This window comes from Streptomyces sp. NPDC004542 (genome assembly GCF_040610035.1).
Taxonomy (GTDB): domain Bacteria; phylum Actinomycetota; class Actinomycetes; order Streptomycetales; family Streptomycetaceae; genus Streptomyces.
In genome coordinates this window covers 1-56,584 of the sequence record NZ_JBEXLP010000034.1, presented here as the reverse complement: position 1 = coordinate 56,584, position 56,584 = coordinate 1, and the positions used below count along the sequence as shown (strand labels likewise).

Sequence of the window (56,584 nt, the reverse complement as noted above, 5' to 3'; positions counted from 1 at the left end):
CCACGGGCACTCGACGCACCCGTCGGCGACGGTGCCCTCGGACAGCGGACCCGCGAGATGGCTGCACCGCTCGGCAAGCGCGTGGATGGTCCCGCCCGACTCGCGGACCACCAGCACCGGCACGTCGTCCACGACGCGCCGCACGGGCTGCCCGGCCGGGAACTCGGCCACCGCGCCGACCCGGTACCAGCCCTCACGGACGACGTGCGGGACCTCTTCCGCGTGGTTGGCGCCGGCCGCCTGGCGGTAGGCGAGGTGGCCGCCCAGCATGCCGCCGATCCCGACCGCTGTCAGCCCCAGGAAGCCGCACGTCCGGCCGGCTCCCTTACGGCCTTTGAGACGGCAGGCGAGCGACGCCGCGTACAGACCCACGGCCGCCCAGTTCGCCGCGGCGTGGACCAGGCCCACACGCGCCTGCTCCTGATGGAGTTCCGCCCAGTCCACGGCGCCCGCCAGCGCCGAGGGCGCGGCTGCGGCCAAGCCGACACCGACGAGCACGCCCGCCTCCCGAGAGTGGCCGGGCCACGTGTCGAGCACGGCGGCGGACAGCCAGCTGCCGACCGGCACCTGCACCATAAGCGGGTGGACCGGGTGCCCCAGCCATCTGCCGTGCAGCATGTCCCGGGCGCGTCCCAGCGGCAGGGAGCGGACTCCCGAACGAAGAGGTTCGATCACCGGATCCGCCCAGCGTGCCCGTTCCAGACGGTCCAGGAGCCTCAGCGCTCGGTTCTGCTTCATCCGGCGGCCATGTGAGGTTGCGGTCATGGGCCCCGAGTCCCCCGCCCGCGTACCCGACAAACGGGGGCGGCCCGGGAACCGGCCCACAGCGGCGGGGCTTCCCGCCCCCCTCGGCAAACCCGTGATCCACTTCTCGGAAGGCGTGAGGCACGTACGTCTGGGGGTTTCCCGGCCGTGCACGCCCCCCCCTGCCGAACCTGCGGCACCCAGGTGCCGGGCAGACGGTGAAGTCATGCCCCGTGCGAAGGGGAATCCGTTCCGTACCCTGGCGGCATGCGCATGCGCCCCACTCTGAGCTGGACCCCCACCGAGGACCTGCCGCCGGCCACCACGGATCTCCAGCCGGTCGCCGATGCGCTGAGCGCCGGCGCGGTGCTGGTGCTCAGCGGGGCCGGCATCTCCACCGAGTCGGGCATTCCCGACTACCGCGGCGAGGACGGGAGCCTGAGCCGCCACACCCCGATGACCTACCAGGACTTCACCGCCGACGCCCAGGCCCGGCGCCGGTACTGGGCGCGCAGCCACCTCGGCTGGCGCACCTTCGGCCGCGCCCGCCCCAACGCCGGGCACCGGGCCGTGGCCGCGTTCGGACGGCACGGCCTGCTCTCGGGTGTGATCACCCAGAACGTCGACGGCCTGCACCAGGCCGCCGGCAGCGAGGGCACCGTGGAACTCCACGGAAGCCTGGCCCGGGTCGTCTGCCTTTCCTGCGGTGCCTACAGCCCGCGCCGGGAACTCGCCCGACGGCTGGAGGAAGCCAATGCGGGTTTCGAGCCGGTGGCCGCCGGCATCAACCCGGACGGGGACGCCGATCTCACCGACGCACAGGTCGGGGACTTCCGCGTGGTGCCCTGCGCGGTCTGCGGCGGCATCCTCAAACCGGACGTGGTCTTCTTCGGTGAGGCCGTGCCACCGCAGCGGGTCGAGCACTGCCGCCGGCTGGTCCGTGAGGCGACCTCGCTGCTGGTCCTGGGATCCTCGCTGACGGTGATGTCCGGGCTCCGGTTCGTCCGCCAGGCGGCCGAGGCGGGGAAGCCCGTGCTGATCGTCAACCGGGACCCGACCCGGGGCGACCGGCATGCCCTCGCCCGGGCCGCACTCCCGCTCGGAACGGCCCTCAGCACCGTGGCCGGCCGGCTCGGCATCCCCGTCGACGACGGGACGGCGGCACGGGCCGGAGGATGACGGTGGTGGCGCGTCCGGTTCGTCAGCAGCCTTCTGCGGCGTCTCAGCGAACGGTTCGTTCCGGGATCGCCGGAACGACCTTTCCAGCGATGCTGAGGAGAGCGCTGTCGTCGGGGAGGGCCCCGGACGCGCTCCACACGGTGATGTCGACGTAGCCGCCCCGGTCCTCGCGGTCGAGCGCCACGGACAGTGTCCTGGCCAAGGGGCCTTCCTGAACCGGTCCGCCGGATCCCCCGCTTCCGAGGTTGATCTCGAACTTCATGGTGTGGTCCGAGGAGAAGACCGCGGGCCGGCCCAGGACCGAAAGCGTCCTGACGTCCGTCTCGTTGCCGTACTTCATCAGCTTCACGTACTGGGCGGTCGACAGATCGTTGTACGTGGCCGACACGTTGACGGTGTACGTGTCGAACGCGATCTCGGCCTCCGGCTGGGCGACCTTCCCATCGGTCAGGGCGGCGGTGTCGTTGGTGCCGGAAGCGGTCGTCGCCGTCTCCCCGGGCGTTCCGAGAAGTCGGGCCAGGTCGGGCCGGTTGAGCGCCTCGCAGAGTTCCTCACCGGTCACGGTCCGGGGTGTCTCCTTGTAGGCCTTCGGCAGCTCCTCGTGCTCCCCGTCCGCGCACGTGGCGCGCTGGGGCGTGCCGTCCTCGGACGGCAACACGTGGGGAGCCACCCACAGCGCGACCGCGAGGGCCCCGAACACGGCTACGGCCGCGGCGGCCTGGCCCCACGCGTTGGGCTCCTTCTCCGGAGTGACCGGGCCGGGAAGCGGCCCGGTCACTCCGGACTGGGCCGGGGATTGAACCTGGGGCCGGATCTGCGGCGGAAGCGGCGGCTGGAGCTGAGGCTGCGGCTGGAGCTCGGCGCCGACACCGGCAGCCGCCCCGTCCGCGGAGGCCGCCGCACCCGCGTTCCGGCGTGCGCGCAGGGCCCGGACCACCGTGTGGACACGTATCGCGGTGAACACGAGGAAGACAACGCCGAGACCGGCCGCGCCCCAGTCGTGATCGCGGACGGCGAGATACACGATGCGTAAGCCGAGAACAGAACCGATCACGATGAACACAGGCTCGCGGACCCAGAAGGGCAGGCGGCGGAGGAGGAAGCCAAGCACCCGGTGATCTCACCAGAACGAGATCACGCCCGCCGTGGCGGAAGCCACAGTTCCGGCGTCGGACCACCTCCTGTGGGCGGGCCGCGGTCGCAGCGTCGGGAGCCTGGCGTTCCCCGGGTCGCCGCAGATCATGACATCGGGGTCAGTGGTCGGCCTCACCCAGGTGGTTCATCGCTTCGCGGAAATCGTCGAGAGCGGGGCCGAACTCGCCGGCGGCGGTGTGGAAGGTCGATCGGTCTATGAGGATGATCACGCAGCCCCCTGACCGCGGGGTTGCCGGAGCGTTCGGCCTGGGCGCGGCCGATGGCGAGCATCTCGGCGCGCAGGGCGAGCCCTTCCGCGCGCCGCCCCAGGCGGTACGACTCCCTCTGACAGCTGTGGAGTGCTCCGTACAGGACATCAGCACGGGCAGGATCGGCCGGATCGATGGACCGCGCCGCGGCCACCGCCTCCTCGCAGAGCGCGAGACCGGCCGGGTGCCGCTTCCCGGCGCTGGAGTCGTGGCTCAGGCGTTGCAGGGCCTTGGCCAGGCGGGGCAGATAGGAGGCCGGGCTGACCTGGGCGAGCACCCGGTACGCATCGACTTCCTCACGTGGAGTGCGCCGTCCAGAGGCGAGCAGGATGTTCCGCGCCCGCATGATGTCGTCCTGATCGACTTTCCCCCAGTGATTCATGGCGGAGATTCTGGGTGTCTCGCAGATGCCCAACAAGCCTGTGCGGCTGTGCCGTTCGTCCTACGCAAATACCCTCTGACCTGTCATGATGGGTATGTCATCGCGTCTTGCCGGGATCGGCCGCCGTTCCCTTCGGAGAGCGACGCCGGATCCGGCAGCCGGTGGACGGCCGATCAGGCGCCGCACGTGCTCGAACGTCAACGCGCGCTCGGACGACCGACCATGTCCTCGCTCCTCGTGAGTCACTCTCCGTGCGAACACTAGCTCCCGCTCGGCAGGGACGAAAGGCGATTTACTTCTGCGGGGTCAGTCTCGCCATGACCCGCTGGGGCGGCCGGCCGTCCGGCGCAGCTTCGGACTCGACGAGTCACCGCCCACGACGGCCGCGAACTGACGCCGCCCCGGCGGGCCGCCGCGCGTGGCCGCGTCACCCGGCCTTGGCGCAGATCGCGTAGACGGAGGCGGTGTAGTGCGGCTCGTAGCCGCCGTTCAGGAACCCGGCGGTCCAGCCGACGGGCGTGGTGCCGGAGAGGATGGGGTTGGAGTGCAGTTCCGAACCGTACGACTGGGCGGAGCCCCCTGGCAGGTACCAGCCGCCCCCGGTGGCGATCTCCCCGTCCGGACACGTGGCGTCGACGTCGACCATGTCCAGAACACCGACGTCCTTCGACGCGGTGACCACGTGCACGCCCGCCAGACCGGAGGCTCCGGCGGGCCCCTGCGGACCCGTGGCTCCGACCGGTCCCTGAGGGCCGGTCTCTCCCCGCGGCCCGGTGTCCCCCTTCGAACCGGTGTCTCCCTGCGGACCGGCCGGTCCCGCGGGCCCCTGCGCCCCGGTGTCCCCCTTGGCCCCGGCGGGCCCCGGCGGGCCGGCCTGCGCCCAGGTGACCGACCGCTCGTCGGACCGGCAGGCGGAGCCCGCCTCGACCAGGCGCAGGTGACCGCTCGCGTTCACGCAGCCCTGGATCGTGCCGTCTGCGGCGATGTACGACTGCTGCCCGTCGGTGGCCGACGCGAAGTCGGCGGACGCCACCGCGAGCACGACGCCCATGGCAGCGGTCGCTGTGACGGCACGGCGAAGGAAAGTCACGAGTCCCCCCGGGTTGTGAGCCCGTCGGCCGGAACACCCGGCCGAATCGCCCCAACTATCCCACGTGCAGCACATGTTGACGACGATACGTCGGGCGCGTGCCGAGGACTCGTTCCGCCTGCCCCTGAACCCGAACGGCGGCACCACCGTCTCCGGCGACCGCGCTGACGGGCGGGACCGACGCGACCGTCGAGGGCCGGTGTGCGGCCGAGGAGATGCCCTGGAACCGGCTAGGCGGGCACGTCCACCCGGGCGAGGGAACCTCGCCGGCTTCAGCCGTTCGAGGGTGGGCGCGGCTCGTCGGTGAGGTCCTTGGGAGGGGCCGGATCCAGCGAGACCCGGCGTGGTCCGGTGGCCGACAGCGCGGACAACGTGACCTGCGCCGCGGCTCTGCGCTGCTGCGGTCCACGACCCGACCCCGTCCAGCGGCGCGCGCCTGACCGGGCCGTTGCCGGACCGGGCCAGGATGTGTCTGGGCGGGCGGATATCCCTGCGCTGGGGGAAGCTGAAGAGGTGAGCATCAGTAGCGAGCGCCCGGTGAGCGCTGAGCAGATCTACGCAGCGCTGGCCGCTCTGGCGGCCGAGCCGGTGGCCGATCCGGAGAAGCGGTCCGAGGGGCCGCGGGACGAAGACCGCCTGCAGCTGCTGGGCAGTCTGCTGGCGAAGACGGAGCTCGAGATCACCGCCGCGACCCGGCTGACCGAGGAAGAGGAGATGGAAGACGTCCTCGAGACGTTGCTCGGCTGGGGAGAACAGCTGGGAACGGATCCCGGCCTCGCGGTCAACGTGCTGACGAACAGGCTCCAGCGCACCGCGCTGCAGGTGTCGGAACCGGAGGAGGAAGAACTGCCTCCCGGCCGGGAGGCCGCCTTCGCCGCGGCCATGACAGCGGTCTACGCGCTCAGTGCCCAGTTGCACGCCGAGCGCGGCGACACGGAGGGAACCCGACGCGCTCTGAGCGGGGCGGAGGAAGCCCTCATCGACATCCTTCAGGGCATGCACGACCTGCGCGTCGCCATCGGTGACGCGGCCGGGCCGGAGGACAAGGCCGACAGCTGATCCGGCCTGCCCCCGGGCGAGGCGCGGACCGGCGCCGGACCGGCGCCCGCCGCGGTCAGAGGTCGAGCGGGAGAGCGGCGAGTCCGGCGCGGGAGCTGATACCCAGCTTGCGGTAGCAGTTCCTCAGGTGAAAGTCGACGGCGTGTACGCCGGCCCGGCCGGGTGAGCCGGCCGTCCGGGCCGGACACCGGACGTGTGGCGGCTACAGCTTCCAGGCACGCAATTCGTCCGCGACCTCCTGCACCCCGATACGGGTGTCACGGATCTTGCGGACGAGGTCGGAGAGGGCGCCGTAGGGGGGATCGATGCCTTCACCGGACTGGTCCATGTACTGGGCGGCGATGAATGCCGCGTACAGGCTGTTGCGGTGCGGGAGGGGTTCCAGGCGGACGATCGTGTGCATCAGGGCGGCGGCGCGCCAGGCCGCGTCCGGGTCGGCGGCCGCCAGGGTGGGGAGCCGGGTCCTGTGGCGGGCGACGGCCGCCACCAGCGCGGAGTAGTCCGAGACGGTGAGGTCGTCCCGGCCCAGAGCCGCCTCCTGGACATCGAGCAGCCAGGAAACGTCGATGTAGAGGTGCATCAGGCGGCAGCGGCTCCGTTGCCACGCCGGGCGGGCGGCACCTCGTCGGGGAAGGCCTGGTCGAACTCTTCGCGCAGCCGGTCCGCCCAGTCGGCGGCACCGGCGACGAACTGCTTGCGCTGCATCTCGCGGACGCCGAGGTCGTGCAGGTACTGCTTGAGGCTCTTGCCCTCAGCGGCAGCCGCGGCCCGCACGCCCTGGAGTTCCTCGTCGGTGAAGGACACGTTCAGGGATGGCATGCACGCATGGTACCTACTAGGTGCCACCGGTGGGTAGCCGGATCCGCCGGGCCGACGGCGGGGGAGCTCGGCGACGGCCGCCGCACCCACCGACCGGCGGCACCCCCTCACTGTGCGCGTCCAGCACGCGATCCGCTGATGTGGGCGAAGCGCCCCCCGGTGTTATTCAATGAGGTGTGCGGTCAGGGCTCTCGGGGCCCCGTCGCACGGGTCCGAGTACGGCCCCGGCGCTGCGCCGGAGATTGCTGAGAAAGCCGCATGGACTCCACACCCACCCCCTCGTCCCCGTCGCCGTTCGAGCTGGTCAGCAGCGCCCTGGGGCGCTACATCCCGCGCGGCGCAGCGGCAGGGGCCGGTGGGTCCGGCGACGCGCAGGGCGAGCGCGCCACCAGCCGGCGCGCACCCGAAGGCCCGGCCGCGGGCCGGCAGGACCAGATTCTCGGCGCGGTCAACCTGGACGAGGATCTGAGGATCACCCGCCGCAATCTCGACGCCCCGGTGTTCGCCGGCCTGGACGCCGCGACCGGAAGCCCGTTCGTCGATCTCCTGCCTTCCGGGGACGTACCGACGGTCACACGCCGCTTGCGGCAGGTGCTGGAGACCGGTGAGGCGCACGTCGCCCGGATCCAGCGCCTGCGGCGCGGCGACGGGTCGGAGCTGGTGGTCTCGATGAGCATCCTGCCCGCCGCGGCACCTGAGGAGGGCCTGACCGTCTCCTTGATCGCCATGGCCAAGAGGCTGCACCTGTACGCCGCCGAGACCGCGATCGGCACCTCGCTGGACATCGGCGAGACCGCGCAGTCGCTGGCGGAGTCCCTGCTCGCCTGGGGGGACGTGGCCGCCATCGACCTCGACTTCGCCGTGTGGACGGGCGAAGGCGTCAGCGACCGGCCGCACGGGCGCATCCGGCTGCGGCGGGCAGCCCTGGTGCCGGACCGGGCGTGGCCCGACGGCTACGTGACTCCGGGTGACGATCTTCCCAGCGACGCCAGTCGCCTGCTGGCGCAGGCCGTGCGGCGGGACGACGCCCCGCAGACCATTGTCGTACCCGACCGGGAGTCGGTCGAGCGGGTACTCGGCAGCCCGCGAGTGGTGCGTGCCCTGGTGCCCGGTGACCGGTCGGCGGGTGTGGCGTGCATACCGCTGGTCCTGGACGGCACTCCGCCCGTCGTCCTGGGCGTGGCGGAGGTCTGGCGGCGGGCGGACCGCCCCTTCCGCGACAGCGAGCTGCTCGACCTGCAAGAACTGGTGGCCCGGACCGCCCATCACGTCGACCTGGCCCGTCAGCACCAGCGCGAGCACACACAGGTGCTGGCGTTGCAGCGCCGGCTGCTGCCCCGGACCGGCGGCGACACCATCGAGATCGCCAGCGTCTACCAGCCCGCCACCCCGGACAGTGCGGGCGTCGGCGGCGACTGGGTGAACAGCTTTCCACTGCCGGACGGACGTACCGCGCTGGTGGTCGGTGACGTCGTCGGGCACGGTCTGGGAGCCGCGGCCACCATGGGCCAGCTGAGCATGGAGGCCCGGGCGCTGCTGTCCGCGGGGCTGGCGCCCGACGAAGTGCTGGAGCACCTGGACAAGACGGTGTCGCTGCTGGACGACCCGGAGTCCGGGCTGGCCGCAGGGTACAGCGCCCTCGGGTCGACCTGCTGCATCGTCCTCTACGATCCGGTCAGCCACCACGTGGTGATGTCCAGCGCCGGCCATCTCCCTCCGGTCCTGGTCTCCCCGGACGGGCGGGCCGGCCCGCTCGCGGTCCGCCCCCACCCCGGGCTGGGTGCCGAGTTCGCGCTGCGGGAGCCGTTCGACGTGCACACCTTCGGCGCACCCCCGGGCTCTCTGCTCGCCCTCTACACCGACGGTCTGGTGGAGGATCCGGCCACGTCGATCGACGAGGGAATCGGCAGGCTGGCGGACGCCGTGTCCACGGTGCACCCCTGGGACGGCCTGCAGGAAGCCGCCCGGCACGTCGTCTCCACGCTGGCACCCGCGCGCCAGCGCGATGACGTGACCCTGCTGCTCGCTCGGATGATCGGCTACCGCAAGGGGGACACCGCGACCTGGCGGCTGCCCGCCCGCGACGACGCACCCGCCCGTGCCCGCGCGCAGGTGTCCGCGCTGCTGCGGCAATGGCACACCAGGGACGACACCCGGAACAACGTGCTGCTGCTGATCAGTGAGCTGGTCACGAACGCGGTGCGCTTCGCCACCGGTCCTCTCACGATACGGCTGATCAGGACCGGTCACGGCCTGCTGTGCGAGGTGGGCGACACCGGCAACGGCAGGCCTCGTCTGCGCCGGGGCGGCCTCCTCGACGACGGCGATCGGGGTCTGCACGTCGTGCACAAGCTCACCACCCGGTGGGGGGTGCGGTGGACGGACACCGGCAAGGTGGTCTGGGCGGAAGTCGCGAGGTGACGCGGCTGCGGGGCGGGGGCGCGGCCGGCACGCGGGAGCGCGGCGGGGGCATGGGCGGCGCGCGCGTCACCTCACCCGGCCGGTGATGCGGGCGACCCCTTGGCCGGTAGGGGACCCACAGCCCCGCGCTACAGCCACTCCCCTTCCAGGGCGGTGGCGGTGAGGCCCGGTGCCGCCGCGTACAGGACGGTGCGGTTGCCCGGCTTCTGTCCGGCGTCGTGCGCCCGCCGCAGGATGTCGAACACGGCGGCGCCCCCGCGGTTGCCGCTGGTGTAGCTGTCCCGGCTGTGGTCCAGCAGCCCCGCCGGCCAGGTGTCCGGCATCGTCTGCTCCATGTACTCCAGCACCCGGGTACCGCCGGGGTGCGCGAGCAGCACGTCGGGGTGCCAGGAGCCCGGGTGGTCCTGGAAACGGACGCGCAGCCACTCCCACATCGCGGCGACCGTCTCCTGTACGGCGCGCGGCCCGCGCCGGTCCATCACGAAGTGGGTGCCGTCCGCCCGCGTGTCCAGGCGGTGCAGGTCCTGGGTTCCCGGCAGGGTGTGGTGCCAGGCGGTGTCCAGCCGCAGCACCGACTCCCGCCGCGGGCGACCGGTGACCACGGCGGCGACCGCGGTGTCCGCGAACAGCAGCCGGACGATCAGGGACTCCAGTGTGTCGTCCGCGGGCTGGTAGGTCGTGCTCAGCGCCTCCGCGATCACGACCAGGACCACCCGGTCGGGGTCCGCGGCCACGAGATCCGCCGCCAGCGCAAGGGAACGGGTCCCCGCGATACAGGCCCACTGGGTGGCCGGCAGCAGCATCACGTCGTTGCGGAGCGAGAGCTTGTTGGCCAGGGCGATGTCCAGACCCGGCAGCGCCGGAGTGGTGGAGTTACTGGTGATCAGGCAGTCGATGTCCGCTGTGTCCAACCCGGCGATCTGCAGGGCCCCGCGCGCCGCACGCTCTCCGTAGGCCTGCACGGCCTCCCAGGCGGGCGCGGTGCGCTCCTGGATGGTCTGTGGCGCGGGTATCGCCTCCAGGGCCGCGATCACCCGGTCCACGTCCTGCTGGGTGAACCCGTCACGTGCCAGCGCCTCTTGGGCCGGCCCGATGCCGACGGCCCGCAGGTCGCTGCCGTTGCCGGGCGCGACGGCCGTCTCCAGTGGCAGCATCCACCCGCGGGTCTCGATGCCCGTACTGGCCGCGATGCTGTCGATGCGCGATGCCCATGCCGCGTGCGGGTGCCGGGCCCGCACCTCCGCCAGGATCTGGCTGGTACGCACGGCGTGCTCACCGTGTATCACGGCAGGAGGACAGAGGTAGGCGGCCATGGTCGGCACCTTTCCGAGGGAAAAAGGAGGAGGGTCACGGGTGCTATGACGTGGGCCACTTCGGAACGCCACGCCCAAGACATCGCCGACGCACTCCACTTCGGGAACGCCGGCGTCCGCTGCAAGCATGGACACCAAATGGACATTTGCGCTGTGACTTAGACAACTCGGGCGGGAATTGGGGGGTGTGACACATCGCACACCACAGAAACGGTTGCCCCCGGAGGGGGCTCCGCAAAGCTCACCTGACAGGTCGTCAGCCCTGAGGCGGCCGTCCGGGAGGGCGCGGTTCCCGTCCGTCCTCCCGAAGCGTGCGGCAGTGCGAAGCCGGCGCGCAGCCGGTCCGCCCGGTACAGGACTCCGCTCAGGCGGCCCGCGCAGGCTCCACCAGGAGTTCCCCGTCCTCGTCCGCCGCTGCCGGCGGGCCCGACGCCTGTGGTCCGGTAGGTCGCCCTGGTCAGGCGGCGGGCCACCCTCTCGACTCGTGCTCGCCGAAGAAGTCAGCCTGGACCGCACCGTCGTGACCTGCCTGCTCGACGATCCCGAGGCCAACGGGCTCATCACCCGAAGCGACATCAGCCAACGGGACGAGGAGCAGCTGCGCTCACTGCTCTCCCGCCCGGCCCGGACCGCCCAGCGCGGATCGATCGCCCCCTGACGAGGCGGCCTGCTGAAAGGCAGTCATCGAAAACCAGGTCGACGGCGGCCACCGCGGCACCCGATCATGCGTTCATGCCTCTGGAAGACACCCTTGCCCGAGTCGACGCGGACCTGGCTGCCGGCCGGGTTCCCGTCGCGCGCCAGCGCCTGCGTGGGCTGGTGTCGTCCTTTCCGGACGACCTGGTGCTGCGTCGGCGCCTGGCCGAGGTGTACCGCCTGTACGGAGAGCCTGCGGAAGCGGGCCGCTGGATGTACCTCGAACAGGACCGGGACGCAGCGGAGACCTCCGCGTTCGAGGCGAGGTACCCCACAGCTCCGCAGCGCATGCGGGCACTTGCCTGGCAGGGCCCGGAGTCGCTTGCCCGGACGGCCTGTGCCAGGGAGCAACTCGCAGCAGTACGGGAAGCCTGCTCCGCTGCCATGGGACGCCCCGTCGGCTGGGACACGCCGGCGTCGGACGAGAAGGCGGCCGGCGACAAAAGCCCCTTCGCCGACTTCCTGGCGGGAGCCGGATGTCTGGTGGCGGTCCTTGCGTTCCTCGCCGTCTGGGTGAACGGACTTGTCGCCCTCTTCGACTGACTCAGCCGCCGCCGTGGCAGATCCGGCGGCCGTCTACCCGGACCGGGTCCGCCCGGCGCTGCGCCGGAACGGTGCGATGATCTTCCGTACCGCCGCGGCGGCACCCCAGTCGTCGTCGCCATGGGCGATGATGCTGAGGAGCTCGCGCAGATGGAGGAGAGGCATCCGTTCCTCCCAGCCGTCCTGGACTCCGGCGGCCTCCTGGTAGGCGGCGAAGAACCGGTCGCCGGCGGGCGGCCGCGGCGAGCACCACAGCATGCTGAGGTCGACCTCCGGCCAGGTGTAGGACACGGCGGGGTCGATGAGAACCGGGGCGCCCTGATCGGTGGCGACGATGTTCTCCCGCCACAGGTCACCGTGGGTCAGGCAGGCAGGCCGGGGCGGTACGAGTTCGGGCAGGGCTGCGCACAGCCGCTCCAGTGCTCGGCGCTCCTCGCGGTCGAACGCGGCCTCGACCAGCGGTTCCGGTAGCCAGCGCAGGATGCGCCGTTCGGCGAAGAACGTGTGGCCGTCCGTCTCCCAGGCGTTCTCCTGCCGCATACGGCCCAGCCAGCCGTCGCGGTGCCAGCCGAACCGGTCGGTGACGGTGGACATGTGCAGCGCGGCGACCATGCGAGCGAGCTGCTCCCAGAAGCTCGCGTCGTCGCGACGCGGCCTCATCCTTTCGAGTACGAGCAGCCGCGGAGACGCACACAGTACGTCCGGGGTGTTCACCCCTCCCTGGCTGCGGAGTTCCGCCAAGCCCGTGGACTCGACGGCGAATATGTCGGACTCCGGCCCCAAAAGGGTCTTCGCGAAGACCTCGGTACCGTCCTGAAGAGTGATCAGGCCCGCTACGGCGACCACTCCGCCGGTGGCCGCCTCCACCTCTTCAGCGGCGAAACCCGCTTCCCGGAGCCGCTCGGCAAGTATCTCCTCCTGTGGCATTCGACCAGGAAACCACGGCTGTGGTGGTGACTGATAGACACCACAGAGCCCGAAGTCACCGGGGGACGGCACCCGTCAGGCAGGGTGCCACGCCCGGTCAATGCGGGCGTACTCGGCCGAGCCGGCGTGCTGCCCTGGGCCTGGCGGAACCTCGGTCGGCAGCGGCCGTGGAAAGGACCGGCCCGCGTTGGGGCGGGTCCTCGGGCGTCGAGCCCAGCAGCCCGACGGCCTCGGGGCGAGCACATCCGGATCACCGAGGTTCGTCTGCAGCAGACGTCGGCATGATCGACCCACTCGCCCCCGCGACCGAACACCCGCACCTGGTCCATGACTTCGACGACGAAGGCAGCGAGCCCCGCGACATCAGGTCAGCTCAGCGTCTGGGTGAGCTCGCTTCGACTCGCTGAGTGGACGATGCGGCCATGGGCGCCGTTGACGATCGGCATGTAGGGCGGGACGTGGCCGCACTCGACGTCGGCGATGATCGGCAGGTTCAGGGAGCCGAGAGCGTCCAGGACGGCTGCGCGCTGGCTGAGGGAACTGCTGTCCGGTGCGCTGGTCCGGCCGACGATAATCGCGTTCGCGCGGTCGAAGAATCCGGCGAGCCTCATGCCATGCAGGTTTCGGCAGATGGTGAAGGCATCGTGTTCGGCTGCCTCCACATAGACGAGGAGCCCCTCCGGGGACTCGTCGCGGGCGAAAGTCGTGACATCCAGGTAGCGCGTCCCCGCGAGATTGCACAGCATCTCGATGCAGCCGCCGATCAGCCTGCCCTCAGCCTCCACGGCGCCACCGCCGTCGAGCCGGATCCAGGTGCCCTGCGCATCGAGCATGTACTCGCGAACATCGGGCAGTGCGGCGAAGTCGTCGAAGCCTGTGCTCCGGTGGCGGCCGGGCGACCTCTGGGTGAACGTGTGGCCCGAGGGGGCGGCGACGATGTCGAGCCACGACAGCAGTCCCTCGGGCGCTCGGTAGGGCGTTTCCATGAGGTTGCTGCCGTGGAGAGTCGCCGTGCCGGTGAGCAGGGTCAGCGGTGTGATGAGGGTAGAGATGTCGGAGAACCCGACGAACCAGGTCGGCTCCGCCTCGCGCAGCCGCTCCCAGTCGAGCAGCGGGATCAGGTCGATCGCGGTCTCTCCGCCCCACGGCGGCACGACGGCCCTGATCGTGGGATCCACCAGCATCGACATCAGCTCGCTCGCGCGCTCGGCACCCGAGGCGCTGACGTGCCCGAAACCATCCATACACTGCCCGACGACAACCTCGTACCCGCGCGCTTGCACATCACGCACGGCACCATGCAACCGCTCACGCAGCTCCATCTCGACTCCGCTCGACGGAGCAGTCACACCGACCCGGTCACCGGGGCGCAAGGGGCGCGGGTATCGAACTGCCATGCGCCGGATCCTGGCACGGCAGCCTGCCGGGACGACAGCGAGTTTGCGGCTTCGAGCGGGGCGTCTGCCGGGACAGCACAGCTAGAAGCGTCCTGAAGATCTTGAAATCGCGCCCGGCTTGCACCGGTTCACGGCGATTGACATTTACCGGCAATCCAGAGCAAGCCGGGCGACTGGAGCAAGATCTTCATCGGGCTTCTAGCTCGGGCCGATGGCCGCCTCGATGTGGTCGAGTTGGGCGGCGAGGAGCTCTTCGAATGCGGCACGGCGGTCTGCCCCGAGGGGGCGGACGTCACGGGCGAAGTGGGCCAGGGCGGGGAAGCGTTCGGGGTCGGCGCCCAGTACCGCGACCCGGAACAGCTCCATTCCCTGTTCGTACTCCGTGGGAGTGATGGTGCTGACCTCGGCCTCGGAGGCGATCAGTGCGGCGATGAGGACCGCGATCCGGTGGTAGCGCGCCGGGACCTCCTCATCGGGCAGTCCGGACACTCGCAGGGCCTGCAGCACCTCTTCCATGACCAGCCGCGAACCGGTGCCGCCTGACGCATAGCGTCCCCAGACCGCGGCGAGCTGGGGCTGCCGGCCGAAGGCCTCCCTCACACGCAGGGCCAGGGCGGTGATGCGCCGCTTCCAGTCACCCTCGGGCCGGTAGCCGTCCATGGCGGCCACGAGGATCCGGTCGGCGACCGCCCGCAGCAGTTCCGTCTTGCTGCGGAAATGCCGGTAGAGGCTGGAGGAGTCCGTGCCGAGGGTCGCGGCCAGCTTGCGCACGCTGAACGAATCGGCATCGCTCGTGCGCAGCAGCTCGGCCGCCGCATCCAGGATCTCCTCGGTCGACCAGCGCCTTCTGTCTGCCATCCCGCTCCTCTCGCCGATTCTCAGCCTAACCTATGCACTTGGTGTTGCACGCACCGCGTGCATAATGGGTGCCATGAGGAACCCACTGGATCCCGCGAAGCTGAACGCCGCCGTCGAAAACGTCCACCGCGCCGGGATGCCGGGCCTGTTCGCCGAGGTACGTGACGGCGACCAGGTCTGGCGCGGTGCCGCCGGGGTCGCAGACCTCGCCACCGGTCGCCCGGTCACGGCCGACATGCGGCACCGTGTCGGCAGCATCACCAAGACCTTCACCGCCGCCGCGGTGCTGCAGCAGGTCGAGGGTGGCCTGATCGGTCTCGACACCGCGATCGGCCGGTACCTCCCGAGGCTGGTTCCCGGAGAACGCGGTGCCGCGATCACGGTCCGGATGCTGCTCAACCACACCAGCGGACTCGCCGAGTACCTCCCCCGCGCCTATCCCTCCCTCACGGCGCTCCCCGTCCTCGCGGACACCGGGCCGCAGAGCCTGGACGACAACCGGCTCACGCGGTTCCACCCCACCGAACTGATCGAGATGGGGGTCACCGCACCTGCCGTCGGCGTCCCGGGCGGCGCTCCGGGGGTGTACTCCAACACCAACTACCTGCTCCTCGGCGCGCTTCTGGAGCAGGTGACGGGAGCCGCAGCCGAGCAGTGCATCACCCGGAACGTCATCGAGCGCGCCGGGCTCCGGCACACCGAACTCCCCACCGGACCGTACGTCACCGGGCCGCACTCACAGATGTACGAGGCGTGGTTCGGCATGATCGACCCGCCGCGCGACTACAGCGTCTATGACATGTCATGGGTGGGGCCGGCGGCCGCACTGATATCGACCGTCACGGACCTCAACCGTTTCTTCGGCCTGCTGCTGGCCGGTGAGATCGTCAGCCCGTCGTCGCTGGCGCAGATGCGGCGCACCGTACCCGTCGTCTCCCAAGAAGGAAGGGTGATCGAGTACGGCCTCGGGCTGCACCCGATGGAGGCTCCCGGCCAGACGGCCTTCTGGGGGCATGGCGGCATGGTCTGGGGCGCTGGAGCGCTGGCCATGACCCGCGCCGACGGCAAGCGGCAGATGGCCGTCGCGGTGAACCTGCAGAGGCCGAACAAGCTCGACTCCGCGGGCAAGCCGCAGCCCCACCCCATCGACGACGCGCTCGAGGCCCTCTACCGCACGGCGATGCACGGCTGACGGGACCGCGGGGGTCGCCTTCTCCGGGCGGCGGGCATGCCGGGACGGGAGGCCGAGGTGGCGGCACTCCCTGCCGGCACGAGCGGACGTGGACACGGCGTCTGCGGCCGCCGCACCGCCGCCACCCGGCTCCGCTCGGCTCGGCTCGGCCGGGACTTCACACACGGGCCGACAGCACCGGAGCGCAGGTTCACACGGTGCCCGGCCGGCGAGAAGGATCGCCCCGGACGGCTCAGTGCCGGCCTGGGGTGCGGTGCCGCACGAAGCTGATGGGGGCGAACCCCTCGCCCGCGCGTGGCGCCCGGGTCCAGGACCGCGTGGTAAAGGTGCTCAGCCTGCCTTGGGTCAGGGCGAAGCACGGCAGCGAGAGCCCGAGTTCGTTGTGCAGGGCCTCCAGCACACGCCGCTCACCGTCCGGTTCAGTGGGCCCCGGACGGAAGAGCCGTGCGGGGTCCAAGGGGGCGGGTACCGCGCCGGAGCGCTCGGTCTCCGTGCCCCGTGCGGTGAACGAGAAGAGCTGCGCGGAGCCAGCAGATGGCGGAGCTGGTTCAGCAGGACAACGCTCTGTGGCCGCCCGGGGCGCCGAGGCGTTGCACGCGCTGGTGATCCGCCGGTCACCGACGCGGCACCGGCGTGGCACGGGCCGAGCGGCCACCCGCCGACGGCGGCCTCGGCTCGGTTGCGGCCCAGGCCGGTGCCGCGCACCGGGTCCTGCTTCGAGCCGTTGCTCCGCCGGCGGGGACGCCCGTCCGGGGACCGGGCCGACGCGCGTGCCCAGCTCTCCCCTCGGACGGTGGGAGCAGGCCGCCGCTCCCGGCAGGCGCGCCGAGAAGCGGCGCGCCGCGGGGCAATCCTGCCGCACGTCTTGCCTCCGCCCGTCCGGCGCCCTACATTCCGGAAAACTGCTGGGAGCGCTCCCATCGCGCTTCCCGTCGTCAAGGAGGAACCCCCATGATCACTCGAACAAGGCCGGTGACGCTGGCGCTGCTGACCGTGCTGGCATCCCTGTGCGGCCTGCTGTCCGTGGCGTTACCCGCCCACGCGGACACCACCCTGTGCGACCAGTACGCCTCCACCACCATCCAGGGCCGCTACGTGGTGCAGAACAACCGCTGGGGCACGAGCGCGACCCAGTGCATCAACGTCACCGGCAGCGGCTTCACCATCACCCGGGCGGACGGCTCCGTGCCGACGAACGGCGGCCCCAAGTCCTACCCGTCGGTCTACTACGGCTGCCACTACACGAACTGCTCGCCGGGAACCAACCTGCCCAAGCAGCTCAGTTCGATCGGCAGCGTACCCACCAGCACGTCCTTCACCTACGCCGGCGGCGCCGTCTTCGACGCCTCGTACGACGTCTGGCTGGACCCGACGCCCAAGACCAACGGAGTGAACCAGACCGAGATCATGATCTGGTACAACAAGGTCGGCTCCATCCAGCCCGTCGGCTCCCAGGTCGGCACCGCCAGCGTCGGCGGGATGTCCTGGCAGGTGTGGACCGGCTGGAACGGCACGAACAACGTGATCTCGTTCGTGTCGTCCTCCTCGCTCTCGAGCTGGAGCTTCAACCTCATGGACTTCGTCACTCAGACGATCAACCGTGGCCTGGCCACCCGCTCCTGGTACCTGACCAGCATCCAGGCCGGTTTCGAGCCGTGGTCGGGAGGGACGGGTCTGGCGGTGAACTCGTTCTCGGCTTCCGTGAATTGACATGCGAATGTCTTAATCTCGCCGTCCGATCACCCCCACCGAAGGATGGTCACGTGCACCCGCCTCACCGTCTGTCGAGAAGGACCCTGGTGACGGCTGCCGCGGCAGGTGTGATCGCCGCCGTCGCCACGCCCGCGCGGGCGTCCGGCACACAGACCCGGTTCCACACAGCGGGCCGCGTCGAAAGAAGCTCGGACGGATCGGTGCGGTACACCTGGCCGGGCGTCTCTTTCGAAGGCCGGTTCCGCGGTACCGGCGTAGGCATCGTCCTGGACGACCCGTACAACGACTACGACGTCCAGATCGACGGACACCACGCCACCACACTGGTCATCCCCGGCCGGACCACCTCGTGGATCACCGGGCTGCCCGACACGGAACACGGCGTTCGACTCGTCAAACGCACGGAGAGCCCATGGGCCGCCGGCCGCTTCGGCGGATTCGTCGCCGCGCCCGGGGGAACGATCCTGCCCGGCCCCCGGGCGCGCGGCAGACAGATCGAGTTCATCGGCGACTCGTACACGGCCGGCTACGGCAACGTCTCCGGCACCCGCGACTGTTCGGCCATCGGAGGTGTCGACCGGAACAGCAACGCCGACCTGAGTTTCGGTGCTCTCACCGCCCGGGACCTCGGCGCCGACTACCAGATCAACGCCTACTCCGGCCGGGGCATGGTGCGCAACTACGACGGCACCGGCCCCGGCACCGACTTCCGCACCTACTACGACCGAGGCCTGCAGAACGTCGACGGTGACGTCTGGCGCGATCCGGGCACCTGGCGGCCACAGGTCGTCGTGATCGGCCTGGGCATCAACGACTTCTCCACCCCTCTGCACGCCGGCGAGCCGTGGAGGTCGGCGGACGAACTCGTCGACGCCTACACGGCCGCCTACCACGGCTTCCTCGACAAGCTGCGGCACAGGTACGGCCCCGGGACGTTCCTGGTGGTCAGCGCCACCAACCTCGGCAACACCACCGCGTTCGCCCGATCCGCCCAGCACATCGTCGAAGAGCGCAACCGCCAGGGCGACGAACGGGTGCGCTACTGGTACTACGACGACCCCCGCCTCGATCACCTCGGCTGTGACTGGCATCCCTCCGCCGGCGATCACCGCGTGATCTCCGGTCTGCTCCTCGACTACCTCACCGGCCTGCCGCTGCGCTGGTGACACATGGTGCATGGTGCACAATCGGGTAGGCGTGCTGGAGGGAAAGAGCGTCCCACGGAGGTGGACCATGTCCGCTCGACACATCCAGCGCGCCTACTCGTTCGTGTGCCTCGACTGCGGACACGGATGGGAGAGCACGTATGACAGAGACATCACCGTTGATCAGTACGGGCGGATGGCCGCCGCTTACCGTCTCGGCGGCAGTGGCGTGTCCTCTCCGCTGCAGTCGCCCCACTGCCCGGCGTGCGAGAGCCGCACGATCCGCATCATGCGCCCGGGGCGCGTCGCGGGAGCGCACCTGTACGAGCGGTGAGCGGCGGCCGGAGGCGGGGGCAGGGGAGGCCTGACCGAAGCCCCGTTCGTTGCACAGAACAAAATATGTGCCTTCGCAGCCCGTCCGGGTGAGCACGGCGTGCAGTGCGTCCGTACCTTTCGGTGACGCAGGAACCGACCCGGAAGACGCGAGTGGTGCGACGACACGTGAACGACCGCAGGCACATGACCGGCTCGCTCCTGGCGGTGGTCGCCGTGCTTGTCGGCACCCTTCTCGCAGGTGCGGCACCCGCCTCGGCGCACGCGGTGCTGACCGGCAGCGACCCGCGCGACGGAAGTGTGGTGACCACCGCGCCGAGACAGGTCACGGCGACGTTCGACGAGTCGGTCGCGCTCGTCGGGGACTCCCTGCGGGTGCTCGACCCCGACGGCCGTCCGGTCACGGCGGGCGGTCCACAGCATGCGCAGGGGCGGGGCAACACCGCCCGGGTACGGTTGACGAGCGGTCTGGGACAGGGCACGTACACCGTGTCCTGGCGGGTGGTCTCGGCCGACAGCCACGCCGTGTCCGGCGCCTTCACCTTCTCCGTCGGCAAGCCGTCCTCGACCCGGGCCACGGCCGGTTCCGGACCGGCCGTGGATCCGGCCGTCCAAGCGTTGTACGGCGTCGGCCGCTATGTCGCCTACGGCGCTCTGGCTCTGCTGATCGGCGTCGCCGTGTTCGTCCTGGCCTGCTGGCGCTCGGCCACGGCCGTGCGGGTGGTACGACGGCCGTTCGTGATCGGATGGTGGGCGCTCGTGGTGTCCACGGTTGCGCTGGTGCTGTTGCGCGGGCCGTACGACAGCGGCGACGGACCGGGCGGGGTGCTCGACGTGGGGTTGCTGCGGCGGGTGGTGGACAGCCGGCCGGGGATCGCCCTGCTGATCCGGCTGTTCCTGCTGCTGGTGGCGGCCGCGCTGGTGCGACGCCGGCTTCCGGTGCCGAAGCCCTCTCGGCGTGTCGTCGCAGCCGGCGGGGTGCTCTGCCTCGGCCTGGCCGTGACCTGGGTCGCGGCCGAGCACGCCGCCGCCGGCATCCAGGTCCCCGTGGCCATGGTCTCCTCCGTGCTGCACCTGCTGGCCGTGGGGGTGTGGCTGGGCGGCCTGACCGCGCTGCTGGTCGCCCTGTACCGGGCGCCGGCCGAGGACCCGCTGCCGCCCGCCGCCGTCGCCCGCTTCTCGCGTATCGCCCTGACCTCGGTGGCCGTACTGACCGTCACCGGCGTCTACCAGTCCTGGCGCGGGCTCGGCTCCTGGGAGGCGTTCTCCACCCCCTACGGCAGGATCCTCGCCCTCAAGCTCTGGGCGGTGACGCTGATGCTGCTGGCGGCGTCGTACTCGCGGCGCTGGACGGCCCGGCTGCCGCAGGTGAAGACGGAGCGACGGGTGACGGTGACGGTGGGCGCCGACGAGGCTCCCGCTCCCTCCCCCGTCGGCGTGAGCGAGGCGCCGGGGTCCGGTCCCGAGGTGCCCCGGCGCGGGCTGCGGCGATCCGTGCTGGCCGAGGTGACGATCGGCGCGCTGGTCCTCGTGCTCACGACCGTCCTGACCGGTACCCGGACGGGGCGGGCCGCCGAGGAGGCCGCCGCCACGGCGACCAGGGTGCCCGGACAGCCCGACATCTCACTGACCCTGATTCCGTACGACACCGGCAAGGACACCCTCTCCGGACGCGGCAAGGTCCAGGTGACCCTCGAGCCGGGCCGGGTGGGCCGGAACGTGGTCGAGGCCCTGGTCTACGGCGCCGACGACAGCCCCGTCTCCGTCCCCGAGCTGCGCCTGACCTTCACCCACGAGGGCCGGCGGATCGGCCCGCTGGACGCACGGCTCGCCGACGAACGCGGTTACTGGGGAAGCGACACGCTCAACCTGCCGCTCTCGGGGACCTGGACGATGAAGGCCACCGTCCGTGTCTCCGACATCGACCAGGTCACCGTGTCGAAGACCGTGACGATCGGGCGATGAGCGGCGTCCCGTCGGCCTAGGGCCGCCGCGGTCGGGGTGAGCCGGCGTCTGAGGGCTCCGCGGACGGACCGGAAAGCCGGTAGGAGCGGACGACGGCACTGAGGCTCGCGACGACGAGGGCGGCAGCCCACGGGGCCAGATCGCGCCCCGGCACGCCGGCTCCCGTCTCCACCCCGCGCGGGGGTACCCGTCCTTCGGGGTCGTGGACGACGGCGAGCGCGTCTCCGGGCCGAGTCGTCCGCCCGCAGCCGCGCCAGATGCGCACCTTGAGCGGTACGCCGTCGGCGTCCACCACCGAGCACAGGTACCGGGCTTTCCCGCCCTCGGCCGCCGGGCCGTCCGCGACCGACGTCACCACCACGGACCGCACCTGCCCGCGTTCCGCGAGCACCACGCCGGCGGCGGCCTGCGGAGCCTGGAGCGCGAGATGGGCACCGAGCAGCGCGGCGATGCCGACCAGCGCGCGTCCGGCACCGACGAGGCAGAGATACAGGGTGAGGGCCGCGACGCACACCAGGCCCGCCGCGCCGTCGGCCAGCGAAGGCCTGCCCGTCCAGGCACCGAAGAGCGTCGTACCGACGATCGCCACGGCACCGAGGGCCCCCACGAGGAGCCCCTCCCCCACCAGCCACCAGGGCGGCAGCCCGACGAACTCCGCGGGCCCCCACACCGCTGTGCGCAGGTGCGCCATGAGGGGGAGCTGAGCCGGAGACGAGGGCCGATACCATCGGCGCACCGGTATCACCCCGTCTCCTCCCTCCGTCCGCCGGACGGCGCCCGACCGCGCACACCCGTTTCACTTGCATTATGCAATATTTGCCGGGATTCGCAGAAGGGGGCCCGGCGTCCGCGAGCGAACGGCACGCTGTCGCCCTCAACGGTGGGCGCCCGTTCGTGCCGCGCCGCTGTCCGCGCCGGCGCACCGCGGCTCCGCGCGGCGGAGTTCCACGAAGGGGCGTCCGTCCACCGTCCACCGGCCCGTCAGGACCCAGCCGACGGTGTCGGCCGCGTACAGCAACGCCGTGGGGCCCAGGCGAGCCCAGGGGAAGGGCCGGCCGTACCGGCCCCGGGCGTCCTCGATGCGCGCGGTGAAGCGCTCGTCCACGTCCTGCGGCGCCGCCTCGGCCAGCAGACACCCACCGGGCACGACCAGTTCGCGCATGCGGCCGAGCAGGGCGACCGGGTCACCGCCGATGCCCACGTTCCCGTCCATCAGCAAGGCGGTGCTCCAGCGGCCCTCGCCCGGCAGGCGGTCGTACGCCGACCTGCATACGGCGGCACCGCCCTGGCGGCGGGTCCGGGCGACGGCGGCCGGGCTGACGTCCACGCCCAGAGCCGGTACCCCGAGCAGGGCCAGCGCGGCCACCAGACGTCCCGGCCCGCAGCCGACATCCAGCACCGGGCCCGTACAGCGGCGCAGCACGCTCGTGTCACCGGCATCCGGAGGGGCACACCATCGCTCCACGTCCAGGGGCAGCGGCGGCTCCTGCACGGGGGTGTCCGGCAGACGGCGCAGAAACAGGGGGCCGCCGCCGGTGCGGACCGCGTCGGCGTAGGGATCGTCGGTCCACGCCTCCCCGGGCTCCGCGGGCGGGATCCGGTCGAGGCGCGTCGCCCGGATCCGCGGCCGAGGCGCTGTCGCGGTCGGCTGCGCGGGCTCGGTCACCGCGGGCTCGGTACCGGTTGCCGTTCCGCTCATCGCGCGGCCTGCGTGTACGCGGCCAGCGTGGCGGCGAAGCGGGAGCCGGGCGGACAGCAGGCGGCGACCGTGGCGGCGTCGGCCGCGGTGTCCACGTCGCGCAGGGTCGGGAGGTCCCGCACGAGCAGTCCGGCGTCCGCGAGGCGGCGCCGCTGGATCGGGCCCGTACGGTCCGTCGACATCGGCACCCCGCGGACCAGGTCCCCGGCCCGTGCCGGGTCGGCGAAGCCCAGCGCCCAGAAGCCGCCGTCGGCGGCCGGGCCGAACCAGGCGTCCGCGCCGTCCCGGGCGGCCGCGATGAGGAGACCCGGGGTCAGCTGCGGGGTGTCCATCCCCACCAGGAGCGCCGGACCGTCGTCGCAGTGGGCGAACGCGGCCGCGATCCGCTCGTCCAGGCCGCCCTCGGCCTGGGGTACGACCTCGAAGCCGGACGGCAGCCAGGGACCTGGGGCCCCGTCGAGGACGAGCACTCGGCGCCGTACGGGCACCTGGAGCACCGTGTGCAGGGTGTCGGTGAGGGCCGCCTCGGCCAGGGTGGCCGCCTCCCGCGGCAGGTACGGCGGGGTGAGCCGGGTCTTGACCCGTCCGGGCACGGGCTCCTTGGCGATCACCAGCAGCGTCGTCCAGGGCGGCGTCGTCCGTGGCAGCGCGGTCACCGGCCGCCTCCCGGAGCGCTCACGACCCCGGCCATGGGGGTGCGCTGCTCGTCGAGTACGGCACGCATGTCGCGTACCGCCTGCCAGGCGCCCCGCCAGGTGCCGGTGACCTTCGACCGGCCGGTGCGCGGGTGGTAGGGCACGTCCGTCTCCCGCACGCGCCAGCCGGCGTCGGCCGCGCGGACCACCATCTGCAGCGGGTAGCCGGAGCGCCGGTCGGTCAGGCCGAGGGCGAGCAGCGCCTCGCGGCGCGCCGCGCGCATGGGTCCGAGGTCGTGCAGGCGCAGGCCGGTGCGCCTGCGGATCAGCCGGGCCAGTTCCAGGTTGGCCAGTCTGGCGTGCGGCGGCCAGGCGGTGGGGGTGGTGGGCCGCCTGCGGCCCAGCACGAGGTCGGCGGAGCCGTCGAGGACGGGCGCCGCCAGGCCGGGCAGCAGGGCGGGGTCCAGGGAGGCGTCGCAGTCGCAGAAGCAGACGACCTCGGCGGTGGCGGCGGTCAGGCCTGCGTGGCAGGCGGCGCCGAACCCACGGCGTGGCTCGTGCACCACGTGGGCGCCCAGCTCGCGGGCGATGTCCGCCGAGCCGTCGGTGGAGCCGTTGTCGACCACGATCGCGCGCCAGCCCGGCGGGATCCGTCGCAGTACCCAGGGCAGGGCCTGGGCCTCGTCCAGGCACGGCAGCACCACGTCGGCCCGGGCAGGGGAGGAGGGGGAAGTCTCGGTCACCCCGTTCACCTTAGGAATCCGAAAGGGGCATAAGGGATTCGGGGACCTTACGGATCGCTGACGTCCGCAGTCCTTACGGATCGCTGACGTTCGCTGCCCGTACCGGTGACACCCGAGCGCCGGTGCGAGACTCGCAGGTGTGAAACGTGTACTCGTCGTGGACGACGATCCGACCGTCTCCGAGGTCGTCGCCGGATACCTGGGCCGGGCGGGCTTCGCCGTCGATGTGGCCGCCGACGGCCCCAGCGCCGTGGCCGTGGCGACCGCTCAGCCTCCGGATCTGGTGGTGCTGGACCTGATGCTGCCCGGCATGGACGGGCTGGAGGTCTGCCGCCGCATCCGCGAGACCGGCCCGCTGCCCGTGATCATGCTGACCGCCCGCGGAGACGAGGAGGACCGCGTCCTCGGCCTCGAGGTGGGCGCGGACGACTACGTCACCAAGCCCTTCAGCCCCCGGGAACTGGTTCTCCGGGTGGAGTCGGTGCTGCGCCGTGCGGGAACGGTGGCGGCCGCGGTGCGGACCGTACCGGCCTCGGCGGCGCTGCGGACGGGACCGCTCGCGCTGGACCCCAGGGCCCGCCGCGCGACCCGCCGCGGTGAGGAACTCGCCCTGACGACGCGGGAGTTCGACCTGCTGGAGTTCTTTCTCCGCAACCCCGGGCGGGCCACGAGCCGGGAGGAGCTGATGCGCCGCGTGTGGGGCTGGGAGTTCGGCGACCTGTCCACCGTCACCGTCCACGTGCGGCGGCTGCGCGAGAAGATCGAGGACGACCCGGCACGGCCGCGGCTGATCGGCACCGTGTGGGGCGTGGGTTACCGCTTCGACGGACCCGGCACGGAGGGAGCGGACGGTGCTGCGTGACACCTTCCTGATCGTCCTGTACGCGGCGATCGGCGCCGCCGGCGCCGGGCTGCTCGGTACCGGAGCCCTGAGGCTGCTGCGCAACCGGTCGGTCACCCTGTCACTGGCCGTGGTCGCCGCCGTCACGGTCGCGGCGATGCTCGCCGGAACGATGCTGGTGTCATGGGCGATGCTGCTCTCCGACCACGACCTGTGGGTCGTGACCACGGTCTGTTCCATCGCGGCCGTCGTCTCGCTGGTGGTGGCACTCGTCCTGGGCCGCAGCGTCGTCAGGGGCAGCCGCGCCCTGGCCGAGGCCACCCGCGCCCTCGGGGACGACGGGACGTTCACTCCGCCCCCGGGTGCCCCGACGGCCGAACTCGCGGAACTGAGCCGGGAGCTGGCGGTCACCAGCGCCAAGCTCGCCACGTCGCGGGAGCGGGAGAGGGCCCTGGAGGAGTCCCGACGAGAGCTGGTCGCGTGGATCTCCCACGACCTGCGCACCCCGCTGGCCGGGCTGCAGGCGATGACGGAGGCCCTGGAAGACGGCATGGTCGCCGATCCCCGTGTCTACCACGCCCGGATCCGGACCGAGGTGGGACGACTCGGCGAGATGGTCAGCGACCTCTTCGAACTCTCCCGCATCCAGGCCGGCGTCCTCGCCCTGAACACCGCCCGGATGTCGGTGTACGACCTCGTCGGCGACGCCATCGCCGGAGCGTACGCGCTGGCCAGGGAGCAGGGCGTACGCCTGGTCGGGGACGGGGTGGAGTCCGTCCCCGTCGAGGTCGACGGCCGGGAGATGTCCCGCGTCCTGGCCAACCTGCTCGTCAACGCCATCCACCGCACGCCCACCGACGGCACGGTCGCCGTCTCCGCCCGCCGGGACGCCGACAGCGTCGTGCTGTCGGTGACCGACGGGTGCGGCGGTATTCCTCCCGAGGATCTGCCCCGCGTCTTCGACACCGGCTGGCGCGGCACCGACGCCCGGACCCCGCCCGCCGGAGCGGGCCTCGGTCTGGCCATCGTGCGCGGCATCGTCGAGGCGCATCGCGGCCACGCCGCGGTCCGCAACGTCCCGGGCGGCTGCCGCTTCGAGGTCCGCCTGCCGGCGGCCGCCTGAGCCCCGTTCCCGGCGTCAGCCGGCCCGCAAGGGTGCCACCGCGAATTCGGTCATCCCTTCCGTGAAGGAGACCTCCGGCTTCCAGCCCGCCTCCTCGCGCAGCCTGCGCGAGGAGGCGGTGATGTGACGGACGTCGCCCAGGCGGTAGTCGCCCGTGACGACCGGGGGCGGTCCACCGTGGGCGAAGGCCAGGGCGGCGGCCATCTCCCCCACCGTGTGGGGCTCTCCACTGCCGACGTTGTACGCCCGCAGGCCGCCCTCCGGCAGTCGGGGCAAGCCGTCCAGCGCCACCCGGTTCGCCCCGGCGACGTCACGGACATGGACGAAGTCCCGCCGTTGGCCGCCGTCCTCGAACACCCGCGGCGCCTCACCGCGCTCCAGTGCGGACCTGAAGAGCGAGGCGACGCCCGCATAGGGGGTGTCGCGGGGCATCCCGGGCCCGTACACGTTGTGGTACCGCAGTGCCGCCACCCGCCCGCCGGTCGCCCGCGCCCAGGCCGCGGCCAGATGCTCCTGGGCGAGCTTGGTCGCCGCGTAGACGTTGCGCGGGTCGGCCGGCGCCTCCTCGTCGACCAGGCCCGCGGCGAGCGGCGCACCGCAATGCGGGCAGGGAGGTTCGAAGCGCCCGGACTCCAGTTCCGTCACCCGGCGCGGCCCCGGCCTGACGGCGCCGTGGCGTGCGCACGCGTAGCGGCCCTCGCCGTAGACCACCATGGAACTCGCCAGCACCAGGCCCCGGACGCCGGATTCCGCCATGCCGGCCAGCAGCACGGCCGTGCCCAGGTCGTTGCAGCCCACGTAGTCGGGGGCGTCGGCGAAGTCCTTGCCGAGCCCGACCATCGCGGCCTGATGGCAGACGGCGTCCACGCCCCTGAGGGCGTCCGCGACCGCCTCCGCGTCGCGGACGTCGGCGTGCCGCCAGTCGACGCCCTCGGGAATCCGCGGGGCGGTGCGGTGCGCCGCGGGCAGGAGCGCGTCGAGCACGCGCACCTCGTGGCCTGCGGCGGTGAGAGCGGAGGCGATGTGCGAGCCGATGAAACCCGCGCCCCCGGTGACCAGGATCAACATGCCTCCGACCGTACGGCCGCTCGGGCGTCGCGGGAGCTCCGGGTGACCGGACGTCAGGACTTCGTAAGCGTTCGGCCGGCCGGCCGGGCCGGCCGCGCGTCGCCGCCGCCGCGGGACGCCGCCAGGGTCGGCGGTGCGAAACCCACGGCGAATCCCAGCATGGTGAAGACGCCCCGGGGCCAGAAGATGTGGCTGTCCAGGAAGGACCAGCACGCCCGCAGCACCACCACGGCGCCGGGCAGCACCCGGGCTCCGTGGCGCCGCAGCAGCACCACGCAGGTGGCGGCCGCGGCCGCCGTCAGGGCGTGGACCCCGGCCCGGCCCAGTTCGTCACCGGCCGCGAACAGGTCCCCGACCACCCCGTGCACACCCAGGCCGTCCACGGTTCCGGCGGATATGCCGGCCACCGCGTCCAGCCCGGAGCAGTACGCGGCATACCCCAGGCACCCGGCCCACGCGAGCACGGTGAGAACACCGTCCGCATCACGCCACCGTAGGAACCCGCCAGGTCGGACACCGGCTTTCCCGGCTACGCGTAAGGCACCCGTAAGGAGAGGACGTCGCTCACGAGGGTGGGCGGCGCCGCATGCGGCGCACCCCCCGTGCGGTCACCAGCACAGCCGTGGCCGTCGCGGCGGCCACCAGCGCGAGCAGCCAGTCGCGCGGATAGTCCAGCGGCAGCACCGAAGGGTTGCCGCGCGGTCCGGGCCGCAGCAGGGGCGGCAGGGCGACCACCGTCAGCGCCCCCGCGACCAGCAGGGCCCCGCGCACCGGCCCGCGTACGCCGCCCCGCGGCAGCACCAGCCCGACGAGCAGCACGAGCGGTGCGACCAGCACGTCGTGCAGCACCACCGCTCCGCCCAGCCACACCAGCACGTCCGTCAGGTCCCGCACACCGAGCAGCAGGGACACACCCATACCGAGCAGGGCCGCCCCGGCCGCGCCCGTCACGGCCCGCAGAACGCTGATCCTCATGACAGCGCCTCCAGCCGGCCGACCCACTTGGTCTGGAGCACGCCCGGCCGGTTCGGGGCGATCAGACGTACCGGGTAGCCGTGGTCCGGCGTGAGTTCCTCACCGTTCAGTCGCAGCGCGAGCAGCGTCAGGGGGTCGCGGGCGTGCTCGTGGCCCATCTCCGAGACCCGGTAGCCGCCCCGGGTCTGCAACGAGACCACCCGCACCCGGGCGTGTGCGGGGGCGCCCGCCCGGTCCAGCAGGTCCGCGACCCGCACGCCCGTCCAGTGCGCCGACTTGCTCCACCCCTCCACGCAGGCGATGGGCAGCTCGACCTCGTGCTGCGGCAGGGCGCGCAGTTCGTCGAGGGTCAGGGTGCAGGGACGTGGTCCGGAGACCGTCAGGCGGTAGCGCCCGTCGTGGATCGCGCCCACCCCGGCCGCGGCGGCCGTCCGGTTGACCGGCAGACCCTGCGGGCCGTGGTCCGGATGGCGCGGTGCGAGCAGGGTGAGGTCCTTCAGCGGGGTGAAGGACTGGCCGACCGTGGTCACGGTGACCGCGCCGACCGCCGCGGCCACCGCGGTGAGCAGCGAGCGCCGGTCGGGCCCGTCCTCGGCCGGCAGGGCGAGCGTGCCCGGCGACCGCCGGCTCCAGTGGTCCCGGATCCGCGGTGCCTTCACCGCGAGGTGCAGCATCAGTGATCCGGCGAGCAGCCAGGCCACGGCATGGTGCACCGGGACGAACGAGAACAGCCACGGGTACCACTGGGCGGTGTTGAGCAGACCGGTGGCCACTTCGAAGACGGACGCCGCCACCAGGAGGGCCACCGACAGCCGTTCCAGCCCATGGAGCACCGAGCGCACCGGGGGCCACTCGAACAGCCGCGGGTAGACCGTCCACAGCTTGGCCAGCAGCAGGGGAACCGCCGCGATCCCGGAGGCCACGTGCAGCCCCTGGGTGAAGCGGTAGCCCCACACCGGCCGGCTCGGCAGTCCGTTGGCCGCCCACTCCGGGGGATGCTGCGTGTAGTGACTGACCAGCCCGGTGACGAAGCACACCGCGAAGGCGAGCCCCAGCCACCGCCCGATCGAGGTCGCCGTGCGGGCGTCGTGCAGCCTGCCCTTGAACACGGGCGGGAAGAAGCGCGATCTCATGACGTCCATCCCACCGACGCGAAGCCCGCCATGGAATGCCCCAGCCCCTTACGGAACACGGACGTCCTGCGACGCCGCCCCGTGCGCCAAGGCGCAGGCCGGAGTACTGGTCGAATTGCTTACGATCCGCTGACGCCCGCACCGCGCACCACGGCATCCGCCCTGTGGGGGACCTAGCGTTCCGGTGTGAGACGCATCCTCTCCCGTGACCTGTACGCCACTACGGCCGCCGCCCTGCTCGTCGTGACGGCGGTGCTCGTCGGCCGCCATGTCGAGCGCACCCACCACACGCTGCGCGTCGACTGGCCGCCCGTACTCGGCTCCTGGGGACCGCACACAGGTCCTGGGACCCCAGCGGCCCTGCTGGTGGCAGCGGCCGCGGTGGCGTACGGGCCCGCTGTGGCAGCCCGTCTGCGCTGGCGTGCGCTGCTCGTGACCGCCTGGGCCGCCTCCTCGGCCTGGATCTGGTCGCTGGCGCTGGTCGACGGGTGGCACACGGGCGTCGCCGTACGCCTCACCACCCGCTACGAGTACCTGCGGGTCATCGACCGCTTCCACGACGTCCCGGCGGCACTGCGGGACTTCACGCACCACATCCTGCTCCACTCCCCCGGCCACTGGCCGGCGCACGTCGCGGGACATCCGCCCGGCGCCACCCTGTCCTTCGTCCTCCTGGACCGGATCGGGCTGCGCGGTGGTGGCTGGGCGGGAGCCTGGTGCATCACCGTCGGCGCCACGGCGGGCGTGGCCGTGCTGATCGCCGTCCGGGCGCTCGCCACCGAACAGTCGGCACGGCGGGCGGCCCCGTTCCTGGTACTGGCACCGGCCGCGGTGTGGATGGGTACCTCGGCCGACGCGTACTTCGCCGCCGTCGCCGCGTGGGCCGTCGCCCTGCTGTCCCTGGCGGTCACCGGCGGATCGGCCTGGTGGGCCGCGGCTTCCGGGTTGCTGTTCGGTCTCACCTGCTACCTCTCCTACGGTCTGGTCCTCTTCGCCTTCTTGGCCGCGACCGTGCTGCTGCTCGGCCGTCACCGGATACGGGAGCGCCCGCTCCTGCTGGTGCCGCTCGCTGCCGGACTCGCCGTGGTACCGGTCGTGTTCACCCTCGCCGGCTTCGACTGGTGGGAGGCCTACCGCCTGCTGGTGACGCGCTACTACCAGGGGGCGGGCGGCATCAGGCCCTACAGCTACTGGGTGTGGGCGAACCTCGCCTGCGCCGTGCTCATCACCGGTCTCCCCGTCGCGGCCGGCCTGGCGCGCGCGGGCGGCGTACTGAGCGGGCGGCGCCGGGACGCCCTCACCCGGCCGGGGACCCTCCCGGCCGCCGCGGAAGCACGCCTCGCCCTCGTGGTGGCCACCGCCCTGGTCTCGCTGCTGATCGCCGATCTGTCCGGTATGAGCAAGGCGGAGAGCGAACGCATCTGGCTGCCGTTCGCGATGTGGCTGCTGCCCGCCTGCGCGTTCCTCCCCCGCCCCCGCGCCTGGCTGGCCGCCCAGGCCGTGCTGGCCCTGCTGGTCAACCACTTGCTGCGCACCGGGTGGTGACCCGTCGGTGGAAGTCTTGAGACACGTTTTACGCGACGGGTGGAACTGCGGACCGTCCCCGCACTGTCTGACTGGGAGTCGGGCCCGTCAGGGCCGGAGAGCGAGAGAACGGGGCGGATCGTGGGACGGCGCAAGGGCGGCATAGGGATCGCATTCGTCACGGGTGCGGTGCTGGTGGGCGCGAGTGCCTGCGGCGGGGGCGGCGGTGACACAGCGGGCGGGGACGACGCGAAGGCACCGGGCAAGCCGAGTGCGAGCGCCTCCGCGTCACCGACGAAGCCCGCGGGCCCGCCGATGCTGCTGGACACGATCACTCCGCAGACGGGCACCACGGTGGGCGTGGCCATGCCGATCTCGGTGGTCTTCACCGACCCGGTGGCGGCGAAGGCACGGGCCACGGTGGAGAAGCACATGAAGGTCAGCGCCTCGCAGCCGGTGGCCGGCGCCTGGCACTGGTTCGGCGACAGGCGCGCCGACTGGCGACCGAAGACGTACTGGCCCTCCGGCACGAAGGTCAGGATCGACGCTGACATGAAGGGCGTCAGCAACGGCAACGGGCGCTACGGCGTGCACGGCTACACCCACACCTTCACCGTCGGCGACGACGTGCGCGCGGATGTCTCGGTGACCGGCCACACCATGAAGGTGACGCGGAACGGCAAGCCGGTGCGCACTTTGTCGATCAATGCGGGCAGCCCCCAGTACCCGACGTGGAACGGCACGATGGCCGTCATCGACAAGCAGGAGAAGGTCCACATGACCTCCTGCAGCGTCGGCATCAGCTGCGACAAGGGCAGCCCGAACTACTACGACCTGACGCTGCCCTGGGACGTCCACCTCACCCAGTCCGGCACGTACGTGCACTACTCGACCGGCGACCCCAACCCGGGCAGCGGCAGCGCCCGCGGCTCGCACGGCTGCGTCCACCTGTCCATGTCGGACGCCAAGTGGTTCTACGGCCAGGTCAAGCAGGGCGACCCCGTCACCATCACCGGCTCGTCCCGCGCCAAGGCCCCGGCCGACAACGGCTACGCCGACTTCAACCTGGGATGGGACCAGTGGCTCGCGGGCAGCGCGTCCGGGGAGGGGACGACCGCGACGCTGTGACGCGCCGCGGTGGCGACACCGGTCAGCGGCGTCGCAGGGACGGGTCGAGCAGCGCGGGCGGGGTGTCGTTCTTCTCGTGCGCGGCGAGGTCGGCGCCGGGGGCGACGATCTGGTCGACCGCGTCGAGTACGTCGGCGGGGAGCACGGTGTCGGCGGCGGCGAGTTGTGTGTGCAGGTGTTCCAGCGTGCGGGGGCCGATGAGCGCGCCGGTCACGGCGGGATGCGCGGTCACGAAGCCGAGCGCGAGCTGGATCATGGTCAGGCCCGCCTCGTCGGCGACCGCGGCCAACCGCTCGACGGCGTCCAGCCTGGCCCGGTTGGAGGGGATGGTGGTGTCGAAACGCTGCGGCATCAACGCCGAGCGGTTGCCGGCGGCCCGACGGCCCTCGCGGATCGCGCCGGACAGCCAGCCCGAGGCGAGCGGGCTCCACACCAGCACCCCGAGTCCGTACTGCTCGGTCACCGGCAGGACGTGGCTCTCGACGCCGCGCTGCAGGATCGAATAGCTGGGCTGTTCGGTGACGTAACGGCCGAGGTGATGCTCGCGGGCTGCCCACTGGGCTTGCACGATGCGGTATGCGGGGAAGGTCGAGGAGCCGAAGTAGCGTATCTTTCCCGCCCGTTGCAGGTCGGTCAGGGCCGACAGCGTCTCCTCGTCGCTGGTCCTCGGGTCCCACCGGTGGATCTGGTAGAGGTCGACGTGATCGACACCGAGACGGCGCAGGCTGTCGTCCACTGCGGTGACCAGCCAGCGGCGCGACGCGCCCTGACGGTTGCGTTCGTCGCCCATGGGCAGGCTCGCCTTCGTGGCCACCACGAGGTCGTCGCGGCGGCCCGCGATGGCCTTGCCGACCATCACCTCCGACTCACCGCCGCTGTACACGTCGGCGGTGTCGATCAGGTTGATCCCGGCCTCCAGGGCCGCGTCGACGACAGCGGTGACGTCGTCCTGGCTGGTGTGCCCGAGCCTGCCGAAGTTCATCGCGCCGAGCGCGAGGGTGCTGACCTGCACGCCGGTGCGGCCCAAGGTGCGGTACTGCATGACCGTGTCTCCTCGTTGCGGGTGGAGCGTGGTGGGTCCGGCTTGGCATACCAAACAAACGGAACCTTGTTCCGGAAACAATACGGAACATGGTTCCGCTTTGGCAAACGGACCGCAGCCGAGACCGCCCTCCGCGAGGCCGTCACCGAGGCCGAGCACGAGGGCAGCAAGGCCGGCACCCTGGCTCACCCCACCGAGCCGGGGAGGAGCCGAGGGGCGTCCGACGCGCCTCGGGCAGCCTGGGCTACGGCCGGAGCACGACCGTTAAGCGGCGGTTGACGCGTCGTGCGGTGGTGGTGAAGCTCCGGCAGCGGCCGGGGTCAGCCGCAGGACAGCAGGCCCGCCTGCTGCTTGGCGGTCAGGATGCGACGGACGCTCTGGTTCACCTGCGTACGGAAGGCGGCGTTCTGCGCCATCCGCGTCTGTACGGCCTTGGCCATGGCCGGGACGAGGTTCGGCTCGACGGTCAGGACCAGATCTCCGCCGGCCGACAGGAAGTTCACGGCGCGGTTGGCCGGGGGCACCGACTTCACCGCCACCGCGTTCCCGAGATCGTCCGAGATCACGACGCCCTTGAAGCCGAGTGTCCTGCGCAGCAGTTTCTGGATCACCGTGGAGGAGAAGACGGCCTGGTGCGTCGAGTCGATCTTGTTGTAGGTGGCAGAGGAGATCATGACGAAGGGTGCGCCGGCCTTGATGCCCGAGCTGAAGGGGATGATGCTCGAACTCGTGCTCGTCGTCACCGAGTCCACCACGTTCGCCGTGGTGTCGGTGTTGCCCCGGACGTAGCCGAGTCCCGGAAAGTGCTTCAGTGTGGCCAGTACCTTGGACTGGGCGAAACCCGCCGCGAACGCGTCGCTGTGGGGGGCCACCGTCGCGGCCGTATGACCGAACTCGCGGTCGTACCGCCCGATCGGACCGTTGTTCCGGCCCAGACTGGCCGGGACGACATCGGCGACGGGCGCCAAATTCAGATTCACACCGGCCGCCTTGAGCTGCTTCGCCCACATGGCGGCCTCGGTGCGCAGCTTCGACGTCGACCAGCTTCCCTGCACCAGCGCACTCGGCATGGCCGAGAACCCGGGGCCGGACAGCACCTGTACCTGGCCGCCCTCCTGGTCGGTGGAGACCAGCAGACCCACGCGATGCCCCGAGACGGTGTCGGCCTTCGCCTGCAGACCGTTGACCAGGGTCTTGGTCGCCGCCGTACCCGCCGTACTCCGTCCGGCCAGGAAGACCGATCCCACGTGGTACTGGCGCAGGACCTGGATCCGCTTCTGGTCCGGCCTCGATGCGGCGACGGCGCCCATGAAGAGCTGCCCCACTCGTTGCGGCCCGGTCATCGCTCCGAAGACCTTGTCGACACAGGTCGCGGCCGCGCTCCCCTGCGCCGAAGCGGGTGCGTGAGGCACGACCGTGGCGTGCGAGGTGTGAGCGCCGCCCAGTCCCGCGGCCGCCAGCGAGAGCGCCAGCAACGGGACGGGCCAGACTGCCCGCTTCCCCCTCGGACCATGGGATGGTGCCTGCCGCGACGTCATGCGGAGCCCCTTCCGGTACGCCGACCACGGACCGGCCGTCCTTTGCCCGGCCGTCGACGGCGGTCATGCGGCCATCACGACCAAACGTACATCCATCCGGCCGTGTTCGCCTCTGGGACCGCGAACCGGGCGCGTGGCAACGGCAGATCGCGGACGGTACGCCGGTACCGCACAGGGCGGCGCGCGCAGCACGCCGACCGCACAGGAGCGGCGTGCCACCGCGGAGGCATGTCCCGCGGCACCTGCTCCCGCTGGGAGACCGCCGGCACCGCGGGCGGCCGCGCAGGGCTGTGACGTCGGCCGTTTCCGTGCCGGGGCCGGCGACGCCGGAGGCGAACGGGGACCGCGGCTCAGGCCGTCACGGCGAGGCGTGAGGCGAGGTCCCGGCCGGCGGTCTTGTAGGCGGGCGGGAAGGTGAGCTTCAGGCCCTGCTCCTGCCCCTCCACGGTGAGTACCGTCTGCACTCCCAGACCGAGCAGGGCCTTGCTCGGAGGGGCGGCGGACACCAGCTCGCGCGGCACGGCGACGAGCAGCTTGCCCGGCCGGCCCGTGGTCGTCTTCGCGTCGAAGAACAGCAGGCGCCGGTCGGTGAGCGCCCAGTACATGGGGCGTGGCTGCACCGTGGCGATGACCGTCCCCGCGGTGAGGACGCCGACCAGCGCGGTGGTCATCACCCGGCGCTTCACGGAGACCGACCCGACCTTGGCCAAAGAGGTGAGTTCGACCTGCTCGCCCTCGGCGAGCAGGGGCGCGACGGACTGGAGCAATTGCTGCCGGCGCCTGTTGTTCATGATCGTCCTTGCGGTCTTCCAGTGGCACGCGGGTGCGCGGTGCCGGTACGCGTGGGAGGTGCAAGCATCGTATGTGCAATATTTCAGGTCCGAACAAAATCCTGGCCATGAGTTCGCAAGATCGCCGCCCGGGAAACAAGCTGCGCCGGGCCCGCGCACCTCGGTGGATCCCGTCGGCGCCTGGTTCAGAGCGGGGCATGGACCGGTTGCCGGTGGAAATGCCGGTGCCGTTCACCCCGGCGGTCCGGGCACTTCGCGAGTCCGCAGTCGCACGGCTGCAAAGCGCCTGGACGCCCGCGCGCCCGGTACGGCCGTGCGCCCCCGGAGAAGGCGATGAACAGCAGGAACATGCTGGCCGACCCCCCATGCGCCGATGAAGTGCTTGTGGCAATGTCGACACATGAGTCGTTTGGTCACTGCATTCGGGGAATTATGCGTGCGGGACGACAGAGGCGGTACGGCCGATCTCGGCGGGCCGAAACCACGTCTGCTGCTGGCTCTCCTGGTGAGCCGGGCCAACGCCGTGTTCCCGGTGGACGGACTGATCGACGCCCTCTGGTGCGGCCGGCCCCCGCGGACCGCACGGAAGAACCTCCAGGTCTACGTCTCCCGGCTGCGCCGGGTCCTGGGTGACCGCCTCACCCACACCCTGGGCGGGTACGTACTGCGGCTCGATCCGGCGGACTGCGACCTGCTGCGGTTCGAGCAACTGGCCAGGACCGGCAGGCAGCGAACCCGTGACGGACAGACCGAGGCAGCGCTCGACGCGCTCGCCGAGGCACTCGAGCTCTGGCAGGGCAGGCCGCTGCCGGAGTTCGGCGACGTGCCGCACCTGACCGCGGCGGCCGACCGGCTCCAGGAGATGTTCCTGTCGGTTCTGGAGGAGTGGGCGGAACTGGAGGGCGACCGCGGCGGCCACCGGCCCGTGCTCGACCGTCTCCAGGAACACATCGCGTACCATCCGCTGCGCGAGCGGCTGGCCGCGGCCTGGATCAGGGCACTCGTGGCCACCGGCCGGCACAGTGAGGCGGCCGCCTACTTCGACACGGTCCGGCGGGCGCTGGCACGGGAGTTGGGGGTGACACCGGGGCCCGCGCTGACCGTTCTGCACCGTCGTCTGCTGGAGACCACCGCCGCCGGGCACCGTCCCGGGCCGGGCAACCAACTGCCGCGCAACCTGCCGGACTTCGTCGGGCGGGCCGGCGAGGTGCAGCGCACGCTCGCGTACTTCCGCGGACGCCGGGACGGCGGCGTCGTGGTCGTGTCCGGTCCGGTCGGAGTCGGCAAGTCCGCGTTCGCCGTGCACGTGGCACACCTGCTCGCGGACTCCTTCCCCGACGGTCTGATCATGGCCGAACTGGGCAATCGCCCGCTGGGCTCGGTTCTGCGGGCCCTGCTGGACAGCGTCGGTGTGCCCGCGGCGCACAACGTCGCCCAGGCCCTGGCCCGGTGGCGTTCCTGGGTGGCGGGGCGGCGGATCCTGCTGGTACTGGACGATGCCGTGGGGCAGCAGACCGTACTGGCCCTGCTGCCCGGCTCCGGAGCCAGCAGCACCCTCGTGACCAGCCGGTACCGGCTCAGCGGTCTGGAGGCGGTGGCCCGGGTCGAGCTCCCCGCCTTCGAGGAGGCGGAGGCGGCCGAACTGCTCGGCCGGGTCATCGGTTTCGGCCGGGTGATGACCGATCAGCCGTCCGCGCGGCGCATCGTGCGCTGCTGCGAGGGCCTGCCGCTGGCAGTCCGGATCACCGCCGCGAAACTCGACTCACTACGCCATGTCCGGCTGGCCGACTACGCCGACCGGCTCTGCGGCGCGCCCTCCCTGCTGGACGAGATGGCGGTGGGTGAACTGGTCCTGCGCGAGCGGTACGAGGCGTTCTGGCGGGACCTTCCCCAGCCTCAGCGGGTGGCCTACCGGAGGCTGGCCGCGCTCACGCCTCCCTTCCGGTACGACCAGGTGATCGCCGAGGTGGAGGAGCTGCACGAGTGCAACCTGTTGATGCCACCCGCCGGGGAGGTGAGTGCCCACATGGCCGCCTACGGGATGTCGGGGTTCACCCACGAGTTCGGCCGCCGGGTGACGAGATTGTCAGGATGATGACCAGCTGGTGGTCATGCCGAACGCTTCGGCCAGGCGCCGGCCGGAGGGGCCCGGTGCGCGGCCGACGGACCGTCAGCGGGGCCTGCTGCGCAGGAAGTCACGGAAGGCATCCATGATCTGCTCATCCGTCGTGCCCCGGGCCGGGGCGCCGCCGCTGAGCGTGGGGCCGCCCGCGACCCGCAGCGCGAGGGCCGCCTGGCCGGCGAAGAGCGACAGCAGGTCCAGGTCGTTGAGATCCGCGCGGGACCGGGGCGTCGGATCGAGCACTTCCAGGACGCCGAGCACCCGTTGGTCCGACAGCAGGGGCGCGGCCATGAGGGCGTCCGGAACGTAACCCGTGGACTCCGCGAGGTCCCGGGCGAAGGCCCGGGTGTTCGCCAGGTCGCCGGCGATCATCGCCTGGCCGGAGGAGGCGACCCAGCCGGCGATGCCGCGGTGCGCCGGGAAGCGGGTGCCGACGAGGAGGTCCTCGCCCTCTCCGGACACGGCCTGGAAGACCAGTTCGCCGGCGGCGGCGTCGAGCAGGAACACGGAACTCGCGGCTGCGCCGAAGATGGCCCTGGCGACGTCGACCACGGACTGCAGCAGCGCACGGGTGTCGTCGGAGGGAAGGGATGGGGACACGCGGACCTCACTTCTCCGTTCGCGATGGGGGGTCGGGCCGGGTACCGGCCGAGGAGGCCGGCCCGACGTTCGCCGCTGTCAGGTAGAGCACCGTCTTGAGCTGGAAGACGGTCAGCCCGGGATGCTTGGCGAGGATCAGCGCGCACAGCCCGGCGATCCGCGGAGTGGCGAAGCTGTTGCCCGTCGTCCGGGTGACGCAGTTGTCCAGCCAGGCCACGCGCACATCCTGGCCCTGCGCGTAGAACTCCACCGGGGGACGCGGGTTGTACAGGTGCAGGCCGGCGTCGCCCTCCTGGTGGCTGCCGACGGACACCACCGAGCAGAACCGCCACGGGAAACTGACCACGGGGCTGTTGTGCGCCGAGGCGACGATGACGGACCGCCGGAAGTACGCCTCGTCGGCCAGTTCGTGCAGTTCCCGTACGAACCTGGTGTGAGTGGTGGACAGACTCATGTTGATCACGTCGAACCCCTGCTCCACCGCCCAGCGCAGACCGGTCAGCAGGAAGTCGCCGGTGCCGGTGAAGTTCTCCCCGAGCACCCGTACGCTGTGCAGCTCGCATTCCGGGGCGACCTCCCGGACGATCCCCGCGCAGGCCGTGCCGTGGCCGCACAGGTCACCGGTGTCGGTCGGCCGGATCCGGGGGCGGCCGTCGTCGCCCTCGACGACCATGTGGGCCGACGCGACGCGCCCCACCATGAGGTGGTTCCGCTCCACCCCGCTGTCGACGATGCACACCCGGACACCACGGCCCGTGGACCCGCCCCACGCCCAGGCGGGCGTGACGGTCTCCATGGCCACCGCCGGTACCCGGATCTCGTCCGGCCGCAGGTCCCGCAGTCCCCAGCTCAACGGGTTGGTCACTGACCGCCTCCGTCCGCCGCCGCGTGATCCCGTGGTACGCCCTGCCCGACAGCCCCGACCGCTCCGGCCGCCCGTTCGGCGAGCTGCCCGGCGGCCGCTCGTCCCACGGTGTGGCCCTTCGCCCCGAAGAGGCGGGTGGCACGGTCGGCGGCCTGCCGGGCGGCGGCCGGCCGTCCCGCCCCCAGCAGGACGTGCGCCAGGTCCAGCCGGGCGGTCGCGCGGCTGATCGGGGAGTCGGTGGTGTCCGCTGCCGCGACCGCCCGCCGGGCCAGGTCCAGCGCGGTCCGGGTGTCGCCGGCGAGAGCCGCGGCCAGGGCACGGACACCACAATCGTCCGCCGTGTCCGCCGGGGGGAGGCCGGCCGCCCCGGCACCGGTCAGGACGGAGCCGGGCCGCCCCCCGCGTGCGATCACCACCCGGGCGAGGTCCCGGTAGGCGGCGGCGAGGAGCAACGGGCCGCCCCTCGTGCGGAAGGTCGCGACGGCCTTCCGCAGCAGCCGCTCCGCCCTCCGCGCCGAACCGGCCAGTACCTCCACCCCGGCGGCGAAGAGCAATGCGAAGCCGTCCACTTCCGCGTAGCCGAGTCCCGCGGCGAACCGCTCCGCGGTCACCAGGCAGGTGCGGGCCTCGTCGGCTCGGCCGCACAGGGCGAGCAGGTTCGCCAGCGGGTAGTTCAGGGTGACCACCGCGACGGGGTTGCCCGGACCGTGCTGGGCGAGCAGCGCGCGGCAGCGGTCTATCGCCTCGCCCGCCGGGGTCGGCCCGTGCCACAGCGAGATGCCGAGCGCGCCGAGCGCCATGGCCCGCTCCGGAGCCGCCCCGGCGGCCACCGCGTGGGCCAGGGCGACGGCCAGCAGCTCGCTCGCCGCGCGGTGCCGTCCGCCGAACTGCTGCTCCTGTGCCAGGCGTACGTGGGCGCGGGCCAGGCCCAGCCGGTCGTCGGACTCCTGGAAGACCTCCAGCCCGGCGCGTGCCGCGTCGGCGGCCGTACCCGGCGAGGTGTCGAGGGCCAGGGAGGCCAGCTGCAGACGGGCGTGGGCCTGGGCGAGCCGGTCGCCGGCCGCGGAGGCGGCGGACTGCACCTCACTGAGCAACGCACCGCCCTCGTCGGTGCGGCCCAGCGCCAGCCAGGTCTCCCCCAGCCCCTGCGCGGCGTGCCGCCATCGCGCCTCGCCGGGAGCGCAGTGGCTGAGGGCGCGGGCGTGCAGCTCCGCCGACCAGGACAGGTCGGCGCGGGCGAGCGCGTACCGGCCCGCGCCGGTGAGTGCCCCGGCGGCCCGGTCGCGGAGTTCCTCGGTGTGTTCGCCCCGCCGTCCGAGCTCGCGCCGGTGCAGACAGGCCAGTTCGAGATGGTGGGCGGCGAGGGCCGCACCGATGCCCGGCAGTCCCGCCAGCTCCTCGTGCCACACCGCCCGCTGCCACTTGCTCAGCCCGCGGTAGGTGACGTCGCGCAGCAGGCCGGAGCGGAACTGATAGGTCGCCGGCGTCCCTGGCACGGGTTCGACCAGGCCGCGCCGTACCAGGTCGCGCAGCGCGGCGCCCGGGTGAGCGCACCACCGCCCCGTGTCCGGGCCGCCTTCCTCGGGCCTCTCGTCGAGGAGCCACCGGACCTCCGCCACGCCGAACCGACGGCCGATCACCGCCCCCGCGTCCAGCACCGCGCGTTGTACCCCCGGCAGGACGTCGATGCGGGCGGCGAGCACGGCGGTGACGGTCACCGGCAGGTCGTCCGGGTCGGCGCCGTCCTCGACCATGCTCAGCAGCTGCTCCAGGTGCAGCGGGTTGCCCTCGGCGCGCCGCACCACGGCCTGAAGAGCGCCGTCCTCGAGGCCGCCGGCCGCCAGCGCGGCGGCCAGGCGCAGGCAGTCCGGGCCGGACAGCGGGCCCAGGCGGATCTCGTCGGCCTCGACGCGCGGCCCGTCCTCGCCCGGACGCTGTGAGCAGACGAGCAGCACCGGCACACCGGACAGCGCCTCCCCCAGCCGGGCCACGCCGTCCAGCAGGTGAGGACGTGCCCACTGCAACTCGTCCAGTACGAGCGCGACCGGCCCCGTCGCGGCCAGCCCGCTGAGCACCGTGGCGACGGCGGCCCACGTCGTCTCGGCGGACGGGCTGGGCGTCCCGTCCGCCAGCAGTCCGCCCCGCAGCACCTCGTACGCGGCCTCGTCCGGTTCCCGGGCACGGGCCGGGGCGCCTGCCCCGGCGGGCGGGGGCACGGGACGGGTGCGCGCGGTGTGCAGCACGTCCCGGATCGCGTCCGCGAGGGGCATCAGGCTGGCCTCGTCACGGTAGGAGTGGCAGCGGCCGGCACCGACGGCCGAGCCCTGGGCGGACAGGGCCGCGATCCACTCCCGCAGCAGCCGGGTCTTGCCGATGCCCGCGTCGCCCGTGACACGGATCGTGCGCCCGGTGCCCTCGGCCGAGACCGCGGCCCACGCCGCCGCCAGCCGGTCGTACTCCGCCGCGCGCCCGACGAAGGGGGTGCCGGAGCGCGACATGCCGCGCGGGTGCTCCTCGGCCGTCAGACCGAGCAGCCGGAAGGCGTCGACCGGGTCGCGTTTGCCCTTGAGTGTCAGCGGGCCCACCGGTTCGACGACCGCGGCGGCTCCCAGGAGGGTCCGGGTGGCGGGGCCGATGAGGATGTGTCCCGGGTCAGCGGCCTGTTCGAGCCGGGCGGCCACGTTGACCACCTCGCCGGAGACCACGGTGCCCGCCGCGATGTCCCCCGAGGTCACGGCCTCCCCACTGTTCACACCGATGCGGACCGCGAGGGTGCTGCCGAATTCGCGTTCGAGCTCGGTGTTGAGCTCCCCCAGCGCGGCCATCATCTCCAGCGCCGCGGCCGCCGCCCGGCGGGCGTCGTCCTCGTGCACGTGCGGCACGCCGAACACCGCCATCACGGCGTCCCCCACGAACTTCTCCACCGTCCCCCCGTGCGACTCGATTCCGGCCCGCATCGTGTCGAAGTAACGCAGCACCACGGAGCGCAGCGTCTCCGGATCCAGCGCCCCGGACAGTTCGGTGGAGCCGACCAGGTCGCAGAAGACCGCGGTGATCACCTTGCGTTGCTGCCGCATGGGCCGTCCCCCCTCGCTGCTCGCCGTCGGACACTCGACGGCCGGTCGTGCGGGCCGCTCAGAACAGCGCCGCCCCGGCGACGACGGTGTGCGCCTGCACTTCCGGCTCCACGGCGTCCAGCCGTGCCTTGAGGTCCAGGACCAGCTCCAGTTCGTCCGGGGAGAGGGCCCCGAAGACGGCACGCTGCTGCCCGGTGAAGGCGTGGACGGGGAAGCCGGCCTCCTCCAGTGCCCGCAGGACGTGCTCCGCGTCGTGGTCGGGTTCGGGGGCGGACGCCATGTCACGTGTCCTCTCGGTCGCGGCTGCCGGGTCTGTCCGTCGCGATGGTCATGGCGTCCAGTACGTCGGCGAGCGCTCCCACGGTGTGCAGCGCGCTCAGCCTGACCGCTGCCCGGACCTGCGGCGGCGCGGTGATGTCGTCGAGGGCCGCGAGGACCGCGGCGCTGTGTCCGCCGTCGGCCTCGGCGTGCAGCCGTAGCGTTTCGAAGGCGGCCGCGGGCAGACCGGTGCGGTCGGCCAGCAAGGGTATGAGCGGCGGTGCGGGGGCGTTGAGTTCCAGTACCGCCACATAGCCGAGCAGACACATCGGGTGGAAGTGGCTGACCCAGTAGTACTGGGCGCCGACCAGGCGGGCCACGTCCGGCGAGGGCGGCCGGGCCAGCTCGCGGTCCGGCCGCAGACCGGCGGCCGCCATGTCCCGCAGCAGCCAGGCGTCGTGGTGCCGCTCGCGTGCGATGTGCGCGGACAGGTAGTTGCCCAGCGGCTCCGACGCCGGATCGGCGGGGCCCGCGCGGCGGCAGCGGTCCAGGGCCAGTTCCATCAGCGGTACGGAGGCCCGGATGACCGTGTGCATCGTGACGAGGTAGCGCAGGTAGCGTTGCCTGAGGTGCCGGGGGTGCCACAGACGGGCCGCGCTGCCGCGGAGGGTGGGCGTCACCAGGCCGAGGACGGCGCGCAGTTCCTCTCCGAGGGGCACATCGGCTCGCTGCGGGGCGCCTGCGCCGACAGCATGTCCGGAAACCGCCGTCACGGCGTGCGCTCCGGCCCGGAGCACTCACGGTGGCTCTGGTCCCGCCCGGGGTCGACGAGGTGGGCGTGGCGTGCCTGGCCGTGCCGGGCGACGAGCGCCGCGGGGCCGCCCGTCTCGCCGGCGCGCTGCGCGGCCGCCTGGAGCAGCTCGCCGGCCGGGCCGCCGCCCGACCGCCGCGCCCAGCGCCGTGCGGTGTCCGCGTCACCGAGGCGGTGGCAGGTGCCGCAGTAACCGTCCGGGGCCACACCCGTCCGGGTGGCGATGTGCACCGGGCCGACCGTGCGGATCATCCGCAGCAGCGGCCGGGTGTGCGCCTGTTCGTGCACGGTCCGCCACGTCGTCGTGCGCACGTTGCCCAGAGTCAGGTGCCCGGGCCGGACGCGGCGGTCCGCCACGTCCTGGTTGCAGCAGGCGGTGACGGTGCCGTCGACCGTGACGACCGGCCATGCGGCCATGTCGCAGGGGGCCGCCGCCCACGGGTCCGGTCCGGCCGGCGTCGGGGGGCGGGGGTTCGGTCCGCCGGCCCGCCCGAGCCGGCGGACCTGTCCGACCAGCATCGGGACATCCGTGCCGAAGCGGCTGAGTACCTGGGCGCAGACCTCGTCCGGATACGGATCGTCCGGGCCGTCTCCCAGAATGTGCAGGCTCACGGCGACACCCGTGCCGAGCAGCGCGTCGAGGGCGGAGAACACGTCCCCGCGCGGGACGTGCCGCTCGTGGTACGCGTCGAGGCTGAGCGAGAAGTGGTCGACGGCACGCGCGACCCGGCGTACGGCGGGCGGCAGCGGTGCACCGACGGCGAAGAACCCGCCGGAGAGCACCGCCGTCCGGGTGCCCGAGTCACGGGCCGACCGGACCACCGCGGCCACCAGGTCCGGGCGGAGCAGGGGCTCGCCGCCGGTCAGCATCAGCACCTCGGGGCGGCAGCCGGGCGCGAACGTGCCGAGGAAGCGCAGCAGCTCGGCGCCGTCGAGGTCGCGGCCCCGGATGGTAGCCGCCGTGGAGCAGTGGGCGCAGCTCAGCGGGCAGCGCTCGGTGACGGTGACCAGCAGCCCCGCGCCGATCGTCTGGCGCAGCGACATCAGTTCGGCCAGCCGCATGCCCGCCCCCTCTCGGTGAGGCCGTGGTCCGGCGCGGTCGTCGGTTACCGGGCCGAGTGTCGGACTTCTGCCTGCGAAGCGGTTGGCAAACGGTATGAGCGCAGTTCAGCGAGGTGTCGAGCGGAGCCGGGGCGGTCGGCGCGGGGCCGGGCGGGGGCGGCGGCGGTCCGCCGTGACCCGCGGGAGCTGGCCTTTCACCGTCCGCAAACCGCTCTTGTGGCGGTCGTTCCTACCGTCTGGCCGAGCCGGACCGAAGCGGACCGGCCCATGTCCCGCGACGGAGGGAGAAAGCCCATGGCGGAAGCGGACAAGGTTCCCGAGCAGGGTGAGGACGACGCGGCCAAGGTCGACAAGGCCGCCGAGGTGGCCCGGGCGGCCGAGGTGGCCGCCCACTCGCTCGCCGACGCCGTGCTGCAGTTGCAGCGGCTCGACCCCGAGAAGGAAGCGGCCGGCGGCACCGTACCGCAGGCCGACAGTGGCGGTTCCTGCCACAACATCAGCTGCTTCTAAAGGAGTGACGCCATGTCCGAGGAGATCCGCCCCGACGCCGAACCCCCCGAGGTCGAGCCCATCGAAGCCGAGGCCGCCGAGCCCGACGGTGATGTGGAGGCGCACCTCGCGGCCGGCCAGGACGCCGTCCTGGGCCTGCAGAAGCTGAACCCGGAGAAGGAGGCCTCCATCATCAGCGATCCCGCGGGAAGCGGGGGCTCCTGCCACAACATCAGCTGTTTCTGAGGGCTGACGAACGCAACGTCACGACGTCCGGCCGGGTCCGGGGCACGCGCTCCCGGCCCGGCCGGACGGGGCTTCACCAGGTTCCGGTCTCGGCAGAAGGGATGCGCGGTATGCAGCTCGAGTGGGAGATCATACAGACGTACATGACGCACCACCCGCGCTGGTTCGAGGACTTCGAGCGCCGCGTGCCGAGCGGGGAGCACCTGTGCGAGTACCGGGCCGTGATGCCCGCGCAGTGGCGGCTGTGGCGCCGGGGCTACTGGTTGCTGACCGCCCCGCCTCAGGTGCCGGCCGTCGCCCAGGGCTGGAAGCTGCACGTGTCCGCGACCTCGCGGACCAGCGCGGCCACCCTGCGCGCCGTACTGCCGCTGCTGCGGGACGCGGCCGTGCACTTCAAGTTCCTGATCGACCCCGCCGCGATGCTTGAGTCCAACGGCAAGTCCTTCCCGCGGGGTTCGAGCGGCAAGTTCATCACCGTGTACCCGGCCGACGAGCGGGAGTTCCGGGCGGTCGGGGACGCGCTGACCGCCGCCCTCTCGGGTTTCGACGGCCCGCACATCCTCTCCGACCGGCGCTACCCGGGGTCGCGGGTGGTGCACTACCGGTACGGCGGTTTCGTCTCGATCTCCCGCATGCGGCCCTCCGGGTCGAAGGAGCTGCTGATCCGCACCCCGGACGGCGAGCCGGTGGTCGACATCCGGCATCCGTACTTCCATCTGCCGTACTGGGTGACCGACCCCTTCACCGGGGAGGCGGCCGGGGAGGCGGCCCCGGTCCGGGCCACTGCGGCGGAGCAGGCGCCGGACACCGGCATCACCCTCGCGGACGGACGCTTCACGGTCGTCAGTGCGATGAAGTTCAGCAATCGCGGCGGCATCTACCACGGCGTCGACAACGAGACGGGTGCGGACGTGGTGATCCGCGAGGCCCGGCCGGGCGTGCAGATCGGACCCGAGGGAACCGATGCCGCCGAACTGCTCCGGCACGAGTACGAGATGCTCACCGAACTGGCCGACACCGGACTGTTCGTGCGGCCGGTGGCGTTCTTCACCGACTGGGAACACTCCTTCGTCGCCGAGGAGTTCGTCGAGGGCACCCACCTCGGCCACCTCGGCATCATCGAGAATCCCGTGTACAACCTGGACCTGACCGCCGAGCGGCTGACCGACTACTACGAGCGGTTCCGCGCGCTGTGGCTCCAGGTCGCGGACGCGATCGCGGCCTGCCACGAGCGCGGCATCGTGCTCGGTGACCTGTCGCTCACCAACATCATGGTCACCGCGGACGACCGGATCCGCGTCATCGACCTGGAGTCCGCCTTCCACGAGGACGCTCCCCCCGGGGTGGCCCGCGGCGCGCGGCTCTACACGCCCGGCATGGTGACCCGCCGTGCCCGGGTGGCCGGACAGGGCGACCGGGGCACCGACTACTACGCCTTCGGCGGTCTGATCCTCGGCTGCGTCATGCTCTGCCACCAGACGGACTTCATCGACCGGACGATGCCGCGCCGGCTGCTGGCCGAGGTGGCCGCCGACCTCGCGCTCCCCGCCGACCTGGTCCGGCTGATCGGGGACCTCTACGACGAGGACGCCGCCCTGCCCGACCCGGGCGAGCTGCGCCGCCGGATCGAGGCGCTGCCCTTCGCCGACGCCTGGCGGCAGCCGCCCCCGCTGGGGCTGCCCCCGGCGACGGACGGCACGGCGCGCGCCGAACTGCACAAGCGAGTGGAGGCCACGCTGAGCGGTGTGGCGGACTTCTGGCGCAACACCGCCGACCTCGACCGTCAGGACCGGCTGTTCCCCGCCGACGTGGCGGTGTTCCGGACCAATCCGCTCTCGCTGGCCCACGGTGCCTACGGCACGCTCTACGCCCTGCACCGGTTGCGCGGCACGGTGCCCGACGAGCTGCACGCCTGGGCCCTGCGGCAGTCCACCGCGCACGACGCGATGCCCGCCGGACTGTACTTCGGCGCGGCGGGCGTGGCCTGGGCGCAGTCGGCCATCGGGTGCCCGGACATCGCCGTGCGGACCCTCCTGGACGCCCACGGGCACCCGCAGCTGCTGACCGAGCCCGGTGTGCTGACCGGGACGGCCGGCTACGGCATGGCCTGTCTGCGGCTGTGGCGCGACTCGGGGCTGGAGGAGTTCCTGGACCGGGCCCGAGCGGTCGGTGACCACCTGGCCGGGGCGGCCCACCGCGACAACGGCCTGGCCTCGTGGCCCGACGCCTCGCGCGCGACGCCCGTCGGCTACGCGGAGGGTGCCGCCGGCGTGGCCATGTTCCTGCTCGCCCTGCACTGCGCCACCGGTGACCCGGACACACTCCAACTCGGCCGGGCCGCACTGGACTTCGACCTGGCCCAGGCGGTCGCCGCGTCCGGCGGCCGCCTGTCGTTCCCCGCGTCGGTGGCCACGGACGACAAGCCCACCATGGTGGTACGGCACTACTGGGACCACGGCACGGCGGGCATCCTCACCACCCTGTTGCGCTACCACCACGTCACCGGCGACCCCTGGCTGCGTGAGCGGATCACCGAGCTGCTGCCCGACGTGCGACGCAAGTACACGGTGTTCCCCCAGCTGTTCCACGGCACCAGCGGGCTGGGCAACGTACTGCTGGACGCCTACGAGTTCCTCGGCGACGCCGAGTTGCTGGCGGAGGCCGAGCGGGTGGCCGAGGCGGTGCTGTGCACGGCGATCGAACGGCCCGAGGGCATCGTCTTCCCCGGTGAGCAGACCGTACGGGAGAGCTGCGACCTGGCCAGCGGATCGGCCGGTGTGGCCCTCTTCCTCGACCGCCTGCGCCGGGCCCGCCCCGGTGGCCGCAGCAACGCCAACTTCCTGCTGGACGACTTGCTGCCGGCGGACCCGGGCCGGGCCGGTGCGCGGTGAGGGCGACCACGGCCACCGCGACGGCCGGTCCCGCCGTGATGCCGCTGCGGGCCAACCGGGACTTCCGGCTGCTGTGGATCGGACAGGCGCTGTCGGACTTCGGGTCGGCCATGACGGGGCTCGTCCTGCCGCTGGCCCTGCTGCGCAGCGGCTACTCGACGTCGGCCACCGGCACCATCGGCACGGCGGTCCTGGTCACCGCCATGATCGTCCGGATGCCCGCCGGCTACCTCACCGACCGCTACAGCCACCGCCGGCTCATGCTCACGGCCGATCTCGGGCGCCTGGTCACGGTCGGCGCGGTCGCCGTCTGGACCTTTCTGGACCGGCTGCCGATCGCGGTGGCCGTGGTCACGGTGGTCGTGGCCCAGCTGGGTGTGGAGCTCTTCCGGCCCAGTCAGAACGCCACCGTGCGCCGGGTCGTCCCGGCCGCGCAACTCGGCACGGCCATCTCGATGAACCAGGCACGGGCGTACGCCGCCGGCATCGTCGCCCCGGCCGTGGCGGGCCTGCTCCTCGCCGCCTCGCTGTGGCTGCCGTTCGCCATCGACGCCCTGACGTACGCGGTGTCCGCGCTGTGCGTGATGGCGCTGTCCCGTCTGGCCCACCGGGCCGGCGCCGGCGGGACCGATGACGGTACCGACGGGACCGACGGGACGAGGGCGCAACGGACGGGCGGGACGGGCAGGTCCGACGAGGCGGCGAAACCGGACACGGCCGCGGGCGAGCCGGACACCGCCGGGCGGGAGCGCTTCCTGCCCCGGCTGACCGCGGGACTGCGGTACGTGGTCAAGAACCCCTTCCTGCGCGCCGTCGCCGGGCTGGCCGCGGGGGAGAACTTCGTCTTCCAGGCACTGGCCTACGCCCTGCTCCTGGGCATCGGGCAGGAGCACGACGGGGCGGCCGCGGTGGGGCTCGCGATGAGCGCGGCGGCGGTGACCGGGCTGACCGGTTCGCTCATCGCGCCCTCCCTGCAGCGCAGGTGGCGCATGCAGACGGTCATGGCGGCCGGACCGGCGCTGGCCGGCCTCATGCTCGCGGTCGCCTGGTTCACCGGCAGCGGGATCGCGTTCGCGGCCGGTTACTCCGCCCTGTGCCTGCTGACCCCGGTCAACGGCGCGGTGTTCGGGACCATCCTGGCCACCACGGTGCCCCAGGACATCTACGGCCGGACCACCACGGCGCTCGGGTTCACCGCGGAGATCCTCCAGCCGCTCGGCCCGTTGGCGGCGGGCCTGCTGCTGGCGTACCTGTCCCTGTCCGGCATCGCCGCCCTGTTCGCCCTGGCCTTCGCCCTGCTGGCGGTCCTGTCCCTGCTCCTGCCCTCCGCACCGGACTCACCGGGCTCCGCCGCCGTCAAGGCCTGACTCTCCCCACCACCGTGCCCAGGGAGGCTCCTATGGTTCCGCTGTCCGTGCTCGACGTGGCGCTCGTCGCGCCCGGCGGCACCGCCCGGCAGGCGCTGCACGACGTCGTCCGGACCGCCGTGGCCGCCGACGCGTCCGGTTACCACCGGTTCTGGGTTGCCGAGCACCACAACTCGCCTCGCTGCGCCGGAAGTTCACCAGCGGTGTTGATCGCGCACATCGCGGCGACCACGCCCCGTATCCGGGTCGGCTCCGGCGGGGTGATGCTGACCAACCACGCACCGCTCACCATCGCGGAACAGTTCGCCGTCCTGCAGTCCCTGCACGACGACCGGATCGACCTCGGCGTCGGGCGCGCGACCGGCGGCACCGACAGCAGTACCCTCCTCGACCGCGCCCTGCGCCGGCCGCCGCAGGCCCGCGCCGAGTTCCCGCAACTGGTCGACGAACTCGTCGGCTTCCTCCACGGCCACTGGCCCGGCGACCACGCGTTCCGCGACCTGGAACTGTCCCCGGCCCTCACCGTGCCCCCCGGCGTCTTCGTTCTGGGCACCTCCGAGAACGGTGCCCGGGTGGCCGCCGCGCGGGGGCTGCCGTTCGCCTACGGGGCGCACCTCGGCCCCAAGTCGCGTCCGGCCGCCCTGGACCGCTACCGCTCGTCCTTCTCCCCCGGACCCCTCGGCACGAGCCCCTATGTGATCGCGTCCGTCAACGTCCAGTGCGCCGGGAGCGACCAGGAGGCCCAGCTCCTCGCCTTCGACACCACCGCCGCGCGCTTCCGCCAGAAGCACGCGGCGGCCTCCCCGGCCACCGCGCTCACCGAACCCCGCGAGCGCCACCTCATCGGCAGGATGCTGGAGGACATGCAACTCGTCCACGGCGGGCCGGACACCGTCGCGGCCGGACTGAGACGGCTTGCCGCGTCCTTGGGCGCCGACGAGATCATGGCTGTCCCGTACGACATCACCGCCGCCGGCCGCGCCCGCACCCTGCGCCTGACGGCCGAGGCGTGGTTCCGTGACGCGAAGGCCCCCGCGGCGGCGCCCACGCCGCCCGCGCTCGTCGCTCGCTGCCCCTGAATCCCTCCAGGATCTCCGTGGCGGTGGTCCTGCCCGCCTTCGTCGCGGCCGAGCAGCGCGGCCCCGGGCCGCCGTCACACCGCATTCGGTGCGGTCGACCCGTGTGGTGGAGGGCGTCGACCGCCGCACGGGCCCTCTCGCGGCTCCGCGCCCGGCTCGGACACGACCGGACGGGCATGGCGCCGGACGGCTGCATCGCCGATCACCTCGGCGGCACGGCCCTACGGCCCTCACGACAGAGCCGTTCGTCCCATGCGGTGGCCCGGCCCGCCGGGATGTGATGGGAGAGGATGGGAATCGCGGCGCACGACGCCGGACGGACAGGGGTAGTCATGAACCGTTCCGCCTTCAGGACAGGCCTGCGCTGTGTGACCTCCGGGGTCGTCCCGAGACGGCTGGAACCCGCCCTCCTGGCGGTCACGGCGGTGGCCCTGATCGCGGGAGGCGCCGCCTGGCTCGCCGGCCAGGAGGGGGTCGCCGACCTGCTGTGGGGTCTGGGCACCGTGTCCGCGATCCCCCCGGCGGTGGGCTGGGTGCTCGTCGCGCTCCGTCACGGCCGCGCGGGCGTCGACCTGATCGCGGTGCTCGCTCTCTGTGGCACCCTCGCCGTCCACGAATACCTGGCCGGTGCACTGATCGCACTGATGCTGGCCACCGGCCGGACACTGGAGGCGGCGGCCCAGCGGCGGGCCTCGCACGATCTTCGCGCGCTGCTGGAGCACGCGCCCCGCTGGGCCCGCCGTCGGACAGCGGCCGGAGTCGGCACGATTCCCCTGGCCGAAGTGGGCGTGGGTGACCTCCTCGTCGTGGCTCCGGGCGAGGTCGTCCCGGTCGACGGACGTGTGGAGAGCGGCGTGGCCGACCTCGACGAGTCCGTACTCACCGGGGAGTCCCTCACCGTCCAGCGCGCGGCCGGCGGCCCGGTCCGCAGCGGGGTGGTCAACGCGGGCGGCGCGTTCGAGCTGCGGGCCACGGCGACCGAGCACGACAGCACGTACGCCGGAATCGTGCGCCTGGCCAGGGATGCCCGGGCCGAGGCAGCACCGGTGGTACGGCTGGCCGACCGCTACGCCGCCTGGTTCCTTCCGCTCAGCCTGGCGGTGGCGGGACTGGCCTGGCTGCTCAGCGGCTCGGCGGTGCGGGCGGTCGCGGTGCTGGTGGTCGCCACCCCCTGCCCCCTGCTGCTGGCCGCGCCGGTGGCCATCGTCTCCGGGATCTCCCGCGCCTCACGCCGGGGCGTCGTCATGCGCGACGGTGGTGCCCTGGAGAACCTGGGCCGGGCCCGCACGCTGCTGCTCGACAAGACCGGCACCCTCACCCGGGGCCGCCCCCGCGTCCTGGACGTGGTCGCCGCACCGGGGTGGCAGCCCGCGGAGGTGCTGCGGCTGGCCGCGTCGCTGGACCAGTACTCGCCCCATGTCCTGGCCGAGGCGATCGTCGACACCGCGCGCGAACGGAAGCTGGACCTGTCGGTCCCGTCCGGCGTCGGTGAGGAGCCCGGCCGGGGTGCCTCGGGCATCGTGGACGGACACCGGGTGTCCGTCGGCCGCAGTGACGCCGACGGCGCCCGCCCGTCCTGGGCCCACGCGGTGGACAACCGGGCGCTGCTCGACGGCGCGGCGGTGGCCTGGCTGACCGTCGACGGCCGTCCGGTGGGCGCGGTGCTGCTCCGGGACCCCCTGCGCCATGACGCCCCGCGCACCTTGCGCCACCTGCGGGCCGCGGGCATCGAACGGCTGCTGATGCTGACGGGCGACCGCGCCGAGCCGGCCCGCGAGGTGGGTGCCGTCCTCGGTCTGGACGACGTCCGCGCCGGACTCGACCCGGCCGGCAAGGTCGCCGTCGTACAGGCCGAACGCGAACGCGCCGTCACCGTGATGGTGGGCGACGGTGTGAACGACGCCCCCGCGCTGGCCGCCGCGGACGTCGGCGTGGCGATGGGTGCCCGCGGCTCCACCGCCTCGTCCGAGGCCGCCGACATCGTGCTGACCACCGATCGCGTGGACCGGCTCGCCGACGCCGTCCTCATCGCCGTACGGGCCCGGCGGATCGCCGTGCAGAGCGCCCTGGGCGGGATGGCGATGTCCCTGGCGGCGATGGCCGCGGCCGCCCTCGGCCTGCTGCCGCCCGCCCTGGGCGCCCTGCTCCAGGAGGGCATCGACGTGGCGGTCATCGTGAACGCCCTGCGGGCGCTGAGCGTGGACCAGGCCACGGGACCGGCGCTCACGCCCGCCGCCGAAGCGCTCATCCACCGCTTCGCGTCGGAACACGACGATCTCCAGGACGTGCTCGAAGCGGTGCGCGGGGCGGCCGACCGCCTCTCCGACGGCCCCGGACCGGGGGCTCTGGCGGCCGTCGAGGACGCGCACCGGCTGCTCACCGAGCGGCTGCTGCCCCACGAGTACGCCGAGGAACACGAGCTCTATCCCGCGCTCGCCCCCGCGCTCGGCGGCCCGGAGGCGACGGCCACCATGAGCCGGGCCCACACCGAGATCGAGCGTCTCTCCCACCGCATCTCCACTCACCTGCGGCTGGCTCACGCCGAGGGCGGTCTGTCCGCCGACCAGCTCGACGACCTGCGCTCCTGCCTGTACGGGTTGCACACCGTGCTCCGCCTGCACTTCACGCAGGAGGAGGAGAGCTACTTCTCGCTGGCCCAGTGAGATCCTCGGCGGCCCGTGGCGGCGGAGCACGGACGCGCCCACGCTGGAAGCAGGGACGAGGAAGGGAGCCGGGGCGATGACCTCCGCCACCACCATGACCACGGCCTTGCCGGCCGAGCACCGCGATCGGCTGGTGCGCCTCGGCCGCGAGGTCTCCTTCGAGGCCGGGACCCGCCTGTTCGAGGAGGGCCGGCGCGCCGACCGCTTCTGGATCATCCGGACCGGGACCGTCGCCCTCGACCTGCGTGTGCCGGGCCGCCGCCCCGCCGTCATCGAGTCGCTCGGGCGCGGAGAGCTGGTCGGCTGGTCCTGGCACTTCCCGCCGTACCTGTGGCACCTGGGCGCCGCGGCGACGACCCCGGTGCGGGCCTGGGAGTTCGACGCCGAGACGGTCCTGTCGATGTGCGCCGAGGACCCCGCGTTCGGCCGGGCGATCGCGGTGTGGGTGGGGCGAGTGGTCGCCCAGCGGCTGCACGCCGCCCGGATCCGGCTGCTCGACCTCTACGCGCCCTACGGCAGCGGTGGCCTGACGTGACCACCCGGCTCTGCGAGGAGGACAGCATGCACAGCAGTCCGCATCGAGTGAGTGACGTGATGACGCGTGCCGTCGTCGCGGTGGGCCGCGAGGCTCCGTTCAAGGACATCGTCGAGCGCATGGACCGGTGGAAGGTCAGTGCCCTGCCCGTACTGGAGGGCGACGGCAGGGTGATCGGGCTCGTGTCCGAGGCCGATCTGCTGCCCAAGGAGGAGTTCCGGGACAGCGATCCGGACCGGTTCACCCAGCGGCGCCGGCTGCCGGACCTGGCCAAGGCGGGGGCGGTGAGCGCGGGCGAGCTGATGAGCGCCCCGGCCGTCACCGTCCATGCCGACGCGACGCTCGCCGAAGCAGCCCGCATCATGGCGCTGCGCGACGTCAAACGCCTGCCCGTGGTGACCGCCGAGGGTCTGCTCGAGGGCGTCGTCAGCCGCGGCGACCTGCTCAAGGTGTTCCTGCGCCCGGACAAGGACCTCGCCGACGAGATCCGGCGCGACGTGGTCGACCCCCTCTTTCCCGCACCGGTCGAGCCCGTGCACGTCATGGTCACCGAGGGCGTCGCCACGCTGACCGGACGAGTGCGGGATGCCGCCCGGATCCCTCTTGCCGTCCGCCTCGTGCGGGGCGTCGAGGGCGTGGTGGACGTGGACTGCCGCATCACGGCGGCGAACGGGTGAGCTGAAGAGAATGGACGGGCGGAACCGATCGGTCGGTGAGCCTGAACGGATCGGTGAGCGGGCGGGCCGCCGTCACCTGCCCCCGTTCAGGTTCCCCCACTCGGGTCCGACCTGTTCCCACTCCTGGTCCCATTCGGCCATGCGCCGCCGGATGAGCCGGGTGCGGATCCCCCACCCCGCCGTCCAGACGGCCGCGCTGACGGACGGGGCGACGAGGGCTCCGGTCAGGGCGGCCTGAAGCGTCGCGGAGGCCCCGGTGACCGGTGCCGCCACCACCCGGCCGGAGGAGTCCGTCCAGACCGTGATCCGGGTGCCCACCGGGGCCCCCGGGACCACCTTCGCCCGGTCGCTGTGCACGGTTCCGTCAGCCCCCGTCCAGCGCACCGCGGCCCACACCCGGCCGTCGTCGTCTCCGGTACCGGCCGGCGGGTTCGCCGGGGCCTCGTCGGTGAGGACGGCGGACACGGTGTGCACCTGGGCCTCGCGCGCGGCGAACGCCTCGTCGGTCGACCGGGCTGCCGCCGCGCCCGCGAGGGAGCCGCCGACGAGGGCACAGATCCAGGTGACGAGCACGATCCAGGCCTCGACGACGTCACTGTGCCGCCGGAGCGGGTTTTGCCGCCAGCGCCACAGCCGTACGGGTTTCACCGTGGTGGGTGGTGTCCGCGTCATGGTCGCCGCCTCCTCGCGCGGGCCGGCCGCCGTCAGGCGGGTGCCGCCCGCTGTGGGTCCGGCAGATCGGGGTCGAGATTCGGCCGACGGGGCGGACCGGTCAGCGCGCACCGCACGTCCACCACGCCTTCCACGGCCCGTGCCAGCTGGGCGGCGAGGGGGACCAGCGCGGTGTCGTACACCCGGCCCGTGAGCGTCACGACGCCGTCGCGCACCTCGATCCGGAGCTCCCCGGCTTCCGTGCCGAAGAGCGGCAGGGCGACCTCGCGCCGGACCTCCTCGGCGATGTCCGCGTCCGCGCGCAGGAACACCTTCAGCAGGTCGGAACGGCTGACGATGCCCTTGAGGGCGCCGTCCCGGCCGACGACGGGCAGCCGCTTGACCCGGTGGCGGGCCATGACGCGTGCGGCGCGCGAGAGCGTGGCGTCGGGCGTCAGGGTGACGGCCGGGACGGTCATCAGGTCAGCCGCGGTCACCGCGCCCGCCTTGTACACCTCGGCGGGGTGCCGCTGCTGTCCGTACCGGCCGGGGTCGCCCTGCCGGTACTCCTCCTTGGCCAGCAGGTCGGCCTCCGAGACGACACCCACGACGTGTCCGGCGTCATCCAGCACGGGCAGGGCGCTGACCCGCCATTCCCGCATGGTCTTCACGATGTCCTTGAAGGCCGCTCCCGTGCGCAGGGCGACGACCCTGTGCGTCATGACGTCGTCCACGACGGTCGGAGTGCCGGCCATGGCGTCCTCCAGGGGCTCGGATGCCGTTCCACGACACCTTCAGCCTGCGGCCGCGGACCCGGTCGGGGCATGGGCCGAGTGGCCCGTACTGCGGTCCCCGTGCGGGACCGGACGGGGACACCCGCCCGGCTCCGGCCACCCCGGCGCCAGAAGGGCCTACCGTGCGGGCAAGGGAACCCGCCAGGTCAGCAGGGCGCCACCGCCGTCGGGACAGCTCACCTCGAGCCGGCCGCCCAGCTGCTCCGCCCGCTCGGCCATGTTGCGCAGTCCGCTGCGGCGGCCCTGCCGCGGAATGCCCACACCGTTGTCCGAGACCCTCAGGGTCACCTGGTGGCCGTCCGTGCTCAGGGCCACCTGGGCGCGGTCGGCGTGGGCGTGCCGGGCGATGTTGGTGAGGGCTTCGGAGAGCACCGCCACGACGTGGTCGGCGGTCTCCGCCGGCACCTCGGTGTCGACCAGGCCTTCCATGCGCACGCTGGGGGTGAAGCCCAGCAGTGGGGCCGCCTCGCCGACCGCGTGGACGACGCGGGCCCGCAGCCCGCTCCCGGCGGATCCCTCCCGCGTCCGCAGCCCGAAGATCGTAGACCTGATGATCTTGATGGTTTCGTCGAGGTCGTCGACGGCTCGCAGGACCCGCTCGGACGCCTCCGGGTGCTCGATGAGGCGGCCCGCGCTCTGCAGGGTCATGCCGGTGGCGAACAGTCGCTGGATGGCCAGGTCGTGCAGGTCCCGGCCGATCCGGTCGCGGTCCTGGAGCACCGCTATCTGCTCGGCGTCCGCTCGCCGTTCGGCCAGTTCCATCGCGATCGCGGCCTGTGCGGCGAAGCCCTGGAGGAACACGGTCTCCGTCTCCGAGAAGAGGGGCCGGCCGGCCTCCCGGGCCAGCAGGAGCACGCCCCGGCCGTCGCCCGCCCCCCGGCCGTTGGGGTCGGCGACGGCCGGGGCCGGAGCGGCGCAGCGCGGCGGGTCCAGGGGGATCCGTGGGGCGGGGGGCACGGCTTGGCGGGCCCCCGGGGC

General features: G+C 72.6%; 52 protein-coding genes and 1 pseudogene (1 of these 53 cut by a window edge). 23 read left to right on the top strand and 30 right to left on the bottom strand.

What is annotated here, in order from left to right:
• Positions 1–738 carry the 5' portion of a Rieske (2Fe-2S) protein gene (locus tag ABZX30_RS20220; RefSeq protein ID WP_355935194.1) on the bottom strand. 186 nt of this gene lie to the left of the window's left edge, so 738 of the gene's 924 nt are visible here — the first part of the coding sequence; the start codon lies at positions 736–738; its stop codon lies beyond the left edge, outside the window.
• A gap of 273 nt (positions 739–1,011) precedes the next feature.
• Here ABZX30_RS20220 and ABZX30_RS20215 point away from each other — a divergent pair, with 273 nt between their 5' ends.
• Positions 1,012–1,923 (top strand): NAD-dependent protein deacetylase, encoded by a 912-nt coding sequence (locus tag ABZX30_RS20215; RefSeq protein ID WP_355935193.1) that lies wholly within the window; start codon positions 1,012–1,014, stop codon positions 1,921–1,923.
• 43 nt (positions 1,924–1,966) lie between these two features.
• On the opposite strand, the gene ABZX30_RS20210 is transcribed toward ABZX30_RS20215, so the two are convergent.
• From ABZX30_RS20210 to ABZX30_RS20200, 3 genes are all read right to left on the bottom strand, one after another.
• Positions 1,967–3,034 (bottom strand): DUF6215 domain-containing protein, encoded by a 1,068-nt coding sequence (locus tag ABZX30_RS20210; protein ID WP_355935191.1) that lies wholly within the window; start codon positions 3,032–3,034, stop codon positions 1,967–1,969.
• A gap of 155 nt (positions 3,035–3,189) precedes the next feature.
• Positions 3,190–3,708 carry a hypothetical protein gene (locus ABZX30_RS20205; RefSeq protein WP_355935189.1) on the bottom strand — a complete coding sequence of 173 codons (519 nt, stop codon included), beginning with the start codon at positions 3,706–3,708 and terminating at the stop codon, positions 3,190–3,192.
• Positions 3,709–4,135: 427 nt separating this feature from the next.
• Positions 4,136–4,759, bottom strand: a complete 624-nt coding sequence (locus tag ABZX30_RS20200) for a hypothetical protein (RefSeq protein ID WP_355935188.1) — start codon at positions 4,757–4,759, stop codon at positions 4,136–4,138.
• Positions 4,760–5,311: 552 nt separating this feature from the next.
• Here ABZX30_RS20200 and ABZX30_RS20195 point away from each other — a divergent pair.
• Complete coding sequence (locus tag ABZX30_RS20195; RefSeq protein ID WP_355935187.1) at positions 5,312–5,857, top strand: hypothetical protein; 546 nt, start codon at positions 5,312–5,314, stop codon at positions 5,855–5,857.
• A gap of 202 nt (positions 5,858–6,059) precedes the next feature.
• On the opposite strand, the gene ABZX30_RS20190 is transcribed toward ABZX30_RS20195, so the two are convergent.
• Together ABZX30_RS20190 and ABZX30_RS20185 are read right to left on the bottom strand one after the other, a co-directional pair.
• Positions 6,060–6,437 carry a toxin Doc gene (locus ABZX30_RS20190; RefSeq protein WP_355935185.1) on the bottom strand — a complete coding sequence of 126 codons (378 nt, stop codon included), beginning with the start codon at positions 6,435–6,437 and terminating at the stop codon, positions 6,060–6,062.
• Positions 6,437–6,676 carry a hypothetical protein gene (locus ABZX30_RS20185; protein ID WP_355935184.1) on the bottom strand — a complete coding sequence of 80 codons (240 nt, stop codon included), beginning with the start codon at positions 6,674–6,676 and terminating at the stop codon, positions 6,437–6,439. Before ABZX30_RS20185 ends, ABZX30_RS20190 begins: the two co-directional genes overlap by 1 nt.
• Positions 6,677–6,934: 258 nt before the next feature.
• Here ABZX30_RS20185 and ABZX30_RS20180 point away from each other — a divergent pair, with 258 nt between their 5' ends.
• Entirely contained in the window at positions 6,935–9,097 is a 2,163-nt protein-coding gene (locus tag ABZX30_RS20180; protein ID WP_355935183.1) for a SpoIIE family protein phosphatase, read from the top strand.
• Between the two features lie 128 nt (positions 9,098–9,225).
• Here ABZX30_RS20180 and ABZX30_RS20175 read toward each other — a convergent pair whose 3' ends face one another.
• Positions 9,226–10,410, bottom strand: coding sequence for a type III polyketide synthase (locus ABZX30_RS20175; RefSeq protein WP_355935182.1), 1,185 nt, complete (start codon positions 10,408–10,410; stop codon positions 9,226–9,228).
• Between the two features lie 484 nt (positions 10,411–10,894).
• Between ABZX30_RS20175 and ABZX30_RS20170 the strand changes: the two genes are divergently transcribed.
• Positions 10,895–11,068, top strand: coding sequence for a hypothetical protein (locus ABZX30_RS20170; RefSeq protein ID WP_355935180.1), 174 nt, complete (start codon positions 10,895–10,897; stop codon positions 11,066–11,068).
• 74 nt (positions 11,069–11,142) lie between these two features.
• Positions 11,143–11,649: a DUF6584 family protein gene (locus tag ABZX30_RS20165; RefSeq protein ID WP_355935178.1), complete on the top strand. Its 507-nt coding sequence runs from the start codon at positions 11,143–11,145 to the stop codon at positions 11,647–11,649.
• A 33-nt stretch (positions 11,650–11,682) separates the two neighbouring features.
• Here the strand turns inward: ABZX30_RS20165 and ABZX30_RS20160 are convergent, their stop codons facing one another.
• The 3 genes from ABZX30_RS20160 to ABZX30_RS20150 form a co-directional block, all read right to left on the bottom strand.
• A complete protein-coding gene (locus ABZX30_RS20160; protein ID WP_355935176.1) occupies positions 11,683–12,576 on the bottom strand; it encodes a fructosamine kinase family protein in 894 nt (297 codons plus the stop codon).
• A gap of 368 nt (positions 12,577–12,944) precedes the next feature.
• Positions 12,945–13,973, bottom strand: a complete 1,029-nt coding sequence (locus tag ABZX30_RS20155) for a S66 peptidase family protein (RefSeq protein WP_355935175.1) — start codon at positions 13,971–13,973, stop codon at positions 12,945–12,947.
• Positions 13,974–14,171: 198 nt separating this feature from the next.
• Entirely contained in the window at positions 14,172–14,831 is a 660-nt protein-coding gene (locus tag ABZX30_RS20150) for a TetR/AcrR family transcriptional regulator (protein WP_355935173.1), read from the bottom strand.
• Positions 14,832–14,904: 73 nt separating this feature from the next.
• Here ABZX30_RS20150 and ABZX30_RS20145 point away from each other — a divergent pair, with 73 nt between their 5' ends.
• The 5 genes and pseudogenes from ABZX30_RS20145 to ABZX30_RS20125 all read left to right on the top strand — a co-directional run bounded on the left by ABZX30_RS20145 (position 14,905) and on the right by ABZX30_RS20125 (position 21,179).
• The gene (locus ABZX30_RS20145) at positions 14,905–16,023 is read left to right on the top strand and encodes a serine hydrolase domain-containing protein (RefSeq protein ID WP_355935171.1); all 1,119 of its coding nucleotides are present in this window, start codon (positions 14,905–14,907) and stop codon (positions 16,021–16,023) included.
• Positions 16,024–16,974: 951 nt separating this feature from the next.
• Positions 16,975–17,730: pseudogene (locus ABZX30_RS20140) on the top strand (glycosyl hydrolase family 5); the annotation flags it as partial.
• An 89-nt stretch (positions 17,731–17,819) separates the two neighbouring features.
• Entirely contained in the window at positions 17,820–18,902 is a 1,083-nt protein-coding gene (locus ABZX30_RS20135; protein WP_355935209.1) for an SGNH/GDSL hydrolase family protein, read from the top strand.
• Positions 18,903–18,969: 67 nt separating this feature from the next.
• Positions 18,970–19,215, top strand: a complete 246-nt coding sequence (locus ABZX30_RS20130) for a hypothetical protein (RefSeq protein ID WP_355935169.1) — start codon at positions 18,970–18,972, stop codon at positions 19,213–19,215.
• A gap of 185 nt (positions 19,216–19,400) precedes the next feature.
• Positions 19,401–21,179 carry a copper resistance protein CopC gene (locus ABZX30_RS20125; RefSeq protein WP_355935168.1) on the top strand — a complete coding sequence of 593 codons (1,779 nt, stop codon included), beginning with the start codon at positions 19,401–19,403 and terminating at the stop codon, positions 21,177–21,179.
• Positions 21,180–21,195: 16 nt separating this feature from the next.
• On the opposite strand, the gene ABZX30_RS20120 is transcribed toward ABZX30_RS20125, so the two are convergent.
• The 4 genes from ABZX30_RS20120 to ABZX30_RS20105 all read right to left on the bottom strand — a co-directional run bounded on the left by ABZX30_RS20120 (position 21,196) and on the right by ABZX30_RS20105 (position 24,256).
• Positions 21,196–21,870: a hypothetical protein gene (locus ABZX30_RS20120; RefSeq protein WP_355935167.1), complete on the bottom strand. Its 675-nt coding sequence runs from the start codon at positions 21,868–21,870 to the stop codon at positions 21,196–21,198.
• A 183-nt stretch (positions 21,871–22,053) separates the two neighbouring features.
• Complete coding sequence (locus tag ABZX30_RS20115; protein WP_355935165.1) at positions 22,054–22,878, bottom strand: class I SAM-dependent methyltransferase; 825 nt, start codon at positions 22,876–22,878, stop codon at positions 22,054–22,056.
• The gene (locus ABZX30_RS20110; protein ID WP_355935164.1) at positions 22,875–23,534 is read right to left on the bottom strand and encodes a DUF2064 domain-containing protein; all 660 of its coding nucleotides are present in this window, start codon (positions 23,532–23,534) and stop codon (positions 22,875–22,877) included. Before ABZX30_RS20110 ends, ABZX30_RS20115 begins: the two co-directional genes overlap by 4 nt.
• Complete coding sequence (locus ABZX30_RS20105; protein WP_355935162.1) at positions 23,531–24,256, bottom strand: glycosyltransferase family 2 protein; 726 nt, start codon at positions 24,254–24,256, stop codon at positions 23,531–23,533. Before ABZX30_RS20105 ends, ABZX30_RS20110 begins: the two co-directional genes overlap by 4 nt.
• 139 nt (positions 24,257–24,395) lie before the next feature.
• Between ABZX30_RS20105 and ABZX30_RS20100 the strand changes: the two genes are divergently transcribed.
• Together ABZX30_RS20100 and ABZX30_RS20095 are read left to right on the top strand one after the other, a co-directional pair.
• A complete protein-coding gene (locus ABZX30_RS20100) occupies positions 24,396–25,118 on the top strand; it encodes a response regulator transcription factor (RefSeq protein WP_355935160.1) in 723 nt (240 codons plus the stop codon).
• Positions 25,108–26,220 (top strand): HAMP domain-containing sensor histidine kinase, encoded by a 1,113-nt coding sequence (locus ABZX30_RS20095; RefSeq protein ID WP_355935158.1) that lies wholly within the window; start codon positions 25,108–25,110, stop codon positions 26,218–26,220. Before ABZX30_RS20100 ends, ABZX30_RS20095 begins: the two co-directional genes overlap by 11 nt.
• A 15-nt stretch (positions 26,221–26,235) precedes the next feature.
• On the opposite strand, the gene ABZX30_RS20090 is transcribed toward ABZX30_RS20095, so the two are convergent.
• The 4 genes from ABZX30_RS20090 to ABZX30_RS20075 form a co-directional block, all read right to left on the bottom strand.
• On the bottom strand, positions 26,236–27,288 hold the full coding sequence (locus ABZX30_RS20090) for an NAD-dependent epimerase/dehydratase family protein (protein WP_355935156.1): 1,053 nt from the start codon (positions 27,286–27,288) through the stop codon (positions 26,236–26,238).
• A 53-nt stretch (positions 27,289–27,341) separates the two neighbouring features.
• On the bottom strand, positions 27,342–27,752 hold the full coding sequence (locus tag ABZX30_RS20085; protein WP_355935154.1) for a hypothetical protein: 411 nt from the start codon (positions 27,750–27,752) through the stop codon (positions 27,342–27,344).
• 100 nt (positions 27,753–27,852) lie between these two features.
• A complete protein-coding gene (locus tag ABZX30_RS20080) occupies positions 27,853–28,263 on the bottom strand; it encodes a hypothetical protein (protein ID WP_355935152.1) in 411 nt (136 codons plus the stop codon).
• Positions 28,260–29,405: a molybdopterin-dependent oxidoreductase gene (locus ABZX30_RS20075; RefSeq protein ID WP_355935151.1), complete on the bottom strand. Its 1,146-nt coding sequence runs from the start codon at positions 29,403–29,405 to the stop codon at positions 28,260–28,262. The genes ABZX30_RS20080 and ABZX30_RS20075 overlap by 4 nt, the downstream gene beginning before the upstream one ends.
• A 177-nt stretch (positions 29,406–29,582) precedes the next feature.
• Between ABZX30_RS20075 and ABZX30_RS20070 the strand changes: the two genes are divergently transcribed.
• Positions 29,583–30,941, top strand: coding sequence for a hypothetical protein (locus ABZX30_RS20070; RefSeq protein WP_355935149.1), 1,359 nt, complete (start codon positions 29,583–29,585; stop codon positions 30,939–30,941).
• Between the two features lie 120 nt (positions 30,942–31,061).
• Positions 31,062–32,048: a L,D-transpeptidase gene (locus ABZX30_RS20065; protein WP_355935147.1), complete on the top strand. Its 987-nt coding sequence runs from the start codon at positions 31,062–31,064 to the stop codon at positions 32,046–32,048.
• A gap of 22 nt (positions 32,049–32,070) precedes the next feature.
• On the opposite strand, the gene ABZX30_RS20060 is transcribed toward ABZX30_RS20065, so the two are convergent.
• The 3 genes from ABZX30_RS20060 to ABZX30_RS20050 all read right to left on the bottom strand — a co-directional run bounded on the left by ABZX30_RS20060 (position 32,071) and on the right by ABZX30_RS20050 (position 35,419).
• Positions 32,071–33,090 carry an aldo/keto reductase gene (locus ABZX30_RS20060; RefSeq protein WP_355935145.1) on the bottom strand — a complete coding sequence of 340 codons (1,020 nt, stop codon included), beginning with the start codon at positions 33,088–33,090 and terminating at the stop codon, positions 32,071–32,073.
• 320 nt (positions 33,091–33,410) lie between these two features.
• Positions 33,411–34,502 carry a glycoside hydrolase family 3 N-terminal domain-containing protein gene (locus tag ABZX30_RS20055; protein WP_355935144.1) on the bottom strand — a complete coding sequence of 364 codons (1,092 nt, stop codon included), beginning with the start codon at positions 34,500–34,502 and terminating at the stop codon, positions 33,411–33,413.
• 476 nt (positions 34,503–34,978) lie between these two features.
• Entirely contained in the window at positions 34,979–35,419 is a 441-nt protein-coding gene (locus tag ABZX30_RS20050; protein ID WP_355935142.1) for a hypothetical protein, read from the bottom strand.
• A 436-nt stretch (positions 35,420–35,855) separates the two neighbouring features.
• Between ABZX30_RS20050 and ABZX30_RS20045 the strand changes: the two genes are divergently transcribed.
• Entirely contained in the window at positions 35,856–37,514 is a 1,659-nt protein-coding gene (locus tag ABZX30_RS20045; RefSeq protein WP_355935141.1) for a BTAD domain-containing putative transcriptional regulator, read from the top strand.
• Positions 37,515–37,589: 75 nt separating this feature from the next.
• Here ABZX30_RS20045 and ABZX30_RS20040 read toward each other — a convergent pair whose 3' ends face one another.
• The 6 genes from ABZX30_RS20040 to ABZX30_RS20015 all read right to left on the bottom strand — a co-directional run bounded on the left by ABZX30_RS20040 (position 37,590) and on the right by ABZX30_RS20015 (position 44,214).
• Positions 37,590–38,141 (bottom strand): GAF domain-containing protein, encoded by a 552-nt coding sequence (locus ABZX30_RS20040; protein ID WP_355935139.1) that lies wholly within the window; start codon positions 38,139–38,141, stop codon positions 37,590–37,592.
• Between the two features lie 7 nt (positions 38,142–38,148).
• Positions 38,149–38,937, bottom strand: a complete 789-nt coding sequence (locus ABZX30_RS20035; protein ID WP_355935207.1) for a S8 family serine peptidase — start codon at positions 38,935–38,937, stop codon at positions 38,149–38,151.
• Between the two features lie 65 nt (positions 38,938–39,002).
• Complete coding sequence (locus tag ABZX30_RS20030) at positions 39,003–42,083, bottom strand: adenylate/guanylate cyclase domain-containing protein (RefSeq protein ID WP_355935137.1); 3,081 nt, start codon at positions 42,081–42,083, stop codon at positions 39,003–39,005.
• 58 nt (positions 42,084–42,141) lie between these two features.
• Positions 42,142–42,363, bottom strand: a complete 222-nt coding sequence (locus ABZX30_RS20025) for an aroma-sacti cluster domain-containing protein (protein ID WP_355935135.1) — start codon at positions 42,361–42,363, stop codon at positions 42,142–42,144.
• 1 nt (position 42,364) lies between these two features.
• A complete protein-coding gene (locus ABZX30_RS20020; protein WP_355935133.1) occupies positions 42,365–43,060 on the bottom strand; it encodes an iron-containing redox enzyme family protein in 696 nt (231 codons plus the stop codon).
• 50 nt (positions 43,061–43,110) lie between these two features.
• On the bottom strand, positions 43,111–44,214 hold the full coding sequence (locus ABZX30_RS20015; protein WP_355935131.1) for a radical SAM protein: 1,104 nt from the start codon (positions 44,212–44,214) through the stop codon (positions 43,111–43,113).
• 294 nt (positions 44,215–44,508) lie between these two features.
• Here ABZX30_RS20015 and ABZX30_RS20010 point away from each other — a divergent pair, with 294 nt between their 5' ends.
• From ABZX30_RS20010 to ABZX30_RS19975, 8 genes are all read left to right on the top strand, one after another.
• Positions 44,509–44,724 (top strand): hypothetical protein, encoded by a 216-nt coding sequence (locus ABZX30_RS20010; RefSeq protein ID WP_355935129.1) that lies wholly within the window; start codon positions 44,509–44,511, stop codon positions 44,722–44,724.
• Positions 44,725–44,736: 12 nt separating this feature from the next.
• Positions 44,737–44,949, top strand: coding sequence for a hypothetical protein (locus tag ABZX30_RS20005; protein WP_355935127.1), 213 nt, complete (start codon positions 44,737–44,739; stop codon positions 44,947–44,949).
• Between the two features lie 110 nt (positions 44,950–45,059).
• Positions 45,060–47,840, top strand: coding sequence for a class III lanthionine synthetase LanKC (gene lanKC / locus ABZX30_RS20000; RefSeq protein ID WP_355935126.1), 2,781 nt, complete (start codon positions 45,060–45,062; stop codon positions 47,838–47,840).
• A complete protein-coding gene (locus tag ABZX30_RS19995; protein WP_355935124.1) occupies positions 47,837–49,207 on the top strand; it encodes an MFS transporter in 1,371 nt (456 codons plus the stop codon). Before lanKC ends, ABZX30_RS19995 begins: the two co-directional genes overlap by 4 nt.
• Positions 49,208–49,239: 32 nt before the next feature.
• Entirely contained in the window at positions 49,240–50,286 is a 1,047-nt protein-coding gene (locus ABZX30_RS19990) for an MsnO8 family LLM class oxidoreductase (RefSeq protein ID WP_355935122.1), read from the top strand.
• 332 nt (positions 50,287–50,618) lie between these two features.
• Entirely contained in the window at positions 50,619–52,949 is a 2,331-nt protein-coding gene (locus tag ABZX30_RS19985; protein ID WP_355935121.1) for a heavy metal translocating P-type ATPase, read from the top strand.
• A 76-nt stretch (positions 52,950–53,025) separates the two neighbouring features.
• Positions 53,026–53,484 carry a cyclic nucleotide-binding domain-containing protein gene (locus ABZX30_RS19980; RefSeq protein ID WP_355935119.1) on the top strand — a complete coding sequence of 153 codons (459 nt, stop codon included), beginning with the start codon at positions 53,026–53,028 and terminating at the stop codon, positions 53,482–53,484.
• 26 nt (positions 53,485–53,510) lie between these two features.
• Complete coding sequence (locus ABZX30_RS19975; protein ID WP_355935117.1) at positions 53,511–54,161, top strand: CBS domain-containing protein; 651 nt, start codon at positions 53,511–53,513, stop codon at positions 54,159–54,161.
• A gap of 72 nt (positions 54,162–54,233) precedes the next feature.
• On the opposite strand, the gene ABZX30_RS19970 is transcribed toward ABZX30_RS19975, so the two are convergent.
• The 3 genes from ABZX30_RS19970 to ABZX30_RS19960 form a co-directional block, all read right to left on the bottom strand.
• On the bottom strand, positions 54,234–54,833 hold the full coding sequence (locus tag ABZX30_RS19970; protein WP_355935115.1) for a hypothetical protein: 600 nt from the start codon (positions 54,831–54,833) through the stop codon (positions 54,234–54,236).
• 32 nt (positions 54,834–54,865) lie between these two features.
• A complete protein-coding gene (locus ABZX30_RS19965; RefSeq protein ID WP_355935114.1) occupies positions 54,866–55,567 on the bottom strand; it encodes a CBS domain-containing protein in 702 nt (233 codons plus the stop codon).
• A gap of 156 nt (positions 55,568–55,723) precedes the next feature.
• Positions 55,724–56,584 (bottom strand): ATP-binding protein (locus tag ABZX30_RS19960; RefSeq protein ID WP_355935113.1); only part of this gene is annotated, 861 nt, incomplete at its 5' end.

Excerpts from the sequence above, each read along its gene's own strand:
- ABZX30_RS20180 (WP_355935183.1), top strand. The coding sequence starts at position 6,935 with ATGGACTCCACACCCACCCCCTCGTCCCCGTCGCCGTTCGAGCTGGTC.
- ABZX30_RS19970 (WP_355935115.1), bottom strand. The coding sequence starts at position 54,833 with ATGACGCGGACACCACCCACCACGGTGAAACCCGTACGGCTGTGGCGC.
- ABZX30_RS19990 (WP_355935122.1), top strand. The coding sequence starts at position 49,240 with ATGGTTCCGCTGTCCGTGCTCGACGTGGCGCTCGTCGCGCCCGGCGGC.
- ABZX30_RS20050 (WP_355935142.1), bottom strand. The coding sequence starts at position 35,419 with ATGAACAACAGGCGCCGGCAGCAATTGCTCCAGTCCGTCGCGCCCCTG.
- ABZX30_RS20090 (WP_355935156.1), bottom strand. The coding sequence starts at position 27,288 with ATGTTGATCCTGGTCACCGGGGGCGCGGGTTTCATCGGCTCGCACATC.
- ABZX30_RS19980 (WP_355935119.1), top strand. The coding sequence starts at position 53,026 with ATGACCTCCGCCACCACCATGACCACGGCCTTGCCGGCCGAGCACCGC.
- ABZX30_RS20060 (WP_355935145.1), bottom strand. The coding sequence starts at position 33,090 with ATGCAGTACCGCACCTTGGGCCGCACCGGCGTGCAGGTCAGCACCCTC.
- ABZX30_RS20190 (WP_355935185.1), bottom strand. The coding sequence starts at position 6,437 with ATGCACCTCTACATCGACGTTTCCTGGCTGCTCGATGTCCAGGAGGCG.
- ABZX30_RS20025 (WP_355935135.1), bottom strand. The coding sequence starts at position 42,363 with ATGGCGTCCGCCCCCGAACCCGACCACGACGCGGAGCACGTCCTGCGG.
- ABZX30_RS20010 (WP_355935129.1), top strand. The coding sequence starts at position 44,509 with ATGGCGGAAGCGGACAAGGTTCCCGAGCAGGGTGAGGACGACGCGGCC.
- ABZX30_RS20200 (WP_355935188.1), bottom strand. The coding sequence starts at position 4,759 with ATGGGCGTCGTGCTCGCGGTGGCGTCCGCCGACTTCGCGTCGGCCACC.
- ABZX30_RS20205 (WP_355935189.1), bottom strand. The coding sequence starts at position 3,708 with ATGAATCACTGGGGGAAAGTCGATCAGGACGACATCATGCGGGCGCGG.
- ABZX30_RS19985 (WP_355935121.1), top strand. The coding sequence starts at position 50,619 with ATGAACCGTTCCGCCTTCAGGACAGGCCTGCGCTGTGTGACCTCCGGG.
- ABZX30_RS20130 (WP_355935169.1), top strand. The coding sequence starts at position 18,970 with ATGTCCGCTCGACACATCCAGCGCGCCTACTCGTTCGTGTGCCTCGAC.
- ABZX30_RS20155 (WP_355935175.1), bottom strand. The coding sequence starts at position 13,973 with ATGGCAGTTCGATACCCGCGCCCCTTGCGCCCCGGTGACCGGGTCGGT.
- ABZX30_RS20215 (WP_355935193.1), top strand. The coding sequence starts at position 1,012 with ATGCGCATGCGCCCCACTCTGAGCTGGACCCCCACCGAGGACCTGCCG.
- ABZX30_RS20175 (WP_355935182.1), bottom strand. The coding sequence starts at position 10,410 with ATGGCCGCCTACCTCTGTCCTCCTGCCGTGATACACGGTGAGCACGCC.
- ABZX30_RS20030 (WP_355935137.1), bottom strand. The coding sequence starts at position 42,083 with ATGCGGCAGCAACGCAAGGTGATCACCGCGGTCTTCTGCGACCTGGTC.
- ABZX30_RS20160 (WP_355935176.1), bottom strand. The coding sequence starts at position 12,576 with ATGCCACAGGAGGAGATACTTGCCGAGCGGCTCCGGGAAGCGGGTTTC.
- ABZX30_RS20075 (WP_355935151.1), bottom strand. The coding sequence starts at position 29,405 with ATGGACGTCATGAGATCGCGCTTCTTCCCGCCCGTGTTCAAGGGCAGG.
- ABZX30_RS20150 (WP_355935173.1), bottom strand. The coding sequence starts at position 14,831 with ATGGCAGACAGAAGGCGCTGGTCGACCGAGGAGATCCTGGATGCGGCG.
- ABZX30_RS19965 (WP_355935114.1), bottom strand. The coding sequence starts at position 55,567 with ATGGCCGGCACTCCGACCGTCGTGGACGACGTCATGACGCACAGGGTC.
- ABZX30_RS20035 (WP_355935207.1), bottom strand. The coding sequence starts at position 38,937 with ATGGAGACCGTCACGCCCGCCTGGGCGTGGGGCGGGTCCACGGGCCGT.
- lanKC (WP_355935126.1), top strand. The coding sequence starts at position 45,060 with ATGCAGCTCGAGTGGGAGATCATACAGACGTACATGACGCACCACCCG.
- ABZX30_RS20125 (WP_355935168.1), top strand. The coding sequence starts at position 19,401 with ATGACCGGCTCGCTCCTGGCGGTGGTCGCCGTGCTTGTCGGCACCCTT.
- ABZX30_RS20145 (WP_355935171.1), top strand. The coding sequence starts at position 14,905 with ATGAGGAACCCACTGGATCCCGCGAAGCTGAACGCCGCCGTCGAAAAC.
- ABZX30_RS20015 (WP_355935131.1), bottom strand. The coding sequence starts at position 44,214 with ATGCGGCTGGCCGAACTGATGTCGCTGCGCCAGACGATCGGCGCGGGG.
- ABZX30_RS20165 (WP_355935178.1), top strand. The coding sequence starts at position 11,143 with ATGCCTCTGGAAGACACCCTTGCCCGAGTCGACGCGGACCTGGCTGCC.
- ABZX30_RS20120 (WP_355935167.1), bottom strand. The coding sequence starts at position 21,870 with ATGGCGCACCTGCGCACAGCGGTGTGGGGGCCCGCGGAGTTCGTCGGG.
- ABZX30_RS20115 (WP_355935165.1), bottom strand. The coding sequence starts at position 22,878 with ATGAGCGGAACGGCAACCGGTACCGAGCCCGCGGTGACCGAGCCCGCG.
- ABZX30_RS20005 (WP_355935127.1), top strand. The coding sequence starts at position 44,737 with ATGTCCGAGGAGATCCGCCCCGACGCCGAACCCCCCGAGGTCGAGCCC.
- ABZX30_RS20080 (WP_355935152.1), bottom strand. The coding sequence starts at position 28,263 with ATGAGGATCAGCGTTCTGCGGGCCGTGACGGGCGCGGCCGGGGCGGCC.
- ABZX30_RS19975 (WP_355935117.1), top strand. The coding sequence starts at position 53,511 with ATGCACAGCAGTCCGCATCGAGTGAGTGACGTGATGACGCGTGCCGTC.
- ABZX30_RS20185 (WP_355935184.1), bottom strand. The coding sequence starts at position 6,676 with ATGCCATCCCTGAACGTGTCCTTCACCGACGAGGAACTCCAGGGCGTG.